The organism is Halorubrum sp. JWXQ-INN 858 (assembly GCF_009806985.1).
In the GTDB taxonomy this organism is placed as follows: Archaea; Halobacteriota; Halobacteria; order Halobacteriales; family Haloferacaceae; genus Halorubrum.
Genome location: NZ_WUAX01000016.1, coordinates 234,589 through 290,558 on the forward strand (window position 1 = coordinate 234,589; position 55,970 = coordinate 290,558).

The window sequence follows — 55,970 nt, forward strand, 5'->3', positions numbered from 1 at the left end:
TCCGTCACCGCCCTTCCGCGGGAGACCTTTTAAGCCTCGTCGCCGGGAGGGAGAGGCATGCGCATCGCGCTCATCGCCCACGACGAGTTGAAAGACGAGATGGTGGAGTTCGTCGGCGCGTACGCCGACGAGCTCGGCGAGTGTGAACTCGTCACCACGGGGACCACGGGGAAGCGGATCGCCGAGGAGACCGGATTGACCGTGAACCGCCAGGCGTCGGGGCCGCTCGGCGGGGACCTCCAGATCGGCGCGATGGTCGCGAACGACCGGATCCACGGGCTCGTCTTCCTCCGTGACCCGCTGACGGCCCAGCCCCACGAGCCGGACATCTCCGCGCTGTTGCGCGTCTGTGACGTGAAGGACGTCCCGCTGGCGACGAACCTCGCGTCCGCGGAGCTGCTCGTCGAGGGGCTGCTGGTGGAGGGACTGCTGGACGTCGACGACGGGTAGCGGGTATCAGTGCTGATGTTCGGCCCCGTGGAGTTATCCCGTGAACCGCCGTAGCGTCGAGCGATGACACGGAGCCCGACGGGTCGTGCCCGGACCGCCCGTCTCGTCGCAGCGCTGGTCGCGGCGGCGGTCGTCGCGAGCGTTGCGCTCGTCGGCGGAGTCGCCGCGGCCGGCGGGGTCGCCACGGCCGACGCGGCCGTGACGCCACACGACGACGCGGCACTCGCGACCAGCGACGGGGTCGCCGCCGGGTCCGTCGGGCCGCTGACGGAGTGTTTCGTCGGGGAGGGGTACCCGCTACGGATCGGCGAGCCGCCGACGGCGATCGAGTCGGTCGTTCACCTCTCGGTGCTGACCGACCCGAGCGCCGGCACGGAGTTCGGCGTCGAGCTGGCGGGGACGGTCGGCGACGACCGGATCGTCACGCTCGCGGCCGGGGTCCGGCTGAACCGGATCGGGCTGATCGAGACCGGGACGAACCCGTTCGCGGCGTTCGACGTGCTGTACGCCTTCGAGCTCAGCCTCCCGATGTTCGACGGCGCGATCGACGAGTCGACGTACGCGGACGAGGGGTCGCCGATCTCCGGTGCGGCGGGCGTCGTTCCCTGCTGATCCCGGAACGGAAGTGACGATCGTGAACAATGCTTATCGATAGCGGCCCGGAAGGGACCGTATGTACGACGACGATGAGCTCGCGGCGATCCGGGAGGCACACGCCGAGTGGGAGGCGGGGACGCTCGACCCGCCCCTCGACCGACACGGGGAGCGCCGCGACCGGTTCACGACCGTCTCAGGCCTCGAGGTCGACCGGCTGTACACGCCGGCGGACGTCGCCGACCTCGACTACGGCGCCGACCTCGGCTTCCCGGGCTCGGAGCCGTACACGCGCGGCGTCTACCCGACGATGTACCGTGGACGGTCGTGGACGATGCGGCAGTTCGCCGGCTTCGGGACCGCAGAAGAGACGAACGAGCGGTTCCACTACCTGATCGACGAGGGACAGACCGGGCTGTCGACCGCCTTCGACATGCCCTCGCTCATGGGGATCGACTCCGACGACGACATGGCGCTCGGCGAGGTGGGCAGGGAGGGCGTCGCCGTCGACACGCTCCGCGACATGGAGGTTCTGTTCGAGGGGATCGACGTCACGGAGGTGTCGACCTCGTTCACGATCAACCCCTCCGCGCCCGTGATCTACGCGATGTACGTCGCCATCGCGGACCGACAAGGCGTCCCGCGCGAGGCGCTCCGCGGCACCCTCCAGAACGACATGCTCAAGGAGTTCATCGCACAGAAGGAGTGGGTGATCCCGCCGGAGCCGTCGCTCGACCTCGTCGTCGACACGATCGAGTTCGCGGTCGAGGAGACGCCCAACTTCAAGCCGGTCTCCGTCTCCGGCTACCACATCCGGGAGGCGGGATCGACCGCGGTCCAGGAGCTCGCGTTCACCCTCGCCGACGGCTTCGCGTACGTCGAGGCCTGTCTCGACCGCGGGCTCGAGGTCGACGCGTTCGCGCCGCAGCTCTCCTTCTTCTTCAACTCGCACAACTCGGTGCTCGAGGAGGTCGCGAAGTTCCGCGCCGCCCGGCGGCTCTACGCGCGGCTCATGGGAGAGCGGTACGGGGCGACGACTGACGACGCGAAGCGGCTGAAGTTCCACACGCAGACCGCGGGGCAGTCGTTGACGGCCCAACAGCCGCTCAACAACGTCGTCCGCGTGACGCTGCAGGCGCTCGCCGGCGTGCTCGGCGGCACCCAGAGCCTCCACACCAACTCCTTCGACGAGGCGTTGGCGCTCCCCTCCGAGCGGGCCGTTCGGGTGGCGCTCCGCACCCAACAGGTCATCGCCGAGGAGTCGGGCGTGGCCGACGTCGTCGACCCGCTCGGGGGATCGTTCGCGGTCGAGGCGCTCACCGACGAGATCGAGGCCGCGGCGCTCGCGTACATCGAGGAGATCGAGGCGATGGGCGACGGCTCCGTCCGCGACGGCGTCCTCCACGGGATAGAGGAGGGGTACTTCCACCGCGAGATACAGGCGTCAGCCTACGAGTACCAGGAGCGCGTCGACGCCGGCGAGGAGACGGTGGTCGGGGTCAACGCGTACGTGAGCGACGAGGACACGCGGCCGGAGCTGCTCCGCGTCGACGAGACGACCCGCGACCGACAGCTCGCCCGGCTGGAGTCGGTGAAGGCCGAGCGCGACGACGACGCCGTCGCGGACGCTCTCGACGACCTTCGGGCCGCGATCGACGCGGGCGAGAACACGCTGCCGGCGATCGTCGACGCGGTGAAGACGTACGCCACGATGGGCGAGGTGATGGCGGTCTTCGAGTCCGAGTACGGGAGCTACCGCGAGCGCGTCGGCGTCGCGTGATCGGCGACAAAAAAGCACTACGGCGGGATCTCGACCGACCGCGCGGCCTCCGCACACCACGCGTTGCCGCGTCGTCCGGCACGACGAAGCGTCAGGTGGACGACGGAGCCGACGTCCAGGTCCGCGAGCGCCTCCTGCACCGCGGGGCCGCCGTACTCGACGACGTGAAACGTCCCGTTCCGCGGGTGTTCGCGGAGCGTCATCGTCCCATGGTCGTTACACGTTTCCACGACGGTGTACTTGCCAGTCCGCTCCATCGCGTTCGAATGGACGGATGCGACGGTCTTTGTTAGCGACTCGCTGAGACCGGTAACAGCCGATTTCGGCCGGTAGTCTCTCGTTACGGGCGATAGCCGTCCGTTATGGGCAGCGGTCAACCGGTAGGGTCGACGTATCGGTTCGTGAACGCCCTCCGCCGACCGATCGGCGGAACGCGCCACTTTAATCGATCGGTCGCCTAGCGGGGCCATGACCGGGACGGAGGTCCCACGGGACCACCCGCGGTACGCGTCGCTCGTCACCCGCCACCGGATCGAGACCGGCGTCGACAAGGGGATCACTTCCAAACAGGGGCTCATCGCGCAGGGGCGCGGCGAGGCGTTCGACTACCTGCTCGGCGAGCGGACGCTCCCGAGCGCGGACACGGCCGCCCGCGCCGCGGCCGCACGCCTGCTGCTGGCGGACCATCCCGTGTTCTCCGTCAACGGGAACGTCGCCGCCCTCGTCCCCGGCGAGACCGTGACGCTCGCGCGGGTCGTCGACGCCGATATCGAGGTGAACCTCTTCAACCGGACCGAAGAACGGATGGTCGCCATCGCCGACCACCTTCGCGAGCACGGGGCCGAGGAGGTGAAGGGGCTCGCCGGCGACGGGGAGATCCCGGGGCTCGAACACGCCCGCGGGACGGTCGACGCGGACGGGATCGCCGCCGCGGACGTTGTCGTCGTCCCGCTGGAGGACGGCGACCGCGCGGAGGCGCTCGACCGGATGGGGAAGACGGAGATCGTGATCGACCTCAACCCCGGGAGCCGATCGCCGCGGACCGCCGACGTGCCGATCGTCGACAACGTCGTCCGCGCGGTGCCGAACGTCACCGCACACGCACGCGACCTCGCCGACGCCTCGTCCGCGGATCTCGAGGCGATCGTTGACGGCTTCGACCCGGAGGCGGCCCTCGACGCGGCCGAGGCGGCGATCCGCGGGAGCGCTTTCGACGACGACTGAGGCGACGTGGTATGGAAGGGGTTTTATGCGGCCCGCGGGAAGTACCCGCCACTATGGGAGACAAATCGAAGGCTCAAAAGAAGCGTCTGGCGAAGGCGGAGCGCCAGAACACCCGCGTCCCCGCGTGGGTCATGATGAAGACGGACATGAACGTCACGCGAAACCCCAAGCGGCGCAACTGGCGTCGGAACGACCTGGACGAGTAGATGAGCACCAGTGATTTCGAGGAGCGTGTCGTCACCGTCCCGCTCCGCGACGCCAAGGAAAAGCCGATTCAGCAGCGCGCCGACTACGCGGTGAAGGCCGTCCGTAGCCACCTCGCGAAGCACTTCTCGGTCGACGAGGAGGACGTGGTTCTCGACGCCTCGGTCAACGAGGCCGTCTGGGCGAACGGTCGGCAGAACCCGCCGAGCAAGATCCGCATCCGCGCGGCCCGGTTCGTCGAGGACGACGAGCCCGTCGTCGAAGCCGAACACGCCGAATAAAAGTGTTACGGGCGACCTTCACCGGCTCCTCGTACGTCGGCGTCTTCGCTCGCGTGGCGGGCGACGTCCTGCTGGTCAGGCCCGACGTCGACGAAGACCTCGCCGACGCCCTCGGCGAGGAGCTCGACGCCGAGCCGCTCGCGACGACCGTCGGCGGCTCCAACACCGTCGGGTCGCTCGCCGTGGGCAACGAGAACGGGATCCTCGTCTCCGCGCGGGCGACCGAGCGCGAGAAGGACCGGATAGCCGCGGCCTCGGGCCACGAGGTCCACGAACTGCCGGGCGAGATCAACGCGGCCGGGAACGTCGTCCTCGCGAACGACCACGGCGCGTACGTCCACCCGGACCTCCCGCGCGAGTCGATACTGGCGATCAAGGAGGCGCTGGAGGTCCCCGTCGAACGGGGCGACCTCGGCGACGTGCGGACCGTCGGCACCGCGGCGGTCGCCAACAACCACGGGGTGTTGTGTCACCCGAAGTCCCGCGAGGAGGAGCTCCGTGCCGTCGAGGAGGCGCTCGACGTCCGCGCGGACCTCGGCACCGTCAACTACGGCGCGCCGCTGGTCGGCTCCGGGCTGATCGCCAACGACCACGGCTACGTCATCGGCGAGGACACCACCGGGCCGGAGCTGGGTCGCATCGAGGAGACGCTGGGCTTCATCGACTGATCGGCGCGGCGAGGACGCCGACGCCGGTCGTTTTTAGCAAGATACTTCCCTGTCCCTACCCGACAGGTTTCCATGAGCACTTACACGGTGAGTGGACGGTTCCAGAGTCGCGACGGGTACCAGCCGTTCACGAAGGAGGTCGAGGCCGAGAACGAGGACCTCGCGCGCGAACGGATCTACACGAACGTCGGCAGCCAGCACAACCGGAAGCGCAGCCAGATCGAGATCAGCGAGGTGTCCGCCGCATGATGGGTGGCGGCCAACAGCAGCTCCAGCAGCTCTCCCAGGAGCTGCAGGCGCTCGACGAGGAGATCGAGACGCTGGAGGGCGAGATCGACGACCTACGGGCGGAGCAGGCAGACATCGACGAGGCGGTCGAAGCGATCGAGACGATCGACACCGGCTCGACGGTGCAGGTGCCGCTCGGCGGCGGCGCGTACGTCCGCGCGGAGGTTCAGGACATCGACGAGGTCATCGTCTCGCTCGGCGGCAACTACGCGGCCGAGCAGGAGCAGGACGACGCCATCGACGTGCTTCGGCGCAAGCAGCAGGCGCTCGACGACCGCATCGCGGAGACGCAGGGCGACGTCGACGAGCTGGAGTCCGAGAGCCAGCAGATCGAACAGCAGGCCCAGCAGATGCAACAGCAGATGCAACAACAGCAGATGCAACAGCTCCAGGAACAGGCGGACGACGAGTGAGGTAGCCGACCGTGTTCGACGGACTGAAAGACAAGCTGAACAGCTTCCGGAAGGACGTCGAGGAGTCAGCTGAGTCCGCCGACGCGGACGAGGCGGAGTCCGTCGACCCAGATGACGCGGAGTCCGCCGACGCGGACGAGGCGGAGTCGGCGGCGACCGACGCGGGGTCGGTCACGGACGACGAGCCCGCCGACGGCGACGAGACGCGGGCGACGGCGAGTGCAACGACGGCCGGCTCGGCGGACACCGCGGTCGAGGAAGCCGGCGACGACGGGGACGCCGACGACGCCGCCGACGACGACGGTGCCGACGGTGCCGATGACGACGGCCCGAGCACGTTCCAGCGGGCGAAGGCGTTCGCCACCGGCCGGATCATCATCGAGGAGGAGGACCTCGAGGACCCGCTGTGGGACCTGGAGATGGCGCTGCTCGAGAGCGACGTGGAGATGAGCGTCGCCGAGCGGATCCTCCAGACCGTCGAGGAGAAGATGCTCGGCGAGTCCCGAAAGCAGGTCGAGACGACCGGCGAGCTCGTCGAGGAGGCGTTGTACGACGCGCTGCTCGACGTCATCGCGGTCGGGCAGTTCGACTTCGAAGAGCGGATCGCCGCCGCCGAGAAACCCGTCACGATCGTCTTTACGGGCGTCAACGGCGTCGGGAAGACCACGACGATCGCGAAGCTCTCCGAGTGGTTCGAAGAGCGCGGCTACTCGTCGATGATGGCGAACGGCGACACGTATCGGGCGGGCGCGAACGAGCAGATCCGCGAGCACGCCGACCGGCTCGGGCGCGACCTGATCGCACACGACCAGGGCGGCGACCCCGCCGCCGTGATCTACGACGGCGTCGAGTACGCCGCGGCCAACGACATCGACGTCGTCCTCGGCGACACCGCCGGGCGGCTGCACACGAGCGATGACCTGATGGCCCAACTGGAGAAGATCGACCGCGTCGTCGGCCCGGACATGACGCTGTTCGTCGACGAGGCCGTCGCGGGACAGGACGCCGTCAACCGGGCGAAAGAGTTCAACGCCGCCGCCGAGATCGACGGCGCGGTGTTGACGAAGGCCGACGCGGACTCCTCCGGCGGAGCGGCGATCTCCATCGCCTACGTCACCGGGAAGCCGATCCTCTTTCTGGGGACCGGACAGGGGTACGACGACCTCGAACGGTTCGACCCCGAGGCGCTCGTCGCGAGCCTGCTCGGCCGCGAGTAAGGACGGCGGCGACCCGGACGAAACGGCGGATGGAGTGGGTGACAACCCCTCGCGAACGGGGCCGTCGGTCAGCGTCCTTTTGAACCTCGGCCGGGAAGTGAGCGTATGGGTTTTGGATCGTACGACGAAAGCGAACAGCAGGACCAGACCGTGGACACCGACGACGACGCGGCCGTCAACGTCCACGAGAACGACCACGACGGCGACGTCTCCTTCGAGAGCGACCTCTCCACCGATGACCTGGTGGGGCAGCTCCAGGACATGAAAGGCGACGACGCCGACGACGACGAGTAGGCCCCGACGGCCGTGCCACGCCCCTTTTATTCGGTCGACCACTACCCGGCGTCATGAGCACGGAGCTGACGTTCAGCGACGACGGCGTCGACGTGGTGTACGAGGGGACCGAGTTCGAACTGGAGAAGGACCTCATCGAGGAGGCGACCGGAAAGGACTACCGGGACGTGACCGACCACGAGGTGTTGCAGATCGTGGCGGGCGACCCGGACCTGAACGGTGAGCCGGTGCGGATCGGCGACGTCCTCTGATCGATCGACGACCGGATCCAGACCGACCAACGGCCGAATCCGGACCGACCGACGACCGGATCCGAACCGACCGATGACCGAGTCCCGAGAGCAACGAACCGTCGCGAGCCACGCGTCCGCGGGCCGAGCGTCGGACGGTCGTCGGACGAGCCCGTGCCGTTTATACTCGCGGGGGGACTTCCCCCGATGTGTCACTGAGGGGAGCGAACCCCGTCGACGAGCTCTCGGTTCCGTCGGGGACGACCGTCGAGGAACACGACCTCGTCACCGACGGCGACGTGCTGGTCGGCGGACAGTCGACCGTGGAGTTCGGGCTCCGCGGACGGAACGTCGCGCTCGGCGAGCGCGTCACCGTCGAGGACGACATCGAAGCCGAGGGGGACTGCCGGATCGACACGTGGACGACCGTCGACGGCAACGTGCTCGTCGGCGCGGACGCGTACCTCGGCGAGCGGGCCACGATCACCGGCCACCTGATGGTGTCCGGGGACCTCGACATCGGCGACGACGTCACCGTCGAGGAGGGGTTCGAGGCGAACGGCTGGATCGTCATCCGGAACCCCGTCCCGACGCTCGTCTTCTACTTCATCCTCCTCTCACAGCTGTTGCGCGCGGGCGAGACCGACGCCGCCGACGAGCTCGCGGAGGCGCTCGCGGACGGCGACGACGTTCGCGACCCCCTCGTCGTCCCGCGCGGCGCGACCGTCTCCGACGACGCCTGGCGCGTCTCCACGCCCGCGACGATCGGCGACGACTGCCGGCTCCACGGCAACGTGCGTGCCGAGTCGATCGAGGTCGGCGAGCGCAACGACGTGTTCGGCTCGCTCCGCGCCCGCGGGGACCTCTCCGTCGGCGCGGACACCACGATCCACGGCGACGTCACGACCCGCGGGGGGACCGTCACGATCGCGTCGGGCGCGCGGGTGCGCGGCGACGTCTCCGCGGGCGACCTCGTCGTTCACGAGGGCGCGGAGATAGACGGCACCCTCCGCGCCCGCGGCGAGATGCAGCTCGTACAGTCGGTGGCGACCGCCACGGACGACGGCGAGTGACCCCGATCAGCGTCCGTCGCCGGCCCGTGCCGACGCGGCGGGCGCGAACACGTCCTCGTGGAGCGAGTCACAGACCACGTCCGCGAGGGTGCGGAGGTTCACCGCGTCCTCGCGGTTGTACGAGACGAGCGTGTCGAGCGCGTCCGGGTCGCCGCGCTCGTACTCGTGCCAGAGTCTGACCGCGTCACGGCCCGTGATGTCGGGACGGTCCCGCTCGATCCCCAGGGACCGCTCGATCGGCTTCAGCCCGCCGGAGAGGCCGAGCCGCTTGCAGGGGTACATGAGATCGAGGTGCGGCGTGTCGACGTCGATCCCGAAGGCGGTCTCGAGGAAGGGGACGTCGAAGCGCGCGCCGTTGAACGTCGCCAGGAGGCTGGCGTCCGCGAACCGCTCGCGGAGGGCGTCCGCGGTGAGGTCGTCGCCGGCGACGAGCGTCGCCGTCTCGCCGTCCTGGTGGAAGCTCACGGTCGTCACTCGGTCCCGTCGCTCGTCGAGTCCCGTCGTCTCGATGTCGAAAAAGCAGGTCTCCGCCCGGAAGTCCTCGTACAGCCGCCAGCGCTCCCGACTCGGGAACGCGCGGTCGAAGTAGGTCGCGTCGCCGTCGTCGAGGTGCGCCCGGGCGTCGGCGATGAACGACTCGATCCGGTCGGCCGTCGTCGATCCGACGCCGCGGACGTCGACGCCGGGGTCGAAATCGTCCCACGTGTGGACGCCGCGCTCCCACAGGCGACGTTCCGTCGATTCGCCCACCCCGGACACCGGGATGAAGCTGTTCTCGATGCGCATGTCGGCTACCGGCGGCGCGCGGTGAAAAACCCCCCGAGCGCTCCCGGGCGATCCGATCGGTCCCGTGACGGACCTCGGATCCCCCGTTGGAGCGGCCTCCGCGTTCAGTACCCCGTCCCGAGCAGCTGGTTGACGAGGAGGGCCGTGAACGTGACCGCGAACAGCGCCGCGAGGATCGAAAAGGAGACCCCCCACCCGAACAGGTCGGCGGCGAGCCCGACGCCGACGGAACCCGCGGAGCCGATGACGGTGTACGCCGTGCGGACGAGCCCGAAGCCCGCGCCGCGTTCGGCGTCGCCGAGGGCGTCCATGAACCGCGGGTCGATGGCGGCGAAGAAGCTCGACCCGAAGCCCGCCAGCAACACGCCGATCGCGACGCCGGCGAGCCCGTCGACGAGAACGAAGCCGGCGGTGCCGAGCGCCCCGGAGAGCATCGCCGTCCCGATCGCGGCGTCGCGTCCGAGCCGGTCGGAGAGCCCGCCGAGCGTGACCTGTGCGCCCGCCCGGACGACGAAGAACGCCGAGAAGACGCCCCCGGCGAACGCCGGCGAGTAGCCCCGAAAGTCGACGAGGAACGTGGGGAGAAACGACATCAATCCCTGTACGACGTAGGTGCCGATCATCGCGACGAACAGCGGCAGGAGGATCGAGGGACGCGAGAGGAGCTCGACGAGCGGACCGAGCCGGAGCCGCTCGCGCATCGGTTGGTCCGGGCGGCGCGGCTCCGTCGGCCGGACCCGCCAGACGAACAGGAGGAAGACGGGGACGCCGACCGCCGCCGACAGCGCGATCGCGGGCCGCCATCCGTAGCGGACGCCGATCCACGCCGCCGCGACCGGCGCGACGAGCCCCGCCAGCGGGCCGCCCACGGAGTGGAGCCCGATCGCCGTGCCGAGGTCGTCGAACGTCCGCGAGAGCAGCGTGGTCGCCACCGCGTAGTGGAGCCCGGCGACGAGCCCGAGCAGGACCGCCGCCATCACGAACGCCGGGAAGACCGGGGCGAACGCGAGCAGGAGGCTCATCACCGTCGTTCCCCCGACGGCGACGAGGATCACGCGGCGCTCGCCGTAACGGTCCGCGAGCAGCCCGCTCGGGAACTGTGCGAGCCCGTACGCCAGCCACATCCCCGAGAGCGCGACCCCGATCGCCGTGTTCGACACCCGAAAGTCGGCGACGATGAACGGGACGACCGGGCTGATCGCAAGCCGAGCGAAGTACGTCACGAAGAACGCGAGCATACACAGCGAGAGCACCGTGTGCCGGTACTGCCAGTTCATCGCGTCGACGACCTCCCCATCGACCCGCCCGCGTCGGTCGATCCGACGACCGTACCCCGGCGGTCCCGTAACGTGCGATAGATACCGAGCCAGACTGTCCCGTCGGTGTAAAACGTGCCGATCCCGGAGTCGATCGCCCGACCAGGGGCCGCTACCCGGACCGAGGTGTTCTCGAAGCGACGTGAGAGCCAAAAGACGGGGACCAGTCGTCTGCCGCGACGGCGGCGGTCAGTCGTCTGCCGCGACGGCGGCGGACGGGAAGCTATCGAGGCGTGCGAGCGCCTCCTCGAAGTTCGGCCCCGGGCTGACCTCCCCGGTCTCCGGGTCCCATTCGATGATCCCCGCCTCCGCGAGCGCCGGCAGGTGGTTCTCACGGAGGTCCTCATCGATCTCCTCGGGTCGCCCGCGGTGACGGAGGTCCGCCACCGTGGCGACGCCGTCCGCGACGGCCGCGACGATCCCGCGGCGGCGCGGGATGACGAACACCGACCGGTTGGAGAGGGCGATCGATCGTGTCATGTGTGCTCTTTCCTCTGTCAGTCGAATACCATTAGTGCGACATAAATCTATTGACGACGGTCCGCTCGACATCGCCGTCAGCGCCCGACGATCTCGGCGGGCGGCGAGAGGTTCCGACGGCCGCCAAACGTGACGAGGAAGAGGACGCCGAGCCCGACCCCGTACGCCGCCATCAGCGGGACGGTCATCATGAACATCGTGATCACGTCCGCGGGCGTGAACACCGCGGCGAACAGCAGGATCCCCACCGTCACCTCGCGCCAGCGGCCACGGAGCGCCTCGTAGGGGACGCCGGCCTTGTTCAAAAGCACCATCGCGACCGGGATGTCGGCGAGGAAGCCGATCCCGATCGTCGTGAAGATCACGAGCCAGAGGAAGTCGCTCACCTGGTAGGTGATGATCATGTTCGCGTCGGCCGCGTCGGTGACGAGCCAGCCGATGATCCCGGGCGCGATGTAGCCGTAGCCGAGCGCGAAACCGCCGATCAGCCCGGCGAACAGCGCGCCGGTCCACACGTACACCTGTCGGAGCCGCCCCGCGACGAACCCGCGCTCGCGCAGCGCGGGCCACGCGTAGTAGAGGACCACCGGGAACACGGCGATGAGCCCGAGCAGGACGGAGAACTTCACCATGAAGATCAGCGCCTCGACCGGGTGAAGCGTGATGATGTTGATCCCGCCGTCGACCTCCGCGGGAACGCGGGCCTCGAGGTCGGCCCGAACCGTCGCCAACCCGCCGAGGTACAGCCACGTGAACGCGAGCGCCATCACGCCGCCGAAGACGGCGACGATCCGGAACGACCGCGAGCGCAACGAGTCGAAGATGAACCGGAGGTCAGTGTAGTAGCCGCCGATGTCGTCGTCATCGTCGTCGCCCTCGGTGAGCTCCGAGAGGAACGTCGAGCTCGCGCGAGAGGTCCGGTCGCCGACGTCGTCGGCGAGTCCGCCGGAACCGCCGGAGCCGCCCGCACTCGACCCGGACGCGCCGTCGGAGTCCCCCCCGTCGCTCGACCCGTCACCGTCGCCGCTCAGGTCGGCGATGGCGTCGTAGCGGTCGAGGATCGCCCGCGCCTTCTCGGGGGCGTCCGCCTCCAGCGCCGCGCCGGCGAGCGCGACCGACTCCTCCTCGGTCATCTCGACGAACGGCTCGTCGGGGGCCGCGAGCACGCCCGCCGCGTCGAGCTCGCTCACGTCGAGCGCGGTCGGGTCACCGTACTGGGATCCCGGGCTCGTCGTGTCGAGGTCGCGATAGACGGCCCACAGCGTCGCGACGAACGCGAACGCGAGCGCCCAGCCGACCGCGTACACCCCGGCGGCGGTGACCGGGTCGAGCCCGAGTCCCTCGCCGGGCGGCAGGAACCGCCAGTCGCTACCGGCCCAGCGGAGGAGGTCGTTCGCGCCGGTTCGCCCGCCGTACTCGTAGAAGGCGTAAAGGACCCCGCCGCCGAGCACGCCCGCCCCGGCGACGACGTTCCAGTGGTTCCGGACCGCGGCGGCGACGTCGATGCGGTCGGAGCTCCGTTTGGCCGTGACGACGACCTTCGCGAGGTAGAGGCTGAATCCGTACAGCGCGATCAGCGGGAACGCCCACATCAGCTGCGTGAACGGGTCCGGCGGCGAGAACAGCGCGCCGAAGACGAAGATGGCGACGACGGCGTAGCGCCACTTGTCGCGGAACGTCTCGTACGGGACGATCCCCGAGTACGAGAGGCCGGTGACCAGGAGGGGCATCTGTCCCGCCAGCCCGAACGAAAGCGAGAGGAAGACGATGAACTCCGTCCACATCACGATGGAGTACGTCGGCTGGAGGCCGGCTTCGAGACCGAACCCGGCCAGAAACGAGAACATGATCGGGAAGAAGGCGTACACCCCGTAGGCGACGCCGACGGTGAACAGTCCGGCCCCGAGCAGCCCGATCGCGGCGATCTTCCACCGCGGCACCGGCGACTGCGGCCACATCCCGCGGGCGCGGAGCTCGTCGCGCGCGAAATAGATCAGCGGCGGGAGCGCGAAGATCCCGCCGATGATGAGGCCGATCTTCGCTTGCAGGAGGATCACCTCGAAGGGCGTCTGTGCGATGATCTCCGTCTGCTCGGCGATCTCGGGGGTCATGTTCGCCTCCGTGACCGCCTTCAGGAAGTCCCACACGTAGATCCGGAGCGCCCAGAACGTCCCGAGGAACCCCAGCAGGAAGACGATGAACACCTTCTGGAGGTCCTTCTGGATCGAGCGAAGGAACGCCTTCGCCGACTCACGGCCGGCCGCGAGCGACTGTTGGGTATCCTCGTCGAGGGCACTCGCCATACGGTGTCCGAAGTCCGTCGCCGTTATCAACCTTTTCGACCGCGCCCGCGTTCGCGGGCACGACGGATCGGACGTCGATCCCGCGGTCGCATCCGAAAAGGCCTATAATCACCCGGTGGCGAAGATGAAGTGAATGGACGACTCCGATCGGTCGCGTGACGAGCCGTCGGACCCTGAGGACCCCGCGGCGGCGGACGGTGCGGACGGGACGACGCCGGGCGACGAATCAGGGGACGGCGGCGAGGTCGACGACGGTATCGAGGCGACCGACGCGGACGGAGCCGGCGACGAGGAGGAGCAGCAGGACCCGCGGGCGGAGGCTGAAGACGGCGCGGGCGAGGAGTCAGACGACGACGAAGTCGAACTCGCCGTCGCCGCCGCCGACGACGACACCGACGAAGACGAAGACGACGACACCGACGACGACACCGACGAAGACGCCGACGACGACACCGACGAAGACGAAGACGCCGCCGACGACACCGACGAAGACGAAGACGACGACACCGACGAAGACGAAGACGACGACACCGACGAAGACGAAGACGCCGCCGACGACACCGACGAAGACGAAGACGACGACACCGACGAAGACGAAGACGACGACACCGACGAAGACGAACTCGACACCTACACCGACGACGACACCGACGGCGACGACGAGCTCGGTGGCATCTCCGTCCCCGACACGGACGAGGAGATGCCGCTCGCGGCACACATCGAGGAGATGATGCGCCGGCTCGCGATCGTCTTCCTCTTCGGCGGACTGGCAACGCTCGTCGCCGTCACGGAGTCGACGGCGATGATCAACTACTTCTGGGACTACCACATTCCGGCCCCGCTGGAGAACCGTCCCCGCCTGTACGGGCCGCTCGAGCTCCCGCTCACCCGGTTGAAGGTCGCGGGGATCGCGGGCGTCGTCGTCGGGTTACCCGCGTTCGTCTACCAGACCTACCGGTTCATGAAGCCGGGGCTGTACGACAGCGAGCGGCGCTACTACCTCGCCGCGGTGCCGACCAGCCTCGTGCTCGGCTCCGTCGGCGTGATGTTCGCACACTTCCTCGTGTTGCCCGCGATCTTCTCGTACTTCACCACCTACACCGAGGACGCCGCGGTGATCGCGTTCGGGCTCGCGGAGACGTTCAACCTCATCGTCGTCATGCTGGCGTTCATGGCGATCGTCTTCCAGATCCCGCTGTTCATCATGCTCGCGATCATGATGAACCTCGTCACCCGCGAGTGGCTGGAGGACAAACGCCTCATCTTCTGGGGGGCGTTCCTGGGGATCGCGTTCCTGTTCAGCCCCGACCCGACCGGAATGGCCCCGATCATCGTCACGCTGACCATGATCGTCCTCTACGAGGGGACGCTCGCGGTCCTCCGGTGGACGGGGAACTGACGACGCCCCCCGCAGCACGGCGTCCCGGCGTCCCGGCGTCTCGACACCCGACCTTCCGATCTCCCGACCTCCCGACTCCACGGATCGTTGATCCCCTCGGCGTCAACGCCGGCGATCTCTCGCGGGATCCAACGGAGTTATGCCGGTACCGATGGTGTCCGTGACCATGTCACTAAGTACCGTCCGGCGGCTCACGTGTACGCGCTGCGGGGCCGGCTACGACCCGGACCGCGAGATCTACACGTGTCCCGAACACGAGGGCGTCGCGGGCGTGCTCGAGGTGGAGTACGACTACGCGGCGATCGACGACGCGTTCGACGCCGACCTCGACGGCGTCATCCCGAGCCAGTGGAAGTACGCCGCGTTCCTACCCGTCGCGGACGACGCGGAGCCGGTGACGCTCGGCGAGGGCGGTACCGACCTCCTCGACGCGCCGCGGCTCAGCGACCGCCTCGGCGTCGAGACCCTCATCAAGGACGACGGGCGCAACCCGACCGGCTGTTTCAAGGACCGCGCCAGCTCGATCGCGGCGACCAAGGCGAAACACCGGGGGCGTGACGTGGTCACCTGCGCGTCGACGGGGAACGCGGCGGCGTCGCTCGCGGGGTACGCCGCCCGCGGCGGGCTGGACTGCCGGATCTTCGTGCCGAGCGACGCGCCCGCCGGCAAGCTCACCCAGCCGCTGGTGTACGGCGCGGACGTGCTCGCGGTCGAGGGGACGTACGACGAGGCGTACGACCTGAGCGTCGCCGTGACCGAGTCGTACGGGTGGTACAACCGGAACGCTGCGATCAACCCGTTCCTGATCGAGGGGAAGCGAACGGTCGGCCACGAGCTGGCCGAGCAGACGCACGTGCGCGGTCGCGTCCCCGATTGGGTCGTCTTCTCGATGGGGGACGGCTGCACGATCGCGGGGGCCTGGAAGGGGTTCCGCGAGTTCGCCGACCTGGGCTACGTGGACGGGACGCCGCGGATGCTGGGCGTGCAGGCGGAGGGAGCCGCCGCGATCCACGGCGCGGTCCAGCGCCACGGTAGGGGCGGTGAGGGTACCGACGACGGCGAGGACGGGGCGGACGGAGAGGACGACAGCGCGGACGGCGACGACACGGCGGAGACCCTCGCGGACTCGATCGCGGTCGGTCGACCGCGGAACGCCTATAAGGCCCGTCGAGCGATCGAGGAGAGCGGCGGGGCCTCAGTCGTCGTCTCCGACGAGGAGATCCTCCGTGCCGAGACGCTGCTCGGGTCCACCGAGGGGATCTACGCCGAGCCCGCGGGCGCGGCCCCGGTCGCCGGCGTCCGTCAGGCCCGGCGGCAGGGAATCATCGGCCCCGACGAGCAGGTCGTCGTCACCGTCACGGGCTTCGGGCTCAAGGACGGCGAAAGTGCCCGCCGGGCGACCGGCGGTCTCGACCGGATCGCTCCCGATATCAGCGAGGTCGAACGCCGATACGGCCCCGCCGAGTCGGGGACCTCGGTCTTATAAGGTCCGACCGGTCCCGCGGCGCGGAGCCGCAACTCATCGTTTGACTCCGCCCTCGCATACATTTCTGTGACTCACTTCGTTCGTCCCAGAAATGGGCTCGGGCGGAGTCGAACCGCCGATCTCAGCCTTGTAAAGGCCGCGTCATAACCAACTAGACCACAAGCCCTTATCAGAGGCACCCGCCGCGAGCGGAAAACGGTTTCTTTCTGCGACGCGATCGTCCCGTGTGAACCGCCGCCATCTCGTGCTCGTCGCGCTGGCCGTCGTCCTCGCGCTCGCCGCCGCCCTGTACGTGAACCCCGCGCTGTTCGTCGGCGACTACGACGCGACGACCGTCGAGGCGGTCGACGGCGAGACGGGCGACGCGCTCGCGACCGTCGACGTGCGGGTCGCGGACACGTTCCTGAAACGCTACGTCGGGCTCTCCGCGACCGACGAGCTCGCCGCCGATGAGGGGATGCTGTTCGTCCACGACGAGCCGGGCGAGTACGGGTACGTGATGCGCGAGATGGCGTTCGCGATCGATATCCTCTTCATCGATTCCGACGGGGAGGTGACCCGGATCCACGAGGCCGAGCCCGAATCCCGGCCGCTGACGACCTACGAAGGCACCGGCCAGTACGTGTTGGAGGTGCCGATGGGGTGGAGCGCGACACACGGCGTCGAGCCCGGCGACCGGATCGTCTTCGAGCTCGAGTGAGCGGCAACGGGTGATCGACGGGTGGAACGGTGGCGAGCGGACCGGCGGATGGAGCCGCGGCATCGGAGCAAGGAGATCGGAGAAGCGACGAAACGCTTTCGGCGGTCGGTGGCCTCGAAACGGACATGACGGCTCTCCCGCGTCGGATCGCCTGGAACCTCCGCCACCGCTGGCGTCGGCTGTTCGTGTTGGTCGTCGTCGGCCTCGGCGTCCTCGCGCCGTTCGCCACGGGGCTGTGGTGGACGTTGCCGCTCGTCTGGTTCCTCGGGCTGTTCATCCTCCTCCCCCTCCTCCACACGCTAGCGAAGCCGCTCCCGGACCCAGACGACGGTCGCGGAGGCGGCTCCGGGCGCGAGACCGACCCCGCGCTCGACGCCCTCCGTGAACGCTACGCCCGCGGAGAGATCGACGAGACCGAGTTCGAGCGGCGGCTCGACCGCCTCCTGGAGACGGAGGACGTCGAGACGGCCGAGCGCGACAGCGTCGGCGACCGCGTCCGCGAGAACGTCCAGCGTGAGATCGAGCGGATCCGTGAGTGATCGGCGAGTGATCGGCGAGTGATCGGCGAGTGATCCAGGAGTGGCCCGCGCCGGGCGCCGCTGACGCCGGGGTGGACCGACCGATTCTTGAGCGTCCGTGACCGAGTGAACGGTAATGGACGGACCCCTGTGGACGGACGTACACGCGCCCGACCTGGCGGAGATCCGGCAGGGCGACGCCCGCGATCGGCTGGAGCGCGCGGTCGACGAGCCGATGAACCTCGTCGTGCAGGGACCCCCGGGCGTCGGCAAGACCGCGGCCGCGAGGGCGCTCGCCAGGGCGTCACACGACGACCCCGAGAACGACCTGATCGAGATCAACGTCGCGGACTTCTTCGGCCGGACGAAAAAGGAGATCCGGACCGACCCGCGGTTCGAGGGGTTCCTCGCCGGGCGGAGCCGGATGGCGAAACGCGACATGATCAACCGCGTGCTCAAGGAGTCGGCGGTGTACGCGCCGATGTCGGGGACGTACAAGACGATCGTCCTCGACAACGCCGAGGCGATCCGCGAGGACTTCCAGCAGGCGCTTCGGCGCGTGATGGAACAACACCACCGGACGACCCAGTTCGTGATCGCGACCCGTCAGCCCTCGAAGCTCATCGCGCCGATCCGGTCGCGGTGTTTCCCCGTGCAGGTGCGCTCCCCGACGACCGACGAGACGATCGACGTGTTGGAGACGATCTGTGAGCGGGAAGGCGTCGACTACGACGGCGACGGGCTGGAGTTCGTCGCGAGCGCGGCCGGCGGTGATCTCCGCGAGGCGATCCTGTCGGCGCAGACGACCGCCGTCGAGGGCGACGCGATCACCATGTCGACCGCCTACGAGACGTTGGGCGGGGTCGGCGACGACGACGCGATCCGCGGGGCGCTCGCGGCCGCCCGCGACGGCGACCTGAAGGACGCCCGGAAGACCCTCGACGACCTGCTGGACGACGGCGGCTACGACGGGGGCGATCTGCTCCGCGAGACGTTGCGGGTCGCTCGCGCCGGCTCCGAGTACGGCGGCGACGAGCTCGCCCGGCTCCACAAGCTCGCGGGCGAGGCCGATCTCGACCTCGTCGAGGGGCTCGACGACCGGCTCCACCTCACCCACCTGCTCGCGGCGTGGGCCGCGGGTCGGACGGAACTGCGCGCCGGGTTCCGCGACCCCGCGGGGGCGTAATCGATGCCCGAGGACGCCACGGGATCCGAGGACACCACGGAATCCGAGGACACCACGGAATCCGAGGACACCACGGGACCCGACCGCGAGCGCCGAACCCCGCCGCTGGCACGGCTCCTGCCGTTCCCCGTCGTCGACGACGCGTGGCGGCTCGCGCTCGTCCCGGCGATCGCCGCGGCGGTGACGCTCCCGTTCCTCCCGCCGGTAGGTATCGCCTGCCTCGCGCTCTCGCTCGGGGTGCTCTGGTTCCACCGGGACCCCGACCGCGTCCCGCCGGAGGCGGGCGTCGTCTCGCCCGCCGACGGGACGGTGTCGGTCGTCCGCCGCGAGGGGAACCGCGTTCGGGTCGGCGTGTTCATGAACGTCACCGACGTGCACGTCAACCGCGCGCCGCTGCCCGGCACGGTTCGGGAGGTCAGACACCGCCCGGGCGCGAACCGCCCCGCGTTCGACAAGGAGTCCGACCGCAACGAGCAGGTCGTGATCGACTGCGGCGAGTACGAGCTGCTGGTCATCGCCGGCTGGTTCGCCCGCCGGATCCATCCCGCGGTCGAGCCCGGCGACACGGTCGAGCGCGGCGAGCGCGTCGGCCACGTCTCGTTCGGCTCCCGCGCGGACGTCGTGTTGCCTCGCGACGTGGAGGAGGCCGACCTGCTCGTTCGCGAAGGGGATCAGGTCCGTGCCGGCGAGACGATCGTCGCGGACCGCGACTGAACGCCGGCTCGGTGGGAGTAGAGTTATCAACCGACCGGCCGACACGACACCTACATGCCGGAAGAGACCGTCCACGAGTCGAGACGATCGCGCAGCAGACAGGCCATCGCCACGTACTTCCGCCGGCTTTCCGACGCCCTCGGGCGCGGTGAGCCGGTCCCCGCCGACGACGAGGGGACGGTGACCGTCGATCCGGCGGCCGAACCCGAACTGGCCGTCGAGGTCGAACGCGACGACGGCACCGTGAGCCTCGCCGTCGAGATGGAGTGGTCGGAGCGAGAGGGTGACGTCGACACCGACGCGGCCGCGAGCAAGGCCCGATTCGAGCTGTTCGAGGACGCCGGCGACGACTGGCGCTGGCGACTCGTCCACGACAACGGCAACGTCATCGCCGACGGCGGCGAGGGGTACGCCTCCAAACAGAAGGCCGAACAGGGCCTCGAGAGCGTGAAGAAGAACGCGCCCGGCGCACACGTCGTCGACGAGTCGGCGGACGAGGCCGCGCCCGAGGAGGGCGGCAGCGACGCCACGTTCGAGCTGTTCAAGGATGCCGCCGGCGAGTGGCGCTGGCGGCTCGTCCACGCCAACGGCAACATCATCGCCGACGGCGGGCAGGGCTACTCGGCGAAGGCGAAGGCGAAACAGGGGCTCGGAAGCGTGAAGAAGAACGCGCCCGGCGCACGGGTCGAAGACGCCGAGTAACCGGACACGGCAAGCGGCCCCTTTCTCGCGTACTACGGTCCCTTACTCGCGTACTGCAGCTCCTTTCGCGTGCAGCGGACCCGCGTTCCCGCGTTCCCTACCAGGGATCGCCGCTGGCGAGGTCGACGTCGTTGTCGACCTTCGAGGACGGACAGACGTCCTCCAGGACGCAGTCGGCACAGTCCGGGTTGATCGCGGTGCAGGTCGCCCGCCCGTGGTCGATGAAGAGGTGCGTGAACTGTTGCCAGTTCTCTTCGGGGACGACCTCGAGGAGGTCCCGCTCGATGCTCGTCGGCGACGCTTGCTCGGTGATCCCCAGCCGGCGGGTGATCCGTTGGACGTGGGTGTCGACGACGATCCCCTCGACGATGTCGTGACCGTGCTGGAGGACGACATTGGCGGTCTTCCGGCCGACGCCGGCCAGGTCCGTCAGCTCCGACATCGTGTCGGGCACCTCGCCGTCGTGTTTCTCGATGATGTCGGCACACGCCGACCGGATGTACTTCGCCTTGTTGTTGTAGTAGGTGATCGAGTTGATCGCCTCGGCGAGCTCCTCCTGGGGCGCGTTCGCGTAGTCCTCGGCGGTGTGGTACGTCTCGAACAGGTCCGCACACACCTTGTTCACCCGGACGTCGGTACACTGCGCCGAGAGCATCACGGCGATCAGCAGCTCGAGGCGGTTCGAGTACCGAAGCGAGATGGTCGAGTCGGGGTACTCCGCGGAGAGTCGGTCGACGACCTCCGCGATCTGCTCCTCGCGCGGCTCCAGCGGCGTTCCCATACGACACCCTGTGTGCCGCCTGCATTGAACGGTTCGGAACCGGCCGCGGCGGTCGGCACGTCCCAGGACGTCGACGCGGACGGATACGGACACGGACGGATGCGGAGGTGGACCGGTAGGTTCAGTACGCACGCGACGCTGGTGTCGGCGTGCCCCGTTCCCGCGACCGCTCCCGTTCGCGCCGCCGGCCGACGTACCGCCGCCGACCGCGGGAGTTCTACACCCTCTGGATCGCGGCGACGACGACGTACGGCGTCGGCGACATCGTCTCGACGATCGCCTTCCTCACGTACGTCCCGGCGATCGAGGAGGCGAACCCCGTCGTCAACGCCGCGATCGACGCGTTCGGCTTCGCGGGTCTCGTCGCGCTCAAGATCGCCGTCTACCTCGTGATGGTATGGATAAGCGTCCTCGGCGCGCGCGACGGCGACGCGCTCCTCTACTACTTCCCGCCGCTGTTCCTCACCGTCGTCGGCCTGGCGCTCACCGCGAACAATATCCGGCTGATGTGGCTCGCGTGATCGGCGGCGGAAGCCGATGACTGCGGGCGATCACCGAGGGCGACACGCGGCTATATAGACCACCTACTTATATATGGTGTCGAGATGATGACCGGACCATGGATCGACCACGCCCGCGGATGGGCACCCATACGGAGACGCTGTTGCCACGGATCGGCGCGTTCCTCCTCGACGTCGTCATCGTCGGGATCGCGCTCGGACTGGTCTTCGGGATCAGCGCCGTCATAAGCGACACCCTCGGGCTGCTCGTCGGTGCGCTCTCCACGTTCGCCGCCTTCGGCTACTTCGTCTACATGGAGGGGACGTACGGCCAGACGATCGGGAAGAAGCTGCTCGGTATCGTCGTCGTCAAGGAGAACGGCTCCGACTGTGACCTCCGCGCGTCCCTGATCCGGAACGTCCTCCGGATCGTCGACGGCGCGTTCGGCTACCTCGTCGGGATCGTCGTCATCCTCCTCACCGACGACGACCAGCGCGTGGGTGACCTGCTCGGCGACACCGTCGTCGCGCGCGTCCAGAAGTAGAGTAGCGACCGCGGATTCCGCGGTTTCCCGTACCGCAACTCCCCGCGATTTCTCGTACCGTCGGCCCTCACCGTTTCATTCCGCCGAGCCGGTGAGCCACTGAGCCACTGAGCCACTGAGCCGATGAATCGCCGAGCGTCAGCTCGGGCCGGCCTCCGCGGACCGCCCGCGGCCGAACGTCCACGCGGAGCCCAGTTCCCAGACGTCGAGGTCGACCGTCGCGGCGCCGGCGCCCGCGTCGAGAGCCACCCCGGTCGCGTCGGGGCGCGTGGGGTAGATCCGCGTCGCGAGCGCCCGGCGCTCGTTCACGAACAGCTCCAGCACCGAGCCGTCGAGGAACACGCGGACGTCGAACGGCCGGTCGAGGGCCGCGGCGTCGATCCCGACCTCGTCGGCGCGCCCCTCCGGGTCGAGGCTGCTCCGCGACCGGTCGACGACCACCGAATCGGGACGGATCCGGACCGTCGTCCGCTCGGCTCCGTCCGGCGACGCGCGGACGACCAGCCCGACCTCGCCGGCGTCGGTCGGGTCGACGCGGGCCCGGAGTTCGAGGGCGATCCCCGCGACGTCGAGCCGCCGCGTCTCGTCGTCGAGCGACACCGTCCCGTCGAACCGCCGTCGGTCGCGGAGGCGTTCGACCTCCCGGACGGGCCGTTGACGGAGCTCGCCGTCGACGACCGCGACTTCCCGCGGGAGGCTCATCGCGCCGGCCCAGCCGGCGTCCCACTGCCGACCCACGGAGCGCTCCTCGCGGAGCCACCCGACCGTGACTTGGCGATCGTCGGGCGTCGACAGCGACTGCGGCGCGTAGAACGCGCCAGGGTCGAGCGTCCCCGACCGCTCGACGGTAAAGCGGGCCGTCCCGGCGTCGAACTCACCGATGAAGTACCGGACGTGACTGTAGTCGGAGACGTGGAGGAGGTCGCCGTCGGGGAACCGGAGCAGTTCCGGACACTCCCAGACGACCCCCGGCTCGACCGCGTCGGTGACGAGGACGGGACCCTCGTAGGTCCACTCGCGGAGGTCCGGACTGGAGTAGGCCACGACCCCGCCGCCGAGGTCCTGAAGCCCGATCCCGATCAGCTGGTGCCAGCGCCCGTCCTCGTAGCGGAGACAGTGGTCGCGGAAGTGCGCGGGTTCCCCCGGCGTCGAGAGCAGATCGAGTTCGGCCGGGGGGGCGTCGATCACCGGGCCGCCCGCGACCGGCTCGAACGCGGTCAGATCGTCGTCGGTGGCCGCCGCGAGACACGGGAGCTGCCAGCCGTCGCGCCCGCCGGTGTACAGGGCGTACACGTCCGTCTCCGCGGTGGAACACGAGGCGGCGTCCGGATCGCCGTCGTCGTCGGAGTCCCCGCCTGGATCGCCGTCGCCGTCGGAGCCTCCGTCCGGGTCGTCGACGACGGCGGGGACGACCGCACCGTCGGGCCCTGCCGGGCGGCTCACGGCGACCGCACAGCCGGACCAACAGCCGTCGCGGTCCGGCCCCGCCGGATCGGGCGTCATCGCGACGGGCCGGTCCGTCCAGTGAACGAGGTCCTCGCTGACGGCGTGGCCCCAGTGAACCGTGTGGTGGTACGGCCCGCCGGGGTTGTACTGGTAGAACAGGTGGTACGCCCCGTCGTGGCGGATCATCCCGTTCGGGTCGTTGAGCCAGTTGGCCGGCGGGGTGACGTGGTAGCGAGGCCGATCGGGGTCCGCCGAGAGCCCGTCGCGGTAGCGGGCGAACTCGGCGGCCGTCTTCGGTCGGCCGGCCGCGAGCGCCGTCTCGTAGGCGGCCGCGCCGCCGAGCCACCGGAGGACGTTGCCCGCGAACCGCTCGCGGGTCGCCTCCGTCGTCGGGTCGTCGCGCTGGGCGAACTCCATGCCGACGCCGACGCCGAACACGGTCCCGGAGCCGATCCGCCACTGGAGCACGGTGACCTCCGGCGGGACGTCCGCGGACCCCCGGTAGGTCGACGCGAGGACGTCCGCGCGCTCGGGGAGGACGTCCTCGTATCGAGCGTACGGCCCCTCGGATCCCGCCGGCCGGATGTGGTGGCGGAGCCCGTCGAGCCCGTCGACCGCGGGGTGGTCCTCGTAGACGGCCTTCCACAGCGGCCCGACCGGCTCGGTCACCGCCTCGGTGCCCGTCGCGTCCGGCGGGACGGGGTCGATACCGAGCGCAGCGACCTGTGCGAGCGCGCGGGCCGAACAGAACAGGCCGCCGCCGCCCGCGACGAACGCTCGGATCGGGGCGGCACACGCGACGACCGTCGCGGGGTCGCTCACGGGAGCGTGCGCGTGCCACCAGAGGGCGTCGAACCCGTCGAGCGCGATCGACTCGGACGCCACCGACGCGAGCGGGACCGCCTCGACGTCGTCGACGACGCCGCGGGCGAACGCCAGCGCCGCCGCCTCCTCGGCGCTCGGCTCGTCGTCGAGAAGGAATCCGAGACGGACCTGCTGCGGGTACATGTCGATCGGCTATGACACTCGTCGTCAAAAACGCCCCGAACGGCGGTCCGGAAGCGGAGCGGCGGAGGGTCGCGACGCAAATATAAGTGCCTACCCGCCCGTATCGAAGGCATGTCACGCGAGGTGAGCGGATGCCGTTCGAGGTGAAAGAGACCACGATCCCGGGCGTCGGGAAACGGTTCGACCTGTACCTCGACGCGAACCGGAGCGTCGCGGTGGTGGTCCATTCCTCCGGGGAACGACAGGTGTTCTACCGGGAACACAGGTCGGACGATTACGACGAGGTGTTCAGGCTGACGGACACGCAAGCACGCACCTTCGGGCTGTTTCTCGTCGGCGCGTACTACCAGCCCGTGGCGGGACAGCTCGCCGAGGAGACGAGCGCCGGGGAGCACATTCGGTGGTACTCGGTCACGGCGGAGTCGGGGCTCGCCGGGAATCGGGAGGACGAGGTCGTGATCGAGTCCCGGACCGACACCACGCTGTTGGGGCTCGAACGCGACGGGGAGGTGCGGTCCGTCATCGAGAACGACGTCGTCTTCGAGGTCGGCGACCGGCTCATCGTCATCGGCACGGCGGAGGCACACCGGGAGCTCGAAGCGCTCCTCGCGGACATCTCGTAGCCGCTCTCGAGGGGGCACCGGACACGCGACACGACACACGACACGCGACACGACACACGACACACGACACGCGACATCGACGACACCGCCGACATCGCCGACATCGACGCTGGCGACCGCCTACAACAGCGCGTCGACCGCGCGGGCGACGGCGACGGCCGCCGCCTCGACCTCGCGGACGCGGACGTACTCGCGCTCGGCGTGGGCGACCGCGCCGGCGTCGTCCGCGAGGTCGCCGGGTCCGAAGACGACCGTCGGCGCCGGCGCGAAGTACGACGCCTCCGTCGCCGCACCGAACGGGCGCACCCCGCCGCCGCGCTCCTCGGGGAGATCGAAGGCGGCGGCGGCCTCGCCGGCGGCCCCGGCCATCGTCGACACGAGCTCGTGGTCGGGGTCCGTCGAGAAGGCCTCGAAGAACGGCGACTCGCGGTCGGTTAAGGCGACGTCGACGCCGACGTCCGCGGGCGTCTCCCGGTCGACCGCCGTCGCGAGCGCGTCTCGGAACCCCGCGGCCGTCTCCGGCGGGACGCTCCGCCGGTCGACGGTGATCGCGCAGTCGGCCGGCACCTGGTTCGACGCCGAGCCGCCCTCGATGACGGTGGGAGTGAGCTTGGGTGGCCCGAGCTGCGGGTGTGTGTCGGACCCCTCGTCGAACCCCTGGATCGCTCGCAGGGCGTCCTCCGCGGCGGCGACCGCGTTGACGCCCGCGAACTCCGCGGCGTGCGCCGCGGTCCCCGAGAGCGCGACGCTCCCCTGGAAGCGGCCCTTCGCCGCCGTACAGACGTCCAGACCCGTCGGCTCGCCGACGACGAACAGGTCGGCGTCGAGGCGGTCCTCGCTCCCGGAGAGGAGACCGACCAACTCGGCCGCGCCGAGCGAGAGCAGCTCCTCGTCGGGCGTGATCGCCAGCGTGAGCGTCCCCCGATCGGGGTCGGCGGCGAGGAACGCGTACAGCAGCGCCGCGAGCGGCCCCTTGGCGTCGCACGCGCCGCGACCGCGGATCACGTCCGCTTCGGTCGCGGCCGCCCCGCGTTCGCCCGATCCCGTCCCGCCCGCCTCCGCCCCGGTCGCCGAGCGGTCCCGCTCGAACGCGACGTGCGGCGTGACGGTGTCGATGTGGGTGTTCAACGCGAGGTGCGGGCCGGCGTCGGGCGCGGGCGACCGCTTCTCCGCCACCACGCAGCCGCCGGCGACGACCGCCGCGTCGACGTCGAACGACGCGAGCGTCTCCACCACCAGCGCGCGCATCGCGGACGCGTCCTCGTGTGAGGGCGTCCGAACCGCCTCGGCGAGGAACGCGACCGGGTCGAACGGCGTCCCGTCGAGCCGGGTCGCCGTGCCCGCACCGTGAGCCGCGTCGGCTTCCGGGTCCGTCATAGCGGGTCGGCCGGGAGGCTCCCGGTGAACTCATGCGTGACGGGGCCGGTCAGGGTCGCCGGACCCCCGGCGGGGACCGTGATCGACAGCTCGCCGCCCGGCGGCCGGGTCCGTACCGTCTCGCCGTCGACGAGCCCGAGCCGGCGGGCGACCGCCGCGATCGCGACCGCCCCGGTGCCACACGAACGCGTCTCGCCCTCGACGCCGCGCTCGAAGGTGCGCTGATCGATGACCGGCGGCCCCTCGCCGCCCGCGCCGTCGTCGACGATCGCCGCGAGGTTGACGTTCGCCCCTGCGGGGAAGACGTCGGCGTTGCGGACGGGCGGGGCGACCGCCGCGAGGTCCACGGCGTCGACGTCGTCGACGAACGCGACCGCGTGCGGGACCCCCGTGTCGACGGCGGTCACGGTGAGCCCCGCGACCGACTGCTCGACGAACGGCCCGTCGTGGTCGACGGGGACGTCGGCGGGCGCGAACCGCGGCGTGCCCATCTCGATCGTCGCCTCGCTCCCGTCCTCGGTGACGCTCGCGCGCCGGGTGCCGGCCTGGGTGTCGATCATGAACTCGCGCTCCCCGGTGCGGTCGTGCGCCCAGCGGGCGACGACCCGCGCGCCGTTGCCACACATCGCGGCCGTCGAGCCGTCCGGCTGGACGAGCGTCATCACGACGCGGGTGGGCCGGTAGCGGTCCTCGATGCTCAAAAAGAGGACGCCGTCCGCGCCCCGCCGGCCGGCTCCGTCTCCGGGATCGCTTCCGGGGCCGTCCTCGAGACCGTTCTCGGCGTCCGCGCCGCACGTCGCGGCGTCGACGCCCGTCTCGCGGTCGCAGTACGCCCGCGCGAAGGCGGCCCGGTCACCGACCGTCTCCGCGGCGTCGACGACGACGAAGTCGTTGCCGGTCCCGTGGTACTTCTCGACCGGGACGGCGTGGGTGCTCACCGTCCCGCCTCGCGTTCGACCGTCGTGAGGTCCGCGAGCGTCTCGCGCCGCCTCGCGACCGTCGCGTTCCCGTCCGACAGCGCGACCTCCGCGGGCCGCGGTCGGGAGTTGTACTGGTTCGCCATCTCGAATCCGTACGCGCCCGCGACCCCGACCGCGAGGAGATCCCCACGGGCCGGACGCGCGAGCGGTCGTCCGTTACAGAACGTATCGCCCGTCTCACAGATAGGTCCTGCGACCGTGGCGGGTATCGCCTCCCGGTCGTCCGGATCCGGCGCGCCGTCCGCGCCACCGAGGTTGCGGATCGGGTGATACGCGTCGTACATCGCCGGCCGGAGCAGGTCCGTCATCCCCGCGTCGACGCCGACGACGGTCTCGTCGGGCGTCGGCTTCACCGTGTTCACGCGGGTCACCAGCACCCCCGCGTCGGCGACGACGTATCGCCCCGGTTCGACGGCGAGAGCGAGTTCGCCCGCTCCGTCCGCGGTCGGCACGGTCCCGAGCGCCTCCCGGGTGGCCGCCGCGACCGCGGGGAGGTCGAGCGGGGGCTCGTCCTCGCGATACGGGACCCCGAAACCGCCGCCGACGTCGACGTACGACAGGTCGATCGGCTCCGCGCCGTCGTCGGGAGCCGTCAGCGTTCGGGCGAGGTCGCCCATCCGCGAGACCAGCTCGCGGTGGTCGTCGAGCCCCGCCGCGTCGATGCCCGAGCCCGCGTGGGCGTGGACCCCGACCACGTCGAAGCGCTCGGCGGCGACGCGGGCGACGTCGGCCGCGCGGCCGTACGGCACGCCGAACTTCGCGGCCGCGCCGGTCCGCACCTTCTCGTGGTGGCCCGCGCCGACCCCGGGGTTCACGCGGAGGCAGACCCGACCGTCGTAGCCGCGCTCGGCGAGCCGGTCGAGGGTGTCTTCGGCCCCGACGGTGACCGTCAGCGCCGGCTCCGCGCCCGCGACGTCGACCACGTGATCCAGGTCGCGGGCCGGGGGGTTCACCGCGGTGTAGTGGAGCCGATCGCCGCCGAACCCGGCCGCGAGCGCCCGCTCGACCTCGCCCGCGGAGGCGCACTCGGCGTCGAGGCCGGCTTCGCGGACGGTCTCGAGCACCGCACGGCCCGTGTGCGCCTTCACGGCGTACCGGACGTCCGCGTCCGGGAACGCCGACCGCAGGCGCGCGCAGTTCTCGCGGACCCGGTCGAGGTCCTGGACGTACAGCGGCGTCCCGTGGTCGGCCGCGAGGGCGGCGAGCCGGCCGGCGTCCCAGTCGGTCACGCGCCGGACCGCAGGGCCGCCGGCCGTGTTGGCGGCGCGGTCGGCGTCTGCGTCGGCGGCGTCGGCGTCTGCGTCGGCGGCGTCTGCGTCGGCGGCGTCTGTGTCGGCGGCGTCTGTGTCGGCGCGGTCGGCGGCGTCGTCGGCGCTCATTCGCGGAGCGCGTCCTCCCGGCGCGTCGCCTCCAGCGTCTCGGCCTCGACGTCGGTCGCGACGACCGCCGGCTTGTACGCGCCGCCCTCGAAGAGCTCGTGGTCGCCGACCGACGACTCGACCATGCGGGTGAACGCGCGGCGCTCGGCCGGCAGGTGCCCGTAGATGACCTCCTCCTCGACGAGGTCGTAGACGGGGATGCGCGGCGTGAGCAGCGTGTTCTCCCCGACGATCGACCCCTCGCCGACGCGGAAGCCGGAGGTGACCCGGCAGCCCGCGCCGAGCGAGACGCCGTCCTCGATCACGACCGGCGCGTCCTCGACCGGTTCGAGCACGCCGCCGATCAGCGTGTTCGCGCCGAGCTTGACGCCCTCGCCGAGCTGGGCGCACGACCCGACCGTGTCACAGGAGTCGACGAGCGTGCCGTCGCCGACGTACGCGCCCATGTTGACGAACGACGGGCTCATCATGATACAGTCGCTACCGAGGTAGGCTCCGCGGCGGATGACGGTCCCGTTCGGGGTGTTTCGCGTGCCGCGCGCGTCGAGGTCCGCGGTCTCCCGCAGCGGCAACACGTCGTAGTAGGTGACCCCGCCGTACTCGCGCGGCTCCGTCTCGCGGAGCCCGAAGTTACAGAGGATCCCTCGCTTGACCCACTCGTTCGCCTCCCACGAGGTCACGTCGTCGCCGGTCTTCTCGGCGGCGCGGACCTCCCCGGCCTCCAGCGCCTCGAGGAACGCGTCGAGGACGGCGTCGTCGTCGCGTGTCGTCTCGGCCGCGGAGAGCCCGGCCTGATACCGCTCCCAGAGGTCCGCGACGTCGGATTCGAGCGTCATTGGTGGCATGTGAGCGAGCGTCGGTATTTACCCGTCGATACGTGTGCGCCGCGGTGGCACCGGCCATCGGCCGTCGCTTCCGCCCCCCCATCCGCCCGTCATGCGTCGAGGACGTCGTCGAAGTCGTACCAGCCGGGGTCGGCGTCGGCCAGCCACGCGGCCGCGTCGAGCGCCCCCTCGGCGAACACCCCGCGATCGCCCGCGCGATGGGTCAGCGAGAGCGTCTCCCGGTTGCCCGCGAGCAGCACCTCGTGCTCGCCGGTGACGTCGCCCGCGCGCCGCGCGTGGACGCCGATCTCGCCCGGACGTCGGGGGGCGTCACCCTCGCGCCCGTGGACCCGCTCGTCGAGGTCCCCGCGGACCGACTCCACGTCGGCGAGGATCGTCTTCGCCGTGCCCGACGGCGCGTCCCGCTTCCCGTTGTGGTGCGTCTCAGTCAGCTCGACGTCGTAGCCGGGCACCGCCGCGACGGCCTCCCGGACCGCCCGCCGGAGCGCGGCGACCCCGCGCGCGAAGTTCGACGCCTTCAGCAGGGGGACCGAGCGGCTCGCGTCCCGGAGCCGGGCGGTGCCGGAGGAGTCGAACCCGGTCGTCCCGGTGACGACCGGGACGCCGGCCTCGGCGCAGGTCTCGGCGTACGACGCCGCCGATTCGGGCCCCGTGAAGTCGACGAGGACGTCCGGGTCGCGCTCGGCGAGCAGGTCGGCGAGCCGCCCCGCGTCCGCGACGTCGACGCCCGCGATCGGGTCGGTCGCGGTGCGGTTCACCGCGAGCGCGACCGTCACGCCCTCGCGGGCCGCCGCGGCCGCGATCACTTCCCGGCCCATCCGGCCGCCCGCGCCGGTGACGGCGACGCGGAGGCTGTCGCGGAGAGCGTCGGCGCCGTCGGGACCGCTCATTCGGCGGCCCCCACGGCGTCCGGCGTCCCGCCGTCGTACGTCGCGAGCAGGTCGCGGAGGGCGTCCCGGCGCTCCGCGGAGAGCCGCGTGAGCGGCGACCGGACCGTCGGCCCGCCCCGCCCGCGGATGTGCATCGCCTCCTTCACCGGGATCGGGTTCGTCTCGACGAACAGCTCGCGGACGAGCGGCGAGAGCTCGTGGTGGAGGTCGCGGGCGCGGTCGTAGTCCCCCGACAGCGCCGCGCCGACCATCGCACAGGAGCGCTCCGGCTCGACGTTGGCGACGACGCTTATCGTTCCGGTCCCGCCGATCGAGAGGATCGGGAGCGTGAGCCCGTCGTCGCCGGAGACGACCGAGAACGCCTCCTCGCGGGTCCGCTCTATCACTTCGCTGATCAGGTTCAGGTCCCCGGAGGCCGCCTTGTACCCTCGGACGTTCGGGTGGGTCGCGAGCTCCGCGGTGACCGTCGGGGGGATCGACTGGCCCGTCCGCGAGGGGACGTTGTACACGATCTGGGGCAGGTCGACCGCGTCGGCGATCGTGCGGTAGTGGTCGAGAAAGCCCTGCGGCTCCGGCTTGTTGTAGTACGGGGAGATGAGCAGCAGACCGTCAGCGCCCGCGTCGGCGGCCCGCTCGGACAGCGAGAGCGCCTCCGCGGTGTTGTTCGAGCCGGTGCCCGCGATGACGGGGACGTCGCCGACGGCGGCCGCCACCGTCTCGATCACCTCGACGTGCTCGTCGTGGGTCATCGTCGCCGACTCGCCGGTGGAGCCGACCGGGACGAGCCCGTCGACGCCGGCCGCCTCGAGGTAGCGGGCGTTGTCGGCGAGCTGGTCGTGGTCGACCTCGTCGTCGTCCGTGAACGGGGTCGTCATCGCGGGGTAGACTCCCTCGAACGGTTCGTCAGTGCTCTCGTGGTCGGTCGCGTACGGCGTCGTGGTTCGGGTGTTCGTCATGGGTCGTGTGTTGCGGTGGTCGCGGTGGTCGCGGTGGTCGCGGCGGTGCAGTGGTCGCGGCGATACGGCGGTTGCGGTGGGTCGACGGTCGACGTCCGCGTCTCGGTCCGGTGACGGTCGGTGTCGCGGACGGTGCGTGTCGCGGACGAGGAGTCGCCGTCGAACGTCTCGCGCGGTCGGGGGTCGTCCGGGACGGGGTCGCCACTCCCGCCGGTGGACGTCTCACGCGCGTTTTTTCGAGAAGAGTCGCGTCGCTCCCGACGGCAGCGGGCCGCGTTCGGACGCGGTCGGAATCACGTCCGTTCGTGTGTCCGTCGGAGATATATGCGTTGCGCCTCGGGCGAGGTTCGCGCCGCCCCGGCCTGATATAAAAGGGACGCGAGGACGGGATCCGCGTGCGCCGGTGCTCGACCACGGCGCGGTCTCGAGGTATATAAACGGCCGCCGACGTCCCCGCCCGACCCTTATAAACTGCCGCGCCCGCGACGGCCCGCTCAGAGTCCGAGGCGGAACAGCCGGTTCGCCGCCAGCGTCGCCAGCCCGAGCGCCATCACGCCGGCGAGCAGCCCGAAGGCGACCGTCCAGCCGGCGACGTCGGAGACGCCGCCGACGACGGCGCTGCCGGACGCTCCGATCACCATGTACACCGTCCGGACGAGTCCGAACCCCGCGCCGCGCTCCTCCTCCGACAGCAGGTCCATGAAGCGCGACTGGAGCGGCGCGCCCCACGACATGGCGAGCCCGACGAGCAGCAGCGCGACGACGACGGGCGCGAGCCCGAGCCCCTCGCGGGTCGCGACGACGAGCAGCCCGTATCCGACGACGCCGGCGGCCATCGTCACCATGGCCGCGGTGTCGCGGTCGATCCGGTCGGAGAGCGCCCCCGTCGCCGGCTGGGTGGTCCCGTGGACGAGGAAATACAGCGAGAACAGCAGCGCCGACAGCGCCGTCGAGAAGCCGCCGCCAACCTCCAGGAACGTCGGGAGGAACGACGCGGTCGCCTGCCAGGTGAACGCGCCGGCCGTCGCCAGCGCGGTCGTGTAGAGGATCGGCGGCCGCGACAGCAGCTCGACGACCGGCCCGACCGCGAACCGCTCGCCGACCGGCTGATCGGGGCGGGTCGGCTCCGTCGGCCGGATCCGCCACGCGAACAGGACGAGCGCCGGGACGGCGACGGCGGTGCCGAGCAGCACCCCGACCCGCCACCCGTATCGGGCCCCGATGACCGCCGCGAGGGGCGGGGCGATAAGCCCCGCCAGCGGGCCGCCCGCGATGTGGACGCCGATGGCGCGGCCGATGTCGTCGAACTGCTTCGCGAGGAACGTCGTCGCCACCGTGTAGTGGAGCCCCGCGCCGGCCCCCAACACGACCGTGAACGCCATGAACGCGAGGATCGACGGGGAGACGGCGATGAACAGCGTGGCGACCGCGGTCGCGGCGACGGCGGTCAGGATCACGGTCCGCTCGCCGTAGCGGTCCCCGAGGACGCCGGAGGGGAACTGCGCGAGCGCGTAAGCCGCCCACATCCCGGAGAGCGCGAGCCCGACGGTCGCGTTCGTGGTCTCGAACGTCGCCGTGATCGCGGGGACCAACGGGCTGATGGCCAGTCGAGCGACCATCGTCGCGGTGAACGCGAGCGTACAGAGGGCGAGCGCGGTGTGGGCGTACCGCCAGTTCACGGACGCCGTTCACGGCCGGGGGAAAAGCGGGTTCCGGTCGCGGCGAGGTGGACGGTGTGCCACGGAACGACACGGGACGGGCTACTCGACGACGAACTCGAGCGGGTAGTCGGTGAGGTTCTCGTGGCCGTCCTCGGTGACGACGACGAGGTCCTCGAGGCGGACTCCGCCGACGTCGGGGTCGTAGAGGCCGGGCTCGACGGTGACGACGTGGCCGGGCTCCAGCTCCGCCCCGCCGTTCGACAGGCGGGGGAGCTCGTGGACGTCGAGGCCGATCCCGTGACCGGTCGAGTGGATGAACCCGGTCTCCGTTTCGGGGTCGGTGCGGAACGTGGGTTCCCCGGCGGCCTCGTACACCGCACACGCCGCGGCGTGGACCTCCTCGCCGGTCGTGCCCGGCTCGACCGCGTCGAGGGCGGCCGCGAGCGCCTCCTCGGTGAGGTCGTACCACTCGCGGAGCGTGTCGCTCGGCTCGCCGACGCAGAACGTCCGGGTCATGTCGGCGTTGTACTTCGTCGCCTTCGACCGGGGGAAGACGTCGATGATGATCGCCTCGTTCGCGGACAGCGGCCCGGAGCCGCGGTTGTGAGGGTCGGCCGCCTGCGCGCCGCCCGCGACGATCGTCTCGTCGAGCGCGCAGCCGTGGTCCAGCAGGGTGACCTCGATCTCCCGTTTGACGCGCTCGCTCGTGAGCGGCGCGCCGTCGTGGACGAGGGTCCCGGCGTCGACCGGCTCCGGCCCGGGCGCGTCGACGTCGTCGACGGGCACGTCCTCGCCCGCGACGGCGGCCCCCGCGATCAGCGCCTCGGCGGCCCGCAGCGCGGCCTCGTTGGCGCGCTGCGTCTCGCGGATCGCCGCGATCTCGTCGTCGGTCTTCACCGCACGGACCTCGGTCAGGGCGTCGCCGTCGTCGACCATGACGTCGATCCCGCGGTCACGGAGGGCGTCCGCGGTGCCGACCGGGCCCCGCGGCGGCACGAGCACCGACTCGACGTCCTTGTCGCGGACGAACGCGGCGTACATGTCGTACCGGGCGTCGGAGCCGCCGTACTCGTAGTCGTAGTCGGCGTGGCGCTCGACGACGTCGGCGGCCGCCTCGGTCGTCGCGCGGCCGTACTCCAGCCCCGAGACGAGCATCGAGACCTCGCCGCCGGCGTACAGCGTGAGGAACGGGTCCGGGCCGGTGAACCCGGAGAGGTACAGCTGGTTGGCGTCGGCCTGTGAGGCGTCGAGGAGGTAGCCGTCGGCGCCGGCCGCGTCGAGGACGTCGTCGAGGCGTGTCGGATCCATACCCGTCGTCCCGCCGCGACCACCAAAGCGGTTGTCCTCGCGGCACGTCGCCGACAGCGGTCGAGACGGGTTCTGGGACTGTCAGGACGAGTGCTGGACGTCGGAACGAGTGCTGGACGTCGGACGGATGCTGTGACTGTCGGGGGAGGTGCGGAGGGTGTCGAGACGGGCGTCGATGACGGCTCTCGACACGAAACGAATAAGTACGACCGTTCGATGATTCGTCCCGGATCGTGCCGGGAGAAGACACCGGAGATACGGAACGGAGTAGTACCGCGAATTCGACCGTTTCGGGGCGGTGAAAAGCCGCTATTTGACACGATTTGTGAGGGGTCAATTTAAGTATCTTCGGCCCTTTTCAGAAGGTGAGGAATACTGAACCGAGACCCATCTCTCGGTCCCGCCATTCCCGCCCCACGAACCCAACACAATGAGCGAACACGTTCGAACGTATACGGCGGAGCACGTCGACGACGAGCAAGAGGAGCAGCCGTCGTCGGAGGAACTGTCCTGTCCCGAGTGTGGCGGCCAACTCGCGACGGACACCGAACACGGCGAGACGGTCTGTGCGGACTGCGGACTCGTCGTCGAGGAAGACGAGATCGACCGCGGGCCGGAGTGGCGCGCGTTCGACTCCGCGGAGAAGGACCAGAAGTCCCGCGTCGGCGCGCCGACGACGAACATGATGCACGACAAGGGGCTGTCGACCAACATCGGCTGGCAGAACAAGGACGCGTACGGGCGGTCCCTCTCGAGCCGCCAGCGCGAGAAGATGCAGCGGCTCCGGACGTGGAACGAACGGTTCCGCACGCGCGACTCGAAGGAGCGCAACCTCAAACAGGCGCTCGGCGAGATCGACCGCATGGCCAGCGCCCTCGGCCTGCCGGACAACGTCCGCGAGACCGCCTCGGTCATCTACCGCCGCGCGCTCGACGAGGACCTCCTCCCCGGCCGGTCGATCGAGGGCGTCGCCACGTCGTCGCTGTACGCCGCCGCCAGACAGGCCGGAACCCCGCGTAGCCTCGACGAGATCGCGACCGTCTCGCGGGTGGAGAAGGACGAGATCGCCCGGACGTACCGCTACGTCGTCCGCGAACTCAAACTCGAGATCCGGCCCGCCGACCCCGAGAGCTACGTCCCACGGTTCGCCTCCGATCTGGGCCTCTCCGACGAGGCCGAGCGCCGCGCGCGGTCGCTGCTCGCCACCGCCAAGGAGCAGGGGCTCCACTCCGGGAAGTCGCCGGTCGGGCTTGCGGCCGCCGCCGTCTACGCCGCCTCGCTGCTCACCAACGAGAAAGTCACTCAGAGCGAGGTCAGCGACGTCGCGAACATCAGCGAAGTCACCATTCGCAACCGCTACCACGAGCTCCTCGAGGCCGATGAGGGCGTGGCGATGGGCTGATCGGCGCTGAGCCGATCGACTACTCGTCCGTCCAGTAGTCGACGTCGTCGCCGATCCGATAGTACCCCTCCAGGCTCCGCCCCTCGTCGCTCCCGGGCGGGGCACCGACGTACACGCCGAACTTCTCGGAGTCCGGGTACACCGTGACGTCCGGCTCCGACATCGTCGAGATCACGAGGTAGCGAAGCGGCTCATCGCCGTCGTTGACGACGCGGTGTGCACCCGACTCGTCCGCCGGAAACGCGACGTAGTCGTCGGGCGACACCGGGTGGGCCTCGTCGTCGAGGCGGACCGTCCCCGATCCCGAGAGCACGTACATCGCCTCTTCGTTGTTCGTGTGGTAGTGATACGGCCACGAGCGCTCGCCGGGCGGGAGCAGGTACAGGCTGCAGCCGATCCGCTCGCCGTCCGCGGCGGCCGCGACCCGTTTCCGTTTCCACGACGCCCGCTCGTCCGTCGAACGCTCCCAGTCGAGGTCTCGCGTGTTGACAGGGGTCACATCGACGTTCTCGGCCACCGATCGGAAACCCGTTTCGCTGGGGAGCGCGAAGCGAGGGGAGGGGAGCGAAGGGGGGAACGCGGAGCGGGAGAGGGGACGCAAGCGAAAAGACGGTCGCCGGCCATCGCGGCGTATGGAGACGACCCGCCACTTCACCGCGACCACGTTTGTCGTCAACGACGGCGCGACCGCCCTCCACGACCACGAGCGGCTCGGGATCACCCTCCCGCCGGGGGGACACGTCGATCGGGACGAGCTGCCGCACGAGGCCGCGCTGCGGGAGGTCCACGAGGAGACCGGCTTCGAGGCGGAGCTGATCGCCGACCGCGCCGACGTCGACGCGCCCAACTCGCGGGCGCTGCCGGAGCCGGCTCATCTCATGTTACACGACATCAACGTTCACCCGGACGGGTCGGTCGGGCACCAGCACGTCGACCACCTCTACTTCGCGCACGTCCCCCACCGACGGATCGAGCCCGCGGGCGACGACGAGGCGACGCCCGACGACTGGGGCTGGTACACCCCCGACGACCTCCGGGCGAGCGACCTCGAACCGGACGTCGTCGCGCTCGGCCGCGAGGCGATCGCGGTCGTCGACGACGCCGTCAGCGGCGCGGCTGACGGCAGCGACTAACCGCCCCACCCCCGCCCGTGCGCCGCAGACGGCGTCTGACGGGCGTCCTTCGCTCCGGAAAGTATTTGCCTCGTTGTCGGCGAGTTACCCCCAATAATGGACGCCCAGCGACTCGAGGACATCACCGAGTGGGACGCCCGGAGCTTCTCGGACGGGTTCGCCGGCCTCCGCCGTCTCGCCGATCGGGGGTTCTCCGGGGCGGCGACGGACGGAACGGGGTGGCTGTTCCTGTTGAACGGCCGGGTCGTCGGCGTGGTCGACGCCGACCTCGACGCGTTCGCCGACGCCTCGGGGACGGCGTATCAGGCCCCCGAGGAGGAGCTCCCGCTGCTGTTCGCCATGCTGGAGCGGGGCGGGGAGAAGCGCGCGCAGTACTACACGAACGACACGCCGCTCTCGGAGGCCGACCGGAAGCTCTCCGCCGGCGGCTTCACCGGCTACGTGGAGCTCTCCGAGAACGTGCTCTCGGGCGACTACTACCTCACCTACACCGGCGGCGACTCGCGCGCGGCGGCGTACGTCGGCAACTCGCGGCGGCTGGAGACCGGCGACGACGCGTTCGCGCTCGCCGACGACGAGGTGGGGATCTACACCGTGTACGAGGTCGACCTCGACGTCCGTGAGCTCCCGGAGCCCGACGCGGGCACGGCGGCGACGGCCAACGGGGACGCGGCGGCGGACGCGGACGCAGCGGCGGCCGACGCGGACGCAGCGGCGGCCGACGCGGACGTGGACGACGGGGACGACGCCACGGACGGGACCAACGACACCGACGCCAGCGTCGCCGCTGACGCCGACCCCGACGGAACCGCCGCAGAAACGACCGACTCCGACGGAACCACCGCAGAGACCATCGATACCGCCGCAGAGACCGTCGACCGGGCGGACGGCGAAGAGGGTGCCAAAGCGGTCGACGCGGACGCCAGTGCGATCGAAGCGGACGCCAGTGCGATCGAAGCGGACGACGCCGTGACCGACAGCGACGAGGAGGGCAAGGGCGGCGGCGGCGACGGCACGGACCGCTCCGCGAAGACGGAGACGGGAACGAACAGAGCGGTAACCGAAGGACCGAAACGAGAGTCGGAACCGAGGGCGGGACCGGGGACGGAACCGGGACCGGGGACGGAACCGGGACCGGAACCGTCACCCGGAGGAACCGCCGAACCGGAGGCCGGGGCAGGGTCGACCGCCGAGGGGCCGACGGGCAACGGGGGTCCCGGCGAGGACGTCTTCTCCGAGGAGGAGGAGTGGCGGGAGGCGAAATCGATCCCGGCGCTCGACCCGAAGGAAGCGAGCGAACGCCGTCAGCGGGGGCGTACGGACGCCCACGACGGGGAGGCTCGGAACGCCGGACCCGCGCGGTCCCGATCCGCGGGGGTCGGCCCCCAGGAGGGGATGGGGAAGGGGTCGTCGACGGCCGCCGAGGGGTCATCGCGGTCGTCGCAGTCGACACGGCGGGACGCGAACGCACCGCCCGAGCCGCGCGCGAGCGATCGGTCCGGGCAGGCGGCCGTCTCGAAGCGTCCCGCGGTCCAGCGGAGCCAGCTCCAGCGGGAGGTCCAGCGGCTCGAAGCGGCGCTTTCGGACGCCGAGTCGGCCCGCGACGAGGCGGCGGCCGAGCGCGATGAGGCGGTGACCGAGCGCGACGAGGTCGCCGCCGAACGCGACGAGCACGAGCGCGAGGTCCGACGGCTCGAGTCGGAGCTCGCCGACGTCCGCGAGGAGCGGGACCGGCTCCGGGACCGGCTCGCCGAGCTCGAGGCGGAGCTCCCGGACGCCGAGCGCTCGATTCCTGCCGCACGGGCGCGCGGCGAGACCAACCTGTTCATCAGGTACGGCTCGAAGGGGGGCGTGACGCTGGAGGACGTCCACGACGGGAACGCGGACCGCGAAGCGCTCCGCGAGAACATCCGGATCGAACACCACACCGGCTTCGAGAGCGAGGGGGCCGTCGTCGACGGCGTCCCGTTCACCGAGTTCCTCGAGGGGACGATGGAGTACGGGTTCACCCGCTGGCTCGTCGAGGACCTCCCGTTCGAGATCGCCGACACCGGCAACGAGAGCACGCTGCGTGACCTGTACGACGCGCTGCCCGAAGTCGACCGCGCGGAGATCGGCGGGTCGGTGTCGGTCGTGACGCGGGAGAACGGGGAGGAGAACCGCGAGCAGCGGGCGTTCGACCTCGTTTTGCGCGACCGGATGGGCAACCCGCTGTTCATCGCCGACCTGAACGACAGCCGGGAGCCGACGGTCGAGGGGACTCTGGAGTCGCTCGTCGCGAACGGCGGCGACATCGGGGAGTCGAACGACTCCTTCGCCGCGGCGTTCGCGGTGACCGCGAGCTTCTTCGAGCCCGGCGCGCTGGAGGCCGCGAGCGACGCGGTCGGCGGCGGGCTCTTCAGTCGGTCGAAGCGGGCGAGCTTCGTGAAGCTCTCGCGCAAGCGCGGCTATCACCTCTGTCTCGTCGAGTCGCGCGATGGCGGGTTCCACCTGACGGTCCCCGATTTATAGGCGCCGGTCCCCAATTTATAGGCGCCGCTCCCGGATTTATAAGCGCCGCTCCCGGCGTTCGAGGACCGCAGAACGCCCGGACCCGCCGAGGCCCCGTCGCCGAGGGGAGACGGGTGGCTCGTCGAAACGTGTCCGGGCTGATATATAAGACGTGAACGAGTCAGTTCTCGACTTCGGCGGCGTCGTCGATCCGCATCGTGCCGAGTTTCTCGATCGTCTCGTCGAGCTTGTCGTCGAGCTCGTCGACGAACTCGTGGGTCCGATCGGTCGTGATCGCGCCCTGGCTGGACGGCTCGATCAGGTTCTCCTCCTCGAGGACGCGCAGCGAGTACCGAACCTTGTGATGGGGGTACCCGGTTTCGTTCGACATCTTCACGATACCGATCGGTTCGTTCGCGATAACCATCTTCAACACCTGGAGGTGTCGTTCCAACATGTCCACCTCTTTCTCAAGTCGATCTATCATGCCACATGTTAACTTGTCATGCCTCCCTTTAAAAGTTGCTGTCCGAGTCCGCACCGAAAACGCCTGATCTGAGACGTTGACGTGCGAGTAGTTAACGGTTCGGATCGCGTGCCGATCGGGCACAAGCACACGGCGTCGTCCGGGATCGACACGGGAACGAGCGGTGATCGACTCGTCAACGACGGACGACACACGAACACGCACGGACGACGATAGCCGATCCGTATCACCAGCCTGACGATCCACGATCGTGGTGTCCTCGCGCCGACGGACCGTAATCGGTTTTAGGTCCCGTTTGGTACAGGGGAGCGGTATGACTGTCACCATCGTCGGCTCCCAACTGGGAGACGAGGGCAAGGGCGCGCTCGTCGACCGGTGGGGAGGGGACGCGGACGTCGTAGTCCGTTATCAAGGCGGCGACAACGCGGGCCACACCGTCGTCGAGGGCGGCGACGAGTACAAGCTATCGCTGGTCCCGAGCGGGGCCGTGCGGGGCAAGGTCGGGATATTAGGCAACGGCTGCGTGGTCAACCCGCGCACCCTCTTCGACGAGCTCGGCGCGCTCCGCGAGCGCGGGCTCGACCCCGACGTGCGCGTCGCGCGCCGGGCGCACGTCATCCTCCCGTATCACCGCGTCCTCGACGGCATCGAGGAGGCGGTGAAAGCCGACGACGACGCCGGCGAGGAGGTCGGGACCACGGGCCGCGGCATCGGCCCGACCTACGAGGACAAGGCGGGTCGCCGCGGTATCCGTGCCGGCGACCTGCTCGACCCCGCAGTCCTCCGCGAGAAGCTCGAGTACGCCGTCCCGCAGAAGCGCGCGCTCGTCGAGGACGTGTACGGGCTCGAGATCGAGGGCACCGACCACGAGGAGGCCTTCGACGTCGACGCGCTCCACGCGGAGTTCGCGGCCGTCGGCGAGCGGCTGGCCGACGAGGGGATGACGGTGAACTGCTCGGACTACCTCTACCGCCGGGCGTCGGCGGGCGACCGGATCATGTTCGAGGGCGCACAGGGCACCCACATCGACATCGACCACGGCAACTACCCGTTCGTCACCTCGTCGAACCCGACGGCGGGCGCGGCGGCGGTCGGCTCGGGCGTCGGCGTCACGACCGTTGGCGCGGGCGAGGTCGTCGGGATCGTGAAGGCGTACCTCTCGCGGGTCGGCTCGGGGCCGCTCCCGACGGAGCTCGACGGCGACGCCGACGAGGAGGCGCTCGCGAGCGAGATCCGCGAGAAGGGCGGCGAGTTCGGTACCGTGACGGGTCGCCCGCGGCGGATCGGCTGGCTCGACCTCCCGATGGTCCGGCACGCCGCGCGCGTCTCCGGGTTCACCGGCCTCGCGGTCAACCACGTCGACGTGCTCGCCGGGCTGCCGGAGCTGCAGGTCTGTACGGCATACGAGCTCGACGGCGAGGAGATCGACACGGTCCCCACCTCGACGGAGCGATGGGAGCGCTGTGAGCCCGTCTACCGCGAGTTCGAGACGTGGGAGTCCGTCGACTGGGCGGCCGTCGCCGAGGAGGGGTACGACGCGCTGCCCGCGGCGACCCGCGACTACCTCGAGTTCCTCGCGGACGAGGTCGACACGCCGGTGTACGCCGTCGGCGTCGGCCCGGACCGCGAGGAGACGATCGAAGTGGTCAACCCGTTCGACGCGTAGGCGGCACGAACGGGACACGGAGGCGACACGGAGACGACACGGAGGCGACACGGCCGCCGTTCGTTCACCTCGAACGCTTCGGCGATCTTTTATAAGTTAACCGTCGGTTCCCTCGAGGAGTTTATAAACGCGATCCGGCCGTTCACGGGTCGGTCCGATCGCCGGACCGTTCGTCCCCGTTCGACGCGGACCGGTAGCCGTCGACGAACATGAGGAGCGCCAGGATCGCGATGGGAACGAGAAGCAGCAGCCCGCCGGGGTCGTTGTCGGGCGCGATCGCAACCGCGAGCGGGACGCCGACGACGGCGGCGGCCGCACAGTAGAGGAACAGTCGGGTCGTGGAGAGGGCGTCCATGGATCGCCCTTCCGATGGGAATTGATAAATGTTCGTCCGAACCGCGGGATCGTGGCCTCGCTCGGGCGGGCATGGACCTCACGGACGTGGCCGGGGAGGAGGACGCGTCCGTAGCGAGAGTCGGTCCTTCCGGAACCGACGGCCGCCGCCGGGACCCTTATAGGGGTTCCGGCGGCCGTACCGGTATGGACCCACTGGACCTCCGCGCGGACGCCCCGGCGCTCTCGGAGGCGACGTACCTCAACTACGGGGCCCACGGACCGAGCACCCGGAGCGTCGTCGAAGCGGCCGAGTCGATGCTGGAGCGACACGAGTACGGCTCCGCGACCGCGGACCCCTACGAGGTCGCCTTCGCGTCGTACGACGACGCGCGGGAGCGCATCGCGGCCTTCATCGGAGGCGAGGGCGACGACGTCGCCCTGACCGAGAGCACGACGGACGCGATCAACCGGATCGCGGGCGCGATCGACTGGGAGCCGGGCGACATCGTCGTCCGAACGGATCTCGAACACCCCGCGGGCGTCCTCCCGTGGCGGCGGCTCGAACGCGAGGGCGTCGAGGTCCGGGTCGTCGACACCGCGGGCGGCCGGATCGACGTCGACGCGTTCGCGGACGCCGTCGCCGACGCCGAGCTCGCCTGCTTCAGCGCGCTCACGTGGACCCACGGCACCGTGCTTCCGGTCCGCGAGCTCTGTGAGATCGCCGCCGACGCCGGTGCGTTCAGCCTCGTCGACGCGGTGCAGGTCCCCGGACACCGCCGGATGGACGTCGCCGAGTGGGGCGCGGACGCCGTCGCCGCCGCCGGTCACAAGTGGCCCCTCGGCCCGTGGGGCTCGGGGTTCCTCCACGTCGACCGCGACGCCGCGGCCGCCCTCTCGCCCCGCGCCGTCGGCTACCGGAGCGTGACCGAGCCGACGGGCGACGGGCTGGCGTACGAGCCGGGGGCCCGGCGGTTCGAGGTCGGCACCACGTCGCCGGCTCCCCACGCGGGGCTGGTGGCCGCGCTGGACGCCGTCGAGGCGGTCGGGCTGGACGCCATCGAGACGCGCATCGCGGCGCTCACCGACCGGCTGAAGGCGGGGATCGACGAGGAACGGCTGTTGAGCCCGTCCGGGTTCGAGTCGGGGCTCGTCACGGTCGCCGTCGACGACCCCGAGGCGGTCGTTGAGCGGCTCGGCGAGCGGGGGATCGTGGTCCGGTCGCTGCCGCATCCGGAAGCGGTGCGGGTGTCGGTCCACGCCGTCACGACCGAGGCCGAAGTGGACGCGGTCGCGGCCGCGCTGTCGGAGGTCGTGTAGGGCCTCGGCCCCGCGACGGACCGTCGGACGCAGCCGTGACGGAGGACGTTCCGCGAGCTCGCGACGGAAGCGCACGGCGACCGGGGAACCGACGCAGCCGACACCGGAGAGCTGAAGCGGGCGCGTGACTCGATAGTCGACCATGAGTAGAACGGTTCCGGAGCCGGACGTCGACGAGGTCTTCGGCGAGCCCGCCGCGGCCGTCGCGAGCGATTGGGACCGCGAGTTCTGGGTCGGCGTCGCGCGGTCGATGGTCGGCGTCGACGAGGCCGTCCTCGAGGAGCGCTCGACGGCGTGGATCGTCGCGCGGTGTGAGGACGCCGGGTACTGACTCCGGGTACTGACCCCGGCCCCGACCGCGCTGTCGACGGTCGCGTACGGATCGATCGACGGGTCGAAAACGGGTATGGGTATGAGGGGACGACACCCGAAGCGGGTGCGGAAGAACGGATCCCGCGAGCCGCGCGCTCAGGCGATCGCCGCGGCGAGCTTCTCGACGGGATGGGGCGGCTCCGCGGCCGCGTCGTCGCGGTCCTCGAGCTGGCTCCGGCACGACGCGCCGGGGGCGACGACGACGTCGCCGTCGCTCGCGTCCACCTGGTCGTACAGCAGCCGCCCGATCGCCTTGCTCATCGAGTAGTGTTCCGCCTCGTAGCCGAAGGAGCCGGCCATCCCACAGCAGGACGAATCGAGGGGGTCGACCCCGTAGCCCGCCCGGCGGAGGACCCCGACCGCGTGGTGGTCCTTCTTCGTCGCCTTCTGGTGGCAGTGACCGTGGTACGTCAGCCGCTCGCCGGGCGCGTCGAACGCGAGCGCCTCGTCCAGCCGGAACGCGTCGACGTACTCCATGACGCCGTACGTGTTCGCCGCGACCGCCCCGACGTCCGCGTCGGGCACGTCGCTCGCGTCGCCCGCGAGCAGGTCGAAGTAGTCGGACTGGAGCATGACGGCGTCGGACGGCTCGACGACGACGACGTCCCACCCCGTCTCCACGTCGGGCACGAGCGTTTCGACCGTGTCGCGGGCGGTCGCGCGCGACTCCTCGAGGAGCCCCTTCGAGTGGGGCGGCCGCCCGCTGCCCGCGACGTCGGCCATCCGGACGTGGCAGTTCGCGGCCTCGAGCACGCGCACGGCGGCCTTCCCCGCGCCCGGGTTCGTGTACGTCGTGTACACGTCGGGGAACAACAGGACGGCGCGGTCCGCGTCGGCTCGCGGGACGCCGGGGCCGCCGCGGGCCTCGAACCAGTCGGTCAGGCTCTCCGAGCGGAACTCGGGAAGCTTCCGCTCGCTCGCGATCCCCAGCGTCTTCTCCATGAGCAGGCGCGCGCCGGGCACCTTCGGTGCGAGGTTGGCGACGGGCGCGAGCCGCGAGCCGATCGGCGCGAGCGACTCGAAGCTCCCGAGCAGCTTCGTGCGGAGGCTCGCGCCGTGTTCCTCGTGGTGAGCGTGTTCGACCTCGGCCTTCAGCTTCGCCATGTCGACCTCGCTCGGGCAGTCCTTCGCACAGCCCTTACAGCCGATACAGAGGTCCATCACCTCGGTGACGAACTCGTCGTCCGTCGGGTCGTCGGGGAGCTCGCCCGCCATCGCGCCCCGGAGCAGATTCGCGCGGCCGCGGGTCGCCTGGATCTCCTCGTCGGCGGCACGGAAGGTCGGACACATCACGCCGCCGGTGGTCTCCTGTGGCCCGCGACAGCCGCCACAGCCGTGACAGAGCTCGACCATCCCCTGCATGCCGTTCTCGTTGGCCCACTCCAGCGCGGGGTCGAACCCCGTCTCGAGCGCGTAGTCGGGCGAGAACCGGAGGTGCTCGCGCATGTCGAACTCGCCGCAGACGTTGCCCGGGTTGAGCAGCCAGTCGGGGTCGAACGCCGTCTTGAGTTCGCGGAACGCCGCCCAGAGGTCGTCGCCGTACAGCTTCCGGTTCCACTGGGTCCGCGCGCGGCCGTCCCCGTGTTCGCCCGACACCGACCCGCCGAGCCGGACGACGGCGTCGGTGACGCGGTCGGCGATGTCGACCATCGCGTCCACGCCGTCGACGTCCTTCGTGTTGATCAGCGGGCGGACGTGGAGCACGCCCGGGCCGGCGTGCGCGTAGAACGTCGCGAAGGTCCCGTTGTCCTCGAGGATCCGCTGGAACTCGCGGGTGTACTCGGGGAGGTGTTCCGGCGGGATCGCACAGTCCTCGATGAAGGAGATGTGCTTGGCGTCGGAGGTCCGCGACAGCAGGATCGGGAGGCCGGACTTGCGCATCTTCCAGAACCGGTCGCGCTCGTCGGGGTCGTGCGCCTCCATCGCGGCGAACGCGCGTCGGGGCTGGGCGGTCGTCTCCGCCGCTTCCGGGCTCGGCTCCGCGTCGGTGGCCGAGCCGTCGGCGAGGGTGTCGCCGACCCGGTCGGCGATCAGGTCCGCGACCTTGCGTTTCCCGTCGGCGTCGTCCTCGGCGTAGAACTCGACGAGCAGCACGGAGTCGGTGTCGTCCGGGAGCGTCCCGACGAGGTCGCCGAACTCGGCGGTGTCGGCCGCGAGCCCGAGCAGCACGTCGTCCATCACTTCGACGGCCGCCGGGTCGTGTTCGAGCACGGGCGCGACGTCCTCCATCGCGTCGAGGAGGTCCTCGTAGGCGAGCAGCGCCACCGCCTTCGTCTCCGGGATCTCCACCAGCGAGACGGTCGCCTCGGTGACCGTCGCGAGGGTCCCCTCGCTGCCGGCGATCAGCCGACCGAGATTGACGACGCCCGCCTCGCCGAACTCGCCGCGGTACTCCGCGAGCAGGCGGTCGAAGTTGTAGCCGGAGACGTTGCGCTTGAGCTCCGGGAACCGCTCGTCGATGGCGTCGGCCTCCTCGTCGAGCACCCTGACGACCGCGGCGTGGATCCGCGGGAGCAGGTCGTCGGCGTCGGGGTCCGCCGACTCGCGGAGATCCTCGACGGCGACCTCGCCGAACGTCGCCACCGTGCCGTCCGCGAGGACGACCTCCAGCTCCTCGATGTAGTGGTCCGTCTTCCCGTACTTCAGCGAGTGCGAGCCGGTGGAGTTGTTGCCGATCGCGCCGCCGACGGCGGACTTGTCGCGCCACGCCGGGTCGGGCGCGAACTTCAGCCCGTCGGGCGCGACCGCGGCGTTGAGGTCGCCGACGTACGCGCCCGACTGGACCCGCGCCGTCCGCGCCGCCGCGTCCGTCGAGAGCACCGCGTCCATCGCCCGCGAGAAGTCGAGGACGACCGCCTCGTTGACGGTTTGGCCCGCGAGCGAGGTGCCGCCGCCGCGCGGGAGCACCGGGATCCCCTCCGCGAAGCAGTACTCGTGAACCGCCGCGACGTCGGCGGTCGACTCCGGGAAGACGACGCCGATGGGCGTCACCTCGTACGCGGAGGCGTCGGTCGCGTAGAGCCGCCGCGAGTAGTCGTCGAAGCGCACGTCGCCGTCGACGCGTCGTTCGAGCGCGTCCACCAGGTCGGGTCGGTCGACCGAGCCTCCCGTGTAGTCGAAGTCACCCCGGTCCCGCGGATCGGGTCCGGACGTGTGTGTAGCCATGGTGGCGGGTCACGCCGGAGCGATGAAAAGCCCTCGGACCGGGTCGATCCGGCCGGTAGTCGCCCGGGATCGCCGCGGCGCGTCAGACGGGCGTCGTTCGACAACGAACGCTTAATAGGACCGCTCGTGACCGTACCGAGTATGAACGGTCCGCCCGAGGAGATCACGTCGCTGGTCGGTCGTGAGGTGTATTCGAACAACGGAGTGTTCGTGGGCGAGGTGGAGGACGTCCGCCTCGACCTCGACGCGCAGTCGGTCACGGGGCTCGCACTCGCGGAGCTCAACGCCGAGCTGTTCGCCGGGCGGGTCGACCGCAACACCGGCGTCATCGTCCCGTACCGCTGGGTCCGCGCCGTCGGCGACGTCGTCCTCATCAACGACGTCATCGAACGGCTCGACACCGGCGAGGACCCGGAGGACGCCGTCGAGGCCGAACAAGGACCCGCGTAGTCCGCAGAGCCAGGCCGCCTGCGTCCCTCGCGCCCGCGTCCTCGAACCGCTTTTCGGAACCCCGACCGTGCTTCGGCCAGCCGTGCGGCCGTGACGGCGGCTCGCCCTCGGCCGGGCGACGGCCGAGGGGCTGTCAGGCGACCGCCACGGAAACACCGACGGGCGCGAAGGCCGCGAAAGTCGCGAAGACCGCGAAGACCGCGAAGACCGCGAAGACCGCGAAGACCGCGAAAACCGCCGTCAGTCGATCGTCGCGTCGCCGTCGGTCGCGTGGTTGGCGAGCACGAAGTTCACCCGCTCCTCGTCGCTGCCTTTCGTCTCGCGACCGGTGACGACGACCTCGCCGATCTCCGCGGTGTTGCTCACGTGGGTGCCCGCACAGGCGGTCCGGTCGTACGGCTCCTCCGCGTCCGCCCCGCCGACCTCGACGATCCGGAGTTCGGTGATCGACTCGGGGAGCAGGTCGATACGGGTCCGGTCGGTGTCGAGCGTCGCCTCCGCCGCCGCGCGGTCCATCGTGTAGCTCGTCACCGGGCGGGCGTCGTCGACGAGGTCGTTGAGCCCCGACTCGATCCGCGCGAGGTCGTCCGCGTCGAACCGGTCGTAGGCGGCGTCGAGGTGCGCGTGGTCGGCGTACAGCTGGTTGCCGGTCGTCAGCGCGTCGAACTCGGTCAACAACAGCGCGGAGAGCAGGTGTTGGGCGGTGTGATAGCGGGCGTGTGCGTGTCGGCGGTCCCAGTCGACCTCGCCGACGACCGCGGTCCCGGGCGCGGGGAGGGCCGCGTCGCCCTCGGCAGCCGTCCCGTCGTCCGCGACCGGCTCGAGCGTGTGGTAGATCGTGTCCGACTTCGCGACGTCGACGACGCGCCAGCGGCGACCGGCGTCGGTCCCGTCGGAGCCGTCGGCGGCCGCATCGGGGAGATCACCGTCCGTGTCGCGGTCGTCTGCGGGCGCGACCGTGAGGACGCCGGTGTCGTGTGGCTGGCCGCCGCCGGTCGGGTAAAACGCGGTGCGGTCGAGGACGACCCGGTCGTCGAGGGTCCGTTCGACGGTCGCCTCGAAGCGTCGTCGGGCGTCGTCGACGAGGTAGAGCTGGTCGGTCATGTCGCGTGGGAGCCGCCGCATCCACTTACGCGTTTCCAGCGACCTCCGTCGACCGCGACGAGCGGTTCGCCGGCGACGACGTCCGCGAACGACGATTCGTCGACGCCCGTGATCAGGGGTCGATCCTCGCGATCGGGAGCCGATTCCCGCGATCGGGAGCCGATTCCCGCGATCGGGAGCCGATTCCCGCGATCGGGGGCCGATCCTCGCGATCGGGGGTCGATCCGTCGTAACGACTAAGAACGGAACGCCCCTCCACCACGGTAATGAGATACGAGTTTTTCGCGCCTCGAGGTGGTCATCGTGGGCGTCGAGATTAAGGAGACGGAGGTGAGCGACGAGGAGTTCGGGGAGATGAAGCGGTTCGTCAGGGACTACCTCTCCGCGAGCGTCGAGGGCGAGGAGGACGGCGGCCGCATGCGCTGGTACCCGTGGCACTCCTCGGAGTACCGGTTCAACCACATCCTCAACGTCGTCGCGCTCGCGACGCGGATCGCCGAGGCCGAGGGCGCGGACGTCGACGTGGTGCGCGTCGCCGCGGTGTTCCACGACGTGGCCAAACTGGAGGCCGACCAGGACGTCCACGCCGAGGCCGGCGCGCGCGTCGCCCGCGAATACCTCCGGAGCCGCGGGGACTACCCCGAGTCGTTCATCGAGGAGGTGTGCGGCGCGGTCGTCGACCACTCGTACACGGGCGACCTGAGCGACGTCCCCCTGGAGAGCCGCTGTCTGATCGAGGCCGACATCCTCGACAAGGTCGGCGCGAACGGGGCCGCACTGATGCTGCTGCGGATGGGGTACGAGTCCCGGACGCACATGGACGCCGCGAAGATGGTCGACCGCGTGCTCCAACGCGGCCGCGACCACACCGACCGCATCGCCTCCGACACCGCCGAGAGCATCGCCCACCAGCGGATCAAGCGCGTGAAGTGGTTCCGCGAGTGGCTCGAGGAGGAGGTCACACAGATGGACGCCGGCGACGTCGGCGGCCGGTAGCCCGTCGAACGCTACGTTCTGCCCGAGCGCCCGGGAACGAGCACCAGGTACCACCCGATCCCCCGAGCGAGCGCGACGTCCCGGCCCTCCGGCCGTTCAACCGGCGCGCAGCGGTCGACCGACGCTCACTCCTCGAGCGTGACCCGCGGGAGCGTCGCGTCGAGGTAGCGCTCGACGCCGGCGACCGTCCCGTCGACCCAGCCGCGGTCGCTCGTCGTCGCCCAGCGCAGCATGCCGCCGGTCGCGATCGTCTGCACGGTCGCCGCGACCGCCTCGGGATCGACCGGGTCGTCGCCGATGGACCCCGGGCCGACCTCGGACGCGTCGGGCGTCTCGGCAGTCACCTCGGCGGCGGCCTCGCGGACGGTCCGCTCGAGGAACCGCTCGAAGACGCGGTCGCTCCGGTCGAAGTGGTCCCGATACGCGCCGTCGTGGGCGGCCTGTGCGCGCAGCTCGACGACCGCCCTGAGAAACCGGCCGTTCGGGGCGCGGTCGTCGTCGATCGCCCCGGGGCGGCTCATCGCGACGACGTATCCCACGATCCGGTCGCGGGCGGGTCGCTCGACGCCCACCGACGCGTCTCCCGCGGTCTCCCCGGAGAGTTCGTCCTCCGAGACCGCCTCCTCGAAGCCGTCGAGCAGGAACTCCAACAGGTCGACGAGCAGGTCGTCTTTCCCGTCGTAGTGGTGATACAGGAGCGACGGGCTCTTCTCGAACTCGTCGCCGATCCGCTGGATCGTCAGCTCCGCGTACCCGTGGGCACACAGCGCGCGGAACGCCGCGCCGAGGATCTCCTCCCGGGTGCCGTCGGGGTCCGCGAACGGGTCGTTCATTCCGTGTACTCCCCGTGAGCCGTCGTGGCCGTCGAGGGTTCCGGGCTCACCGATCCCGCCGGAGTGGCGGCTCTCTTCGCCCTCCCGCTCGGCGTGTCGCTCATGGCCGAGGTACCGCGGGCGAGTATATAGGGTGCCTGATTGAACGTTCATTCAATACGCTTATGCCGGCGGCGCGTGAGTCGAATCCCATGACTCGAACGGACGCTTTCCGGAGCGTCGACGCCCGGAACCGCCCCATTCCCGACGACCGGGGCCGCCCCGTCGACCGGTCTTCCGACCGCCGCCCCGTCCCGGTCGGTCGATCCGCCGACCGCCGCCCCGCCCTCCATCCGTGCGACCGCGGTGAGCGACGATGAGGACGGGAGCGGAGCGGACGGAATCGGAACGGGCGGGATCGGAGCGGCGAACACGAAACCGAGGACGTCGCCGGTCGCACCGCGCCCGAACGGCCGTCCCCTGCCTCGTGCTCGCCTGCATGCTCGCCCTCGCGGTCGGTCTCGCGGTAGCGGGAAGCGCCGGCGCGGTGACAGGGGATGCCGGGGACGCCCTCCACCCGGACGCCCCCCACCCGAACGCCCTTCACCCGGACGACCCCGCCTCGCTCTCCGACCCCCTCGACGACGGGGTCGTCGCACAGGCGAACGCCTCCGCCGGATCGGGACAGATCCGCGGCCGGCCGCGGCTCGACGCCTTCCTGTCGCAGCCGACGGTCCGGTCCGGCGGCGAGTCGACCGTCACGGTCGACATTCTGAACAGCGGCGAGATGCGGACGGGGAACGACCTCGACCCGCGGGTGACGACCGCGCGAAGCCTGCGCGTCGAGGCCGACGCGGACGGCACGCCGCTCACCGTCACGAGCGGCGACGTCGCCGTTGGCGACGTCCCGACCGGCTCGCCTGCCGCCGTTCCGATCGACGTGGTGGTGCCCGACGACGTCGCCGACGGCGAGTACGATATCGAGGTGACCGCGCGGTACCGGTACACGAGCCAGATCGTGCCCACGTTCAACACCCACAACGACCGCACGGGCACCGACACCTTCGACGTCACCGTCGTCGTCGACGACGGCGCGCGGTTCGCGATCGTCGACGCCGACACCGACGCGCAGGTCGGCGGGAGCGGTGACGTCTCCGTGACGATGCGGAACGTCGGGGAGGAGACGGCTCGCGACGCGTACGTCACCGGGGGTGCGACCGGAAGCGAGGTCGCGATCGGGGACGGACAGAGCGACGCGTTCGTCGGCGACTGGGCGGCCGGCGAGAACCGGACCGTCACGTTCGACTCGACGGTGTCGCCCGACTTCGCCGGCGACGCGTACGCGCTCCAGGCGACCGTCGGCTACCGCGACGCCGACGGCGTCGAGGCGGAGTCGCCGACCGCCCGGACCGGGATCACCCCGATCCCGAAACAGTCCTTCCCCATCGACGACGTGTCGGGGGCCCTCGAGGTCGGGTATTCGGGGACGGTAAGCGGGACGGTGACGAACGAGGGGCCGCTGCCCGTCGACGACGCGGTGTTGGTCGCCGAGCCGCGGAGCGACCGCGTCCAGTTCGGCGAGAGCCGGTACGCGCTGCCCGCCCTGGATCCGGGCGAGTCGACCGAGTTCGCCTTCGACGCCGACGTGAGCGGACAGGCCGACCCCGGCCCGCGACAGGTCGGGTTCACCGTCGAGTACACGAGCGGCGACGGAACGGTCGCGATCGAGTCGACCGACCGCGTCGAGGTCGCCCCGCGCCAACCGGAGTTCGCGCTCGTCGCCGAGAACGCGACCGTTCCCGCGGGCGAGACGCGTCGGATCGCGTTCGAGATGACCAACCAGCGGCCGGAGACGCTCTCGTCGATCAACGCCGGGCTGTACGCCGACAGCCCGCTGTCGGCCGTCGACGACGGGGCGTTCGTCGACTCGCTGGAGCCGGGCGAGTCGACCGAGATCTGGTTCGAGGTCGCCGCCGCGCCGGGCGCGAGCGTCAAGACCCATCCCGTCGAGCTCGACTTCCGCTACGACGACGAGCGGGGCAACGACCGCATCTCCGACGTCACGCAGTACCCGGTCGAGGTGACCGCGGCGACCGACGACGGGGAGGGACCGTCGACGCTCGTCCTCGTCGGGATCGGCGCGGTCGTCCTCGTCGTCGCCGCGGCGGCGGTCCTCCGATACCGGCGACGGTAGCCCGATGTCCCGACCCACCGACCACCGACGGCGCGCGGGGCGGCCGTGAGCGCGGCCGATCGGTTCGTCGAGCGCGTCGACGCCGTCGTCACCGGCCGGCCGGCCGCCGTCGTCGCCGTCTTCCTGCTCGTGAGCGTCGTCGCGCTCGGCGGGGTGACCGCGATCTCGACCGCCGCGGGCGCGGACCAGTTCACGGAGGACCTCCCCGCACAGCAGGCGCTCGACGACATCGACGAGGAGTTCGAGACTTCCATCGACGGGAGCGGCACCGGCGCACAGCTCATCGTCTCCGACGACGACGTGCTCTCGCGGGCGGCGCTCGTCCGGATCTTGGAGACCCAACACCGGCTGGAGTCGCGGTCCACGCTCCGCGTGTCGTCGACGACGAGCCACGCGAACGCCGTCGCGACCGCGCTCGACCCCTCCGCGGAGACCCCCGCCGAGCAGCGGCGGGCGGTCGAGGAGGCGACGCCGCGCGAGCTGCGGGCCGCCATCGAGGAGGCGGACGCGACCGGTGCCGTCGCCGCGCAGGTGTCCGCCGAGTACAACCCGACCGCCCAGCGGGCGGGGACCGCGATCGTCGGGATCAGCTACGACGTGCCGGACGCGGCGGGCTCCGACCGGGTGACGACGCTCCAGACCCGCAGCGTCGAGGTCGTCGACGCGGTGCCGGGGAACGAGGCGGGCGAGAACGCGATCCTCTTCGGTGACGGGATCCTCAACGCGGAGATCGCCGCGCTGTTGACCGACACCGCGATCATCGTCTTCCCCGCCGCGTTCGTGCTCATCCTGCTGTTCTTGTTGGTCGCGTACCGCGACCCGATCGACATGGCGCTGGGCCTCTCGGCGCTGTTGATGGGGGTCCTCTGGACGTTCGGCTTCATGGGGTACGCGGGGGTGCCTTTCTCTGACGCGCTCATCACCGTCTTCCCGCTGCTGCTCGCGGTCGGGATCGACTTCGGGATACACATCATCAACCGCTATCGCGAGGAACGGATCGCCGGGGGCGGGATCGCCGGCGCGATGCGGATCACGACCGACCAGCTGCTGATCGCCTTCCTCCTCGTGACGATCACGACGGTGTTCAGCTTCGCCGCCAACCTCACGAGCCCGTTCCAGCCGAACCGCGACTTCGCGATCGTCGCCGCCGCCGGGATGGTGTTCACGCTGTTGGTGTTCGGGATCTACCTCCCCGCCGCGAAGGTGCTCGCCGACCGCTGGCGCGAGCGGCTCCCGGTCCCCGAGTTCGGGTCGACCCCGCTCGGGACCGGCGGGTCGCGGCTGGGCCGCGTCCTCCGGGTCGGCGTCGACCTCTCGCGGGTCGCCCCGGCGCTCGTGGTCCTCCTCGTGCTCGTCACCGCCGCGGCCGGCGGGGCGTACGGCACCGGCGTCGACACCGAGTTCTCCGAGGAGGCGTTCTTCCCCGACGAGGACCGACTGGCCGTCTACAGCCAGCTCCCGGAGCCGTTCGCGCCGACCGAGTACACGTTCCTGCGGGTCCTCACCCTGTTCCAGGAGGAGTTCGAACAGGAGTTCGGGGGGTCAGTGACGCTGTACGTCGACCAGTCGGTGCGGGACGACGACTCGCTCGAGCTGATCGATCGGACGACGCGGAACCCGCCGGCGACCCTCGAGTCGAGCGACAACTGGCGCGCGGACTCGACGAGCATCGTCACCGTCATCGACGACCACGCCGAGCGGGACCCCGAGTTCCGGCGGACCGTCGAGCGCAACGACCGCCTCGGGACGGGCGTCCCCGACCGGAACGTCGACGACGTGTACGACGAGCTGCTCGCCTCCGACGCGCGGTCGGAGGCCCGGAGCTACCTCGCCGCCGACCGCGGGAGCGCCCGGATCGATTACACGATACGGCCCGGCGTCGACGACTCGCGGGCGGTCGCCGACGTCCGGATGCTGGCCGAGCGGACGCCGCTGGAGGCGGTCGCGACCGGATCGCTCGTCGTCAACGAGGCCGTCATCGACGTCCTCCTGGCCTCGGCCGTCGACAGCCTCATCGCCGCCTTCGTCCTCACCGCGGTGTTCCTCACGCTGTCGTACCGATACCTGGAAGGGAAGGCCGTGTACGGGCTGATCAACCTCATTCCGGTGCTCGCGACGGTCGGGCTGCTCGTCGGGTCGATGCGGCTGCTCGGGATCGCGTTGACGCCGATCAACGCGCCGATCCTCTCGGTGTCGATCGGGCTCGGCGTCGACTACACGGTCCATTTCGTCCACCGGTTCGTCGACGAGTACAAGGCCGGCAAGGGGATCCAGGAGGCGCTCGACGTCACGATCGGCGGGACGGGCGGCGCGCTCACCGGCAGCATGCTCACGACGGTCACCGGGCTCGGCGTGTTGTGGCTCGCCGTCATCCCGCTGATACAGGACTTCGGGGCGCTGCTCGCGCTCGGGGTGTTTTACGCGTACCTCTGTTCGATCCTGCTCGTCCCCTCCCTGGTCGTCGTCTGGGACCGGTACGGGTCGTACGTCGGGCTCGGCCTGAACGAGACGCTCCGGGACGACGAGACGCGCCGGGACGACGAGACGCGCCGAGACGACGAGACGCACCGGGACGCCGGCGGGTCGTAGCCGCGCGAGGCGATCAGCGGTGCGCGACCCGTCGCGGTGAGGGTAGGGTTAGCGGCCCTCGCCGTCGAGCGCCGCGACGTACCGCTGCCGGATCCGGAAGCACGCGAGACTCGAGATCCCGAAGACGACCGGTAAGGCGAGGTCGCCGGCGGATCCCGACAGCGCCGGCAGCGCGGTCATCCCCGCCAGCAGCGCGAACAGCAGCGACAACAACCCCGTGATCGGGACGACGTAGCCGTCGGCAAAGACGACGCCGCCCCGACCATCGGATCCGTCGTTCATGTCCGATTCTCGGGACGGGCCCCCTAAAAGCCCCCCACACGATCCGGCGGCGGCTAAGTCGCGCCGGAGGCAACGCGATCCGGCGGCGGCTCAGTCGTGCCGGAAGCAGCGCGATCCGGTGAACGCCATCGCCATGTCGTGTTCGTCGGCGGCGGCGATCACGTCCTCGTCGTTGACGGAGCCGCCCGGCTGGACGACGGCTTCGACGCCCGCCGCGGCCGCCTCCTCGATCGCGTCCGGGAACGGGAAGAACGCGTCCGAGGCCATCACGGAGCCCTTGGCGTCCTTCCCGTCGGCGTCCTTCTCGGCTTTCATCGTCGCCAGCGTCACCGCGTCGACCCGGGACACCTGCCCCATCCCGACGCCGACCGTCTCGGTGCCGGTGGCGAGCAGGATCCCGTTCGACTTGACGTGTTTGAGCGTCTTCCAGGCGAACAGCATCGTCTCGACCTGCTCGTCGGTCGGGGTGCGCTCGGTGACGAACTCGAGGTCGTCCGCGGTCGGCGACAGCAGGTCGCGCTCCTGGACGAGCCGCCCGCCGACGATCGGTTTCTCGGCGAAGCGCTCGAC

55 protein-coding genes, 1 tRNA gene and 1 pseudogene (1 of these 57 running past the window's edge) are annotated in these 55,970 nt (G+C 70.6%); 33 read left to right on the forward strand and 24 right to left on the reverse strand.

The window, feature by feature from the left end; translation table 11 throughout:
• The first annotated feature begins 57 nt into the window (after positions 1-57).
• The 3 genes from GRS48_RS13105 to GRS48_RS13115 all read left to right on the forward strand — a co-directional run bounded on the left by GRS48_RS13105 (position 58) and on the right by GRS48_RS13115 (position 2,824).
• Entirely contained in the window at positions 58-450 is a 393-nt protein-coding gene (locus GRS48_RS13105) for a methylglyoxal synthase (protein ID WP_159487257.1), read from the forward strand.
• Between the two features lie 63 nt (positions 451-513).
• Positions 514-1,062 carry a hypothetical protein gene (locus tag GRS48_RS13110; protein ID WP_159487259.1) on the forward strand — a complete coding sequence of 183 codons (549 nt, stop codon included), beginning with the start codon at positions 514-516 and terminating at the stop codon, positions 1,060-1,062.
• Positions 1,063-1,123: 61 nt separating this feature from the next.
• Entirely contained in the window at positions 1,124-2,824 is a 1,701-nt protein-coding gene (locus GRS48_RS13115) for a methylmalonyl-CoA mutase (protein ID WP_159487261.1), read from the forward strand.
• A gap of 17 nt (positions 2,825-2,841) precedes the next feature.
• On the opposite strand, the gene GRS48_RS13120 is transcribed toward GRS48_RS13115, so the two are convergent.
• The gene (locus GRS48_RS13120) at positions 2,842-3,081 is read right to left on the reverse strand and encodes a hypothetical protein (protein ID WP_159487263.1); all 240 of its coding nucleotides are present in this window, start codon (positions 3,079-3,081) and stop codon (positions 2,842-2,844) included.
• 211 nt (positions 3,082-3,292) lie between these two features.
• Here GRS48_RS13120 and GRS48_RS13125 point away from each other — a divergent pair, with 211 nt between their 5' ends.
• The 10 genes and pseudogenes from GRS48_RS13125 to GRS48_RS13170 all read left to right on the forward strand — a co-directional run.
• Entirely contained in the window at positions 3,293-4,048 is a 756-nt protein-coding gene (locus GRS48_RS13125; protein WP_159487265.1) for a 4-phosphopantoate--beta-alanine ligase, read from the forward strand.
• A gap of 53 nt (positions 4,049-4,101) precedes the next feature.
• Entirely contained in the window at positions 4,102-4,254 is a 153-nt protein-coding gene (locus GRS48_RS13130) for a 50S ribosomal protein L39e (RefSeq protein WP_004050128.1), read from the forward strand.
• Positions 4,255-4,533, forward strand: a complete 279-nt coding sequence (locus GRS48_RS13135) for a 50S ribosomal protein L31e (protein WP_159487267.1) — start codon at positions 4,255-4,257, stop codon at positions 4,531-4,533. It begins immediately after the preceding gene.
• A gap of 2 nt (positions 4,534-4,535) precedes the next feature.
• A complete protein-coding gene (locus GRS48_RS13140) occupies positions 4,536-5,201 on the forward strand; it encodes a translation initiation factor IF-6 (protein ID WP_321168448.1) in 666 nt (221 codons plus the stop codon).
• 72 nt (positions 5,202-5,273) lie between these two features.
• On the forward strand, positions 5,274-5,450 hold the full coding sequence (gene rpl18a / locus GRS48_RS13145; RefSeq protein ID WP_159487269.1) for a 50S ribosomal protein L18Ae: 177 nt from the start codon (positions 5,274-5,276) through the stop codon (positions 5,448-5,450).
• Positions 5,450-5,902 carry a prefoldin subunit alpha gene (gene pfdA / locus GRS48_RS13150; RefSeq protein ID WP_159487959.1) on the forward strand — a complete coding sequence of 151 codons (453 nt, stop codon included), beginning with the start codon at positions 5,450-5,452 and terminating at the stop codon, positions 5,900-5,902. Before rpl18a ends, pfdA begins: the two co-directional genes overlap by 1 nt.
• Before the next feature lie 11 nt (positions 5,903-5,913).
• A complete protein-coding gene (gene ftsY, locus GRS48_RS13155) occupies positions 5,914-7,119 on the forward strand; it encodes a signal recognition particle-docking protein FtsY (protein ID WP_321168449.1) in 1,206 nt (401 codons plus the stop codon).
• Positions 7,120-7,224: 105 nt separating this feature from the next.
• Positions 7,225-7,413, forward strand: coding sequence for a DUF5786 family protein (locus tag GRS48_RS13160; protein WP_159487271.1), 189 nt, complete (start codon positions 7,225-7,227; stop codon positions 7,411-7,413).
• 53 nt (positions 7,414-7,466) lie between these two features.
• The gene (locus GRS48_RS13165; RefSeq protein WP_159487273.1) at positions 7,467-7,664 is read left to right on the forward strand and encodes a DUF5800 family protein; all 198 of its coding nucleotides are present in this window, start codon (positions 7,467-7,469) and stop codon (positions 7,662-7,664) included.
• Positions 7,665-7,852: 188 nt separating this feature from the next.
• A pseudogene (locus GRS48_RS13170) lies at positions 7,853-8,713 on the forward strand (polymer-forming cytoskeletal protein); the annotation flags it as partial.
• Between the two features lie 9 nt (positions 8,714-8,722).
• Here GRS48_RS13170 and GRS48_RS13175 read toward each other — a convergent pair.
• From GRS48_RS13175 to GRS48_RS13190, 4 genes are all read right to left on the reverse strand, one after another.
• Positions 8,723-9,502, reverse strand: a complete 780-nt coding sequence (locus GRS48_RS13175; RefSeq protein WP_159487275.1) for a ribonuclease H-like domain-containing protein — start codon at positions 9,500-9,502, stop codon at positions 8,723-8,725.
• 104 nt (positions 9,503-9,606) lie between these two features.
• Complete coding sequence (locus GRS48_RS13180) at positions 9,607-10,779, reverse strand: MFS transporter (protein ID WP_159487277.1); 1,173 nt, start codon at positions 10,777-10,779, stop codon at positions 9,607-9,609.
• 228 nt (positions 10,780-11,007) lie between these two features.
• Entirely contained in the window at positions 11,008-11,298 is a 291-nt protein-coding gene (locus GRS48_RS13185; RefSeq protein ID WP_159487279.1) for a hypothetical protein, read from the reverse strand.
• Positions 11,299-11,375: 77 nt separating this feature from the next.
• Positions 11,376-13,601 carry a twin-arginine translocase subunit TatC gene (locus tag GRS48_RS13190; protein ID WP_159487281.1) on the reverse strand — a complete coding sequence of 742 codons (2,226 nt, stop codon included), beginning with the start codon at positions 13,599-13,601 and terminating at the stop codon, positions 11,376-11,378.
• A gap of 133 nt (positions 13,602-13,734) precedes the next feature.
• Between GRS48_RS13190 and GRS48_RS13195 the strand changes: the two genes are divergently transcribed.
• Together GRS48_RS13195 and thrC are read left to right on the forward strand one after the other, a co-directional pair.
• The gene (locus GRS48_RS13195) at positions 13,735-15,000 is read left to right on the forward strand and encodes a twin-arginine translocase subunit TatC (protein ID WP_159487283.1); all 1,266 of its coding nucleotides are present in this window, start codon (positions 13,735-13,737) and stop codon (positions 14,998-15,000) included.
• 166 nt (positions 15,001-15,166) lie between these two features.
• Complete coding sequence (gene thrC, locus GRS48_RS13200; RefSeq protein ID WP_159487285.1) at positions 15,167-16,486, forward strand: threonine synthase; 1,320 nt, start codon at positions 15,167-15,169, stop codon at positions 16,484-16,486.
• Positions 16,487-16,578: 92 nt separating this feature from the next.
• Here the strand turns inward: thrC and GRS48_RS13205 are convergent.
• Positions 16,579-16,652: transfer RNA gene (locus GRS48_RS13205), tRNA-Val, on the reverse strand.
• Between the two features lie 60 nt (positions 16,653-16,712).
• On the opposite strand from GRS48_RS13205, the gene GRS48_RS13210 reads away from it, so the two are divergent.
• The 5 genes from GRS48_RS13210 to GRS48_RS13230 all read left to right on the forward strand — a co-directional run bounded on the left by GRS48_RS13210 (position 16,713) and on the right by GRS48_RS13230 (position 20,306).
• On the forward strand, positions 16,713-17,186 hold the full coding sequence (locus tag GRS48_RS13210) for a DUF192 domain-containing protein (protein ID WP_321168450.1): 474 nt from the start codon (positions 16,713-16,715) through the stop codon (positions 17,184-17,186).
• Positions 17,187-17,311: 125 nt separating this feature from the next.
• Positions 17,312-17,725: an SHOCT domain-containing protein gene (locus GRS48_RS13215; RefSeq protein ID WP_159487287.1), complete on the forward strand. Its 414-nt coding sequence runs from the start codon at positions 17,312-17,314 to the stop codon at positions 17,723-17,725.
• Positions 17,726-17,840: 115 nt separating this feature from the next.
• Complete coding sequence (locus GRS48_RS13220; protein ID WP_159487289.1) at positions 17,841-18,890, forward strand: AAA family ATPase; 1,050 nt, start codon at positions 17,841-17,843, stop codon at positions 18,888-18,890.
• Between the two features lie 3 nt (positions 18,891-18,893).
• The gene (locus GRS48_RS13225) at positions 18,894-19,604 is read left to right on the forward strand and encodes a protein sorting system archaetidylserine decarboxylase (RefSeq protein ID WP_159487291.1); all 711 of its coding nucleotides are present in this window, start codon (positions 18,894-18,896) and stop codon (positions 19,602-19,604) included.
• 54 nt (positions 19,605-19,658) lie between these two features.
• Positions 19,659-20,306, forward strand: coding sequence for an HVO_2922 family protein (locus GRS48_RS13230; RefSeq protein WP_159487293.1), 648 nt, complete (start codon positions 19,659-19,661; stop codon positions 20,304-20,306).
• A 97-nt stretch (positions 20,307-20,403) separates the two neighbouring features.
• On the opposite strand, the gene nth is transcribed toward GRS48_RS13230, so the two are convergent.
• On the reverse strand, positions 20,404-21,087 hold the full coding sequence (gene nth / locus GRS48_RS13235) for an endonuclease III (RefSeq protein WP_159487295.1): 684 nt from the start codon (positions 21,085-21,087) through the stop codon (positions 20,404-20,406).
• A 149-nt stretch (positions 21,088-21,236) separates the two neighbouring features.
• Between nth and GRS48_RS13240 the strand changes: the two genes are divergently transcribed.
• Entirely contained in the window at positions 21,237-21,608 is a 372-nt protein-coding gene (locus tag GRS48_RS13240) for a hypothetical protein (protein WP_321168451.1), read from the forward strand.
• Positions 21,609-21,706: 98 nt separating this feature from the next.
• Entirely contained in the window at positions 21,707-22,132 is a 426-nt protein-coding gene (locus GRS48_RS13245) for an RDD family protein (protein ID WP_159487297.1), read from the forward strand.
• A 138-nt stretch (positions 22,133-22,270) separates the two neighbouring features.
• Here the strand turns inward: GRS48_RS13245 and GRS48_RS13250 are convergent, their stop codons facing one another.
• Complete coding sequence (locus tag GRS48_RS13250; RefSeq protein WP_159487299.1) at positions 22,271-24,586, reverse strand: GH32 C-terminal domain-containing protein; 2,316 nt, start codon at positions 24,584-24,586, stop codon at positions 22,271-22,273.
• A gap of 131 nt (positions 24,587-24,717) precedes the next feature.
• Here GRS48_RS13250 and GRS48_RS13255 point away from each other — a divergent pair, with 131 nt between their 5' ends.
• Positions 24,718-25,209, forward strand: a complete 492-nt coding sequence (locus tag GRS48_RS13255; protein ID WP_159487301.1) for a cation:proton antiporter regulatory subunit — start codon at positions 24,718-24,720, stop codon at positions 25,207-25,209.
• Positions 25,210-25,329: 120 nt separating this feature from the next.
• Here GRS48_RS13255 and GRS48_RS13260 read toward each other — a convergent pair whose 3' ends face one another.
• The 8 genes from GRS48_RS13260 to GRS48_RS13295 all read right to left on the reverse strand — a co-directional run bounded on the left by GRS48_RS13260 (position 25,330) and on the right by GRS48_RS13295 (position 34,605).
• Complete coding sequence (locus tag GRS48_RS13260) at positions 25,330-26,586, reverse strand: M20/M25/M40 family metallo-hydrolase (RefSeq protein ID WP_159487303.1); 1,257 nt, start codon at positions 26,584-26,586, stop codon at positions 25,330-25,332.
• On the reverse strand, positions 26,583-27,524 hold the full coding sequence (dapF, locus tag GRS48_RS13265; RefSeq protein ID WP_321168452.1) for a diaminopimelate epimerase: 942 nt from the start codon (positions 27,522-27,524) through the stop codon (positions 26,583-26,585). Before dapF ends, GRS48_RS13260 begins: the two co-directional genes overlap by 4 nt.
• The gene (gene lysA, locus GRS48_RS13270; RefSeq protein WP_159487305.1) at positions 27,521-28,945 is read right to left on the reverse strand and encodes a diaminopimelate decarboxylase; all 1,425 of its coding nucleotides are present in this window, start codon (positions 28,943-28,945) and stop codon (positions 27,521-27,523) included. The genes dapF and lysA overlap by 4 nt, the downstream gene beginning before the upstream one ends.
• Complete coding sequence (locus GRS48_RS13275) at positions 28,942-29,781, reverse strand: 2,3,4,5-tetrahydropyridine-2,6-dicarboxylate N-succinyltransferase (RefSeq protein ID WP_159487307.1); 840 nt, start codon at positions 29,779-29,781, stop codon at positions 28,942-28,944. Before GRS48_RS13275 ends, lysA begins: the two co-directional genes overlap by 4 nt.
• Before the next feature lie 98 nt (positions 29,782-29,879).
• Positions 29,880-30,680, reverse strand: coding sequence for a 4-hydroxy-tetrahydrodipicolinate reductase (gene dapB / locus GRS48_RS13280; protein ID WP_159487309.1), 801 nt, complete (start codon positions 30,678-30,680; stop codon positions 29,880-29,882).
• Complete coding sequence (dapA, locus tag GRS48_RS13285) at positions 30,677-31,636, reverse strand: 4-hydroxy-tetrahydrodipicolinate synthase (RefSeq protein ID WP_159487311.1); 960 nt, start codon at positions 31,634-31,636, stop codon at positions 30,677-30,679. Before dapA ends, dapB begins: the two co-directional genes overlap by 4 nt.
• Positions 31,637-32,130: 494 nt before the next feature.
• Entirely contained in the window at positions 32,131-33,315 is a 1,185-nt protein-coding gene (locus GRS48_RS13290; RefSeq protein WP_321168453.1) for an MFS transporter, read from the reverse strand.
• Positions 33,316-33,396: 81 nt separating this feature from the next.
• Entirely contained in the window at positions 33,397-34,605 is a 1,209-nt protein-coding gene (locus tag GRS48_RS13295; protein ID WP_159487313.1) for a Xaa-Pro peptidase family protein, read from the reverse strand.
• A gap of 430 nt (positions 34,606-35,035) precedes the next feature.
• Here GRS48_RS13295 and GRS48_RS13300 point away from each other — a divergent pair, with 430 nt between their 5' ends.
• Positions 35,036-36,007 (forward strand): transcription initiation factor IIB family protein, encoded by a 972-nt coding sequence (locus GRS48_RS13300; RefSeq protein ID WP_159487315.1) that lies wholly within the window; start codon positions 35,036-35,038, stop codon positions 36,005-36,007.
• Positions 36,008-36,026: 19 nt separating this feature from the next.
• Here the strand turns inward: GRS48_RS13300 and GRS48_RS13305 are convergent, their stop codons facing one another.
• A complete protein-coding gene (locus tag GRS48_RS13305; protein ID WP_321168454.1) occupies positions 36,027-36,506 on the reverse strand; it encodes a cupin domain-containing protein in 480 nt (159 codons plus the stop codon).
• A gap of 133 nt (positions 36,507-36,639) precedes the next feature.
• Between GRS48_RS13305 and GRS48_RS13310 the strand changes: the two genes are divergently transcribed.
• Both GRS48_RS13310 and GRS48_RS13315 read left to right on the forward strand, forming a co-directional pair.
• Entirely contained in the window at positions 36,640-37,140 is a 501-nt protein-coding gene (locus GRS48_RS13310; protein ID WP_159487320.1) for an NUDIX hydrolase, read from the forward strand.
• A gap of 96 nt (positions 37,141-37,236) precedes the next feature.
• A complete protein-coding gene (locus GRS48_RS13315; protein WP_159487322.1) occupies positions 37,237-39,651 on the forward strand; it encodes a hypothetical protein in 2,415 nt (804 codons plus the stop codon).
• Between the two features lie 160 nt (positions 39,652-39,811).
• Here GRS48_RS13315 and GRS48_RS13320 read toward each other — a convergent pair whose 3' ends face one another.
• Positions 39,812-40,117 (reverse strand): hypothetical protein, encoded by a 306-nt coding sequence (locus tag GRS48_RS13320; RefSeq protein ID WP_159487324.1) that lies wholly within the window; start codon positions 40,115-40,117, stop codon positions 39,812-39,814.
• 313 nt (positions 40,118-40,430) lie between these two features.
• Here GRS48_RS13320 and GRS48_RS13325 point away from each other — a divergent pair, with 313 nt between their 5' ends.
• Positions 40,431-41,783 (forward strand): adenylosuccinate synthase, encoded by a 1,353-nt coding sequence (locus GRS48_RS13325; protein ID WP_159487326.1) that lies wholly within the window; start codon positions 40,431-40,433, stop codon positions 41,781-41,783.
• Positions 41,784-41,925: 142 nt separating this feature from the next.
• Here the strand turns inward: GRS48_RS13325 and GRS48_RS13330 are convergent, their stop codons facing one another.
• Complete coding sequence (locus GRS48_RS13330; protein ID WP_159487328.1) at positions 41,926-42,138, reverse strand: hypothetical protein; 213 nt, start codon at positions 42,136-42,138, stop codon at positions 41,926-41,928.
• Between the two features lie 185 nt (positions 42,139-42,323).
• On the opposite strand from GRS48_RS13330, the gene GRS48_RS13335 reads away from it, so the two are divergent.
• Positions 42,324-43,436: an aminotransferase class V-fold PLP-dependent enzyme gene (locus GRS48_RS13335; RefSeq protein ID WP_159487330.1), complete on the forward strand. Its 1,113-nt coding sequence runs from the start codon at positions 42,324-42,326 to the stop codon at positions 43,434-43,436.
• A gap of 142 nt (positions 43,437-43,578) precedes the next feature.
• Positions 43,579-43,767 (forward strand): hypothetical protein, encoded by a 189-nt coding sequence (locus GRS48_RS13340; RefSeq protein WP_159487332.1) that lies wholly within the window; start codon positions 43,579-43,581, stop codon positions 43,765-43,767.
• A 137-nt stretch (positions 43,768-43,904) separates the two neighbouring features.
• On the opposite strand, the gene GRS48_RS13345 is transcribed toward GRS48_RS13340, so the two are convergent.
• A complete protein-coding gene (locus tag GRS48_RS13345; RefSeq protein WP_159487334.1) occupies positions 43,905-46,973 on the reverse strand; it encodes an FAD-binding and (Fe-S)-binding domain-containing protein in 3,069 nt (1,022 codons plus the stop codon).
• Between the two features lie 141 nt (positions 46,974-47,114).
• Between GRS48_RS13345 and GRS48_RS13350 the strand changes: the two genes are divergently transcribed.
• Positions 47,115-47,423 (forward strand): PRC-barrel domain-containing protein, encoded by a 309-nt coding sequence (locus GRS48_RS13350; RefSeq protein ID WP_159487336.1) that lies wholly within the window; start codon positions 47,115-47,117, stop codon positions 47,421-47,423.
• A 240-nt stretch (positions 47,424-47,663) separates the two neighbouring features.
• On the opposite strand, the gene GRS48_RS13355 is transcribed toward GRS48_RS13350, so the two are convergent.
• A complete protein-coding gene (locus GRS48_RS13355) occupies positions 47,664-48,527 on the reverse strand; it encodes an alanyl-tRNA editing protein (RefSeq protein WP_159487338.1) in 864 nt (287 codons plus the stop codon).
• A 294-nt stretch (positions 48,528-48,821) separates the two neighbouring features.
• On the opposite strand from GRS48_RS13355, the gene GRS48_RS13360 reads away from it, so the two are divergent.
• Positions 48,822-49,523: an HD domain-containing protein gene (locus tag GRS48_RS13360; protein ID WP_321168455.1), complete on the forward strand. Its 702-nt coding sequence runs from the start codon at positions 48,822-48,824 to the stop codon at positions 49,521-49,523.
• 125 nt (positions 49,524-49,648) lie between these two features.
• On the opposite strand, the gene GRS48_RS13365 is transcribed toward GRS48_RS13360, so the two are convergent.
• Entirely contained in the window at positions 49,649-50,356 is a 708-nt protein-coding gene (locus tag GRS48_RS13365; protein WP_159487969.1) for a TetR family transcriptional regulator, read from the reverse strand.
• A 478-nt stretch (positions 50,357-50,834) separates the two neighbouring features.
• Between GRS48_RS13365 and GRS48_RS13370 the strand changes: the two genes are divergently transcribed.
• Both GRS48_RS13370 and GRS48_RS13375 read left to right on the forward strand, forming a co-directional pair.
• Positions 50,835-52,529, forward strand: a complete 1,695-nt coding sequence (locus GRS48_RS13370; protein ID WP_159487340.1) for a COG1361 S-layer family protein — start codon at positions 50,835-50,837, stop codon at positions 52,527-52,529.
• Positions 52,530-52,574: 45 nt separating this feature from the next.
• Positions 52,575-55,118 (forward strand): MMPL family transporter, encoded by a 2,544-nt coding sequence (locus GRS48_RS13375; protein ID WP_321168456.1) that lies wholly within the window; start codon positions 52,575-52,577, stop codon positions 55,116-55,118.
• Positions 55,119-55,166: 48 nt separating this feature from the next.
• Here the strand turns inward: GRS48_RS13375 and GRS48_RS13380 are convergent, their stop codons facing one another.
• Both GRS48_RS13380 and purN read right to left on the reverse strand, forming a co-directional pair.
• Positions 55,167-55,400: a hypothetical protein gene (locus tag GRS48_RS13380; protein ID WP_159487343.1), complete on the reverse strand. Its 234-nt coding sequence runs from the start codon at positions 55,398-55,400 to the stop codon at positions 55,167-55,169.
• Positions 55,401-55,490: 90 nt separating this feature from the next.
• Positions 55,491-55,970, reverse strand: the final stretch of a protein-coding gene (gene purN, locus GRS48_RS13385) for a phosphoribosylglycinamide formyltransferase (protein WP_159487345.1). The gene runs 1,113 nt beyond the window's last position; the window shows 480 of its 1,593 coding nt (coding positions 1,114-1,593); its start codon lies off the right edge, out of view; it ends in the stop codon at positions 55,491-55,493.

Coding starts and splice junctions, on each gene's coding strand:
- GRS48_RS13105 (WP_159487257.1), top strand. CDS start 58: ATGCGCATCGCGCTCATCGCCCACGACGAGTTGAAAGACGAGATGGTG.
- GRS48_RS13110 (WP_159487259.1), top strand. CDS start 514: ATGACACGGAGCCCGACGGGTCGTGCCCGGACCGCCCGTCTCGTCGCA.
- GRS48_RS13115 (WP_159487261.1), top strand. CDS start 1,124: ATGTACGACGACGATGAGCTCGCGGCGATCCGGGAGGCACACGCCGAG.
- GRS48_RS13120 (WP_159487263.1), bottom strand. CDS start 3,081: ATGGAGCGGACTGGCAAGTACACCGTCGTGGAAACGTGTAACGACCAT.
- GRS48_RS13125 (WP_159487265.1), top strand. CDS start 3,293: ATGACCGGGACGGAGGTCCCACGGGACCACCCGCGGTACGCGTCGCTC.
- GRS48_RS13130 (WP_004050128.1), top strand. CDS start 4,102: ATGGGAGACAAATCGAAGGCTCAAAAGAAGCGTCTGGCGAAGGCGGAG.
- GRS48_RS13135 (WP_159487267.1), top strand. CDS start 4,255: ATGAGCACCAGTGATTTCGAGGAGCGTGTCGTCACCGTCCCGCTCCGC.
- rpl18a (WP_159487269.1), top strand. CDS start 5,274: ATGAGCACTTACACGGTGAGTGGACGGTTCCAGAGTCGCGACGGGTAC.
- pfdA (WP_159487959.1), top strand. CDS start 5,450: ATGGGTGGCGGCCAACAGCAGCTCCAGCAGCTCTCCCAGGAGCTGCAG.
- GRS48_RS13160 (WP_159487271.1), top strand. CDS start 7,225: ATGGGTTTTGGATCGTACGACGAAAGCGAACAGCAGGACCAGACCGTG.
- GRS48_RS13165 (WP_159487273.1), top strand. CDS start 7,467: ATGAGCACGGAGCTGACGTTCAGCGACGACGGCGTCGACGTGGTGTAC.
- GRS48_RS13175 (WP_159487275.1), bottom strand. CDS start 9,502: ATGCGCATCGAGAACAGCTTCATCCCGGTGTCCGGGGTGGGCGAATCG.
- GRS48_RS13180 (WP_159487277.1), bottom strand. CDS start 10,779: ATGAACTGGCAGTACCGGCACACGGTGCTCTCGCTGTGTATGCTCGCG.
- GRS48_RS13185 (WP_159487279.1), bottom strand. CDS start 11,298: ATGACACGATCGATCGCCCTCTCCAACCGGTCGGTGTTCGTCATCCCG.
- GRS48_RS13190 (WP_159487281.1), bottom strand. CDS start 13,601: ATGGCGAGTGCCCTCGACGAGGATACCCAACAGTCGCTCGCGGCCGGC.
- GRS48_RS13195 (WP_159487283.1), top strand. CDS start 13,735: ATGGACGACTCCGATCGGTCGCGTGACGAGCCGTCGGACCCTGAGGAC.
- thrC (WP_159487285.1), top strand. CDS start 15,167: ATGTCACTAAGTACCGTCCGGCGGCTCACGTGTACGCGCTGCGGGGCC.
- GRS48_RS13215 (WP_159487287.1), top strand. CDS start 17,312: ATGACGGCTCTCCCGCGTCGGATCGCCTGGAACCTCCGCCACCGCTGG.
- GRS48_RS13220 (WP_159487289.1), top strand. CDS start 17,841: ATGGACGGACCCCTGTGGACGGACGTACACGCGCCCGACCTGGCGGAG.
- GRS48_RS13225 (WP_159487291.1), top strand. CDS start 18,894: ATGCCCGAGGACGCCACGGGATCCGAGGACACCACGGAATCCGAGGAC.
- GRS48_RS13230 (WP_159487293.1), top strand. CDS start 19,659: ATGCCGGAAGAGACCGTCCACGAGTCGAGACGATCGCGCAGCAGACAG.
- nth (WP_159487295.1), bottom strand. CDS start 21,087: ATGGGAACGCCGCTGGAGCCGCGCGAGGAGCAGATCGCGGAGGTCGTC.
- GRS48_RS13245 (WP_159487297.1), top strand. CDS start 21,707: ATGGATCGACCACGCCCGCGGATGGGCACCCATACGGAGACGCTGTTG.
- GRS48_RS13250 (WP_159487299.1), bottom strand. CDS start 24,586: ATGTACCCGCAGCAGGTCCGTCTCGGATTCCTTCTCGACGACGAGCCG.
- GRS48_RS13255 (WP_159487301.1), top strand. CDS start 24,718: ATGCCGTTCGAGGTGAAAGAGACCACGATCCCGGGCGTCGGGAAACGG.
- GRS48_RS13260 (WP_159487303.1), bottom strand. CDS start 26,586: ATGACGGACCCGGAAGCCGACGCGGCTCACGGTGCGGGCACGGCGACC.
- lysA (WP_159487305.1), bottom strand. CDS start 28,945: ATGAGCGCCGACGACGCCGCCGACCGCGCCGACACAGACGCCGCCGAC.
- GRS48_RS13275 (WP_159487307.1), bottom strand. CDS start 29,781: ATGACGCTCGAATCCGACGTCGCGGACCTCTGGGAGCGGTATCAGGCC.
- dapB (WP_159487309.1), bottom strand. CDS start 30,680: ATGAGCGGTCCCGACGGCGCCGACGCTCTCCGCGACAGCCTCCGCGTC.
- dapA (WP_159487311.1), bottom strand. CDS start 31,636: ATGACGAACACCCGAACCACGACGCCGTACGCGACCGACCACGAGAGC.
- GRS48_RS13295 (WP_159487313.1), bottom strand. CDS start 34,605: ATGGATCCGACACGCCTCGACGACGTCCTCGACGCGGCCGGCGCCGAC.
- GRS48_RS13300 (WP_159487315.1), top strand. CDS start 35,036: ATGAGCGAACACGTTCGAACGTATACGGCGGAGCACGTCGACGACGAG.
- GRS48_RS13310 (WP_159487320.1), top strand. CDS start 36,640: ATGGAGACGACCCGCCACTTCACCGCGACCACGTTTGTCGTCAACGAC.
- GRS48_RS13315 (WP_159487322.1), top strand. CDS start 37,237: ATGGACGCCCAGCGACTCGAGGACATCACCGAGTGGGACGCCCGGAGC.
- GRS48_RS13320 (WP_159487324.1), bottom strand. CDS start 40,117: ATGATAGATCGACTTGAGAAAGAGGTGGACATGTTGGAACGACACCTC.
- GRS48_RS13325 (WP_159487326.1), top strand. CDS start 40,431: ATGACTGTCACCATCGTCGGCTCCCAACTGGGAGACGAGGGCAAGGGC.
- GRS48_RS13330 (WP_159487328.1), bottom strand. CDS start 42,138: ATGGACGCCCTCTCCACGACCCGACTGTTCCTCTACTGTGCGGCCGCC.
- GRS48_RS13335 (WP_159487330.1), top strand. CDS start 42,324: ATGGACCCACTGGACCTCCGCGCGGACGCCCCGGCGCTCTCGGAGGCG.
- GRS48_RS13340 (WP_159487332.1), top strand. CDS start 43,579: ATGAGTAGAACGGTTCCGGAGCCGGACGTCGACGAGGTCTTCGGCGAG.
- GRS48_RS13345 (WP_159487334.1), bottom strand. CDS start 46,973: ATGGCTACACACACGTCCGGACCCGATCCGCGGGACCGGGGTGACTTC.
- GRS48_RS13350 (WP_159487336.1), top strand. CDS start 47,115: ATGAACGGTCCGCCCGAGGAGATCACGTCGCTGGTCGGTCGTGAGGTG.
- GRS48_RS13355 (WP_159487338.1), bottom strand. CDS start 48,527: ATGACCGACCAGCTCTACCTCGTCGACGACGCCCGACGACGCTTCGAG.
- GRS48_RS13365 (WP_159487969.1), bottom strand. CDS start 50,356: ATGAACGACCCGTTCGCGGACCCCGACGGCACCCGGGAGGAGATCCTC.
- GRS48_RS13370 (WP_159487340.1), top strand. CDS start 50,835: ATGCTCGCCCTCGCGGTCGGTCTCGCGGTAGCGGGAAGCGCCGGCGCG.
- GRS48_RS13380 (WP_159487343.1), bottom strand. CDS start 55,400: ATGAACGACGGATCCGATGGTCGGGGCGGCGTCGTCTTTGCCGACGGC.